Annotated in this window: 56 protein-coding genes, 3 pseudogenes and 1 other annotated feature (1 of these 60 running past the window's edge); of the genes and pseudogenes, 55 read left to right on the top strand and 4 right to left on the bottom strand. The window is 36.3% G+C overall.

The annotated features are described in order from the left end of the window. Window positions 1–47: 47 nt before the first annotated feature. From NKG37_RS24400 to NKG37_RS24345, 12 genes and pseudogenes are all read left to right on the top strand, one after another. Window positions 48–527 (top strand): annotated as a pseudogene (locus NKG37_RS24400) (ATP-binding protein); the annotation flags it as partial. Window positions 528–727: 200 nt separating this feature from the next. Continuing rightward, window positions 728–1099 (top strand): GntR family transcriptional regulator, encoded by a 372-nt coding sequence (locus NKG37_RS24395; protein ID WP_047940229.1) that lies wholly within the window; start codon window positions 728–730, stop codon window positions 1097–1099. A 5-nt stretch (window positions 1100–1104) separates the two neighbouring features. Next, the gene (locus NKG37_RS24390; RefSeq protein ID WP_047940230.1) at window positions 1105–1971 is read left to right on the top strand and encodes an ABC transporter ATP-binding protein; all 867 of its coding nucleotides are present in this window, start codon (window positions 1105–1107) and stop codon (window positions 1969–1971) included. Then, a complete protein-coding gene (locus NKG37_RS24385) occupies window positions 1964–2569 on the top strand; it encodes an ABC-2 transporter permease (RefSeq protein ID WP_025908694.1) in 606 nt (201 codons plus the stop codon). Before NKG37_RS24390 ends, NKG37_RS24385 begins: the two co-directional genes overlap by 8 nt. A 409-nt stretch (window positions 2570–2978) precedes the next feature. Beyond that, entirely contained in the window at window positions 2979–4733 is a 1755-nt protein-coding gene (locus tag NKG37_RS24380; RefSeq protein ID WP_169188917.1) for a sigma-54-dependent Fis family transcriptional regulator, read from the top strand. A gap of 348 nt (window positions 4734–5081) precedes the next feature. Beyond that, on the top strand, window positions 5082–6053 hold the full coding sequence (locus NKG37_RS24375) for a thiamine pyrophosphate-dependent dehydrogenase E1 component subunit alpha (RefSeq protein WP_254415475.1): 972 nt from the start codon (window positions 5082–5084) through the stop codon (window positions 6051–6053). Between the two features lie 23 nt (window positions 6054–6076). Further along, complete coding sequence (locus tag NKG37_RS24370; RefSeq protein ID WP_025908697.1) at window positions 6077–7108, top strand: alpha-ketoacid dehydrogenase subunit beta; 1032 nt, start codon at window positions 6077–6079, stop codon at window positions 7106–7108. Window positions 7109–7122: 14 nt separating this feature from the next. Then, window positions 7123–8373, top strand: coding sequence for a dihydrolipoamide acetyltransferase family protein (locus NKG37_RS24365; RefSeq protein ID WP_254415474.1), 1251 nt, complete (start codon window positions 7123–7125; stop codon window positions 8371–8373). Between the two features lie 254 nt (window positions 8374–8627). Next, window positions 8628–10028 (top strand): dihydrolipoyl dehydrogenase, encoded by a 1401-nt coding sequence (gene lpdA / locus NKG37_RS24360; RefSeq protein WP_224427544.1) that lies wholly within the window; start codon window positions 8628–8630, stop codon window positions 10026–10028. A gap of 276 nt (window positions 10029–10304) precedes the next feature. Further along, window positions 10305–10622, top strand: a complete 318-nt coding sequence (locus NKG37_RS24355) for an iron-sulfur cluster biosynthesis family protein (protein WP_224427543.1) — start codon at window positions 10305–10307, stop codon at window positions 10620–10622. A 122-nt stretch (window positions 10623–10744) separates the two neighbouring features. Then, entirely contained in the window at window positions 10745–11179 is a 435-nt protein-coding gene (locus NKG37_RS24350) for a hypothetical protein (RefSeq protein ID WP_186440731.1), read from the top strand. A 249-nt stretch (window positions 11180–11428) separates the two neighbouring features. Continuing rightward, window positions 11429–11818 (top strand): VOC family protein, encoded by a 390-nt coding sequence (locus tag NKG37_RS24345; RefSeq protein WP_254415473.1) that lies wholly within the window; start codon window positions 11429–11431, stop codon window positions 11816–11818. A gap of 782 nt (window positions 11819–12600) precedes the next feature. On the opposite strand, the gene NKG37_RS24340 is transcribed toward NKG37_RS24345, so the two are convergent. Then, window positions 12601–13944: an IS1380 family transposase gene (locus NKG37_RS24340; RefSeq protein WP_118977697.1), complete on the bottom strand. Its 1344-nt coding sequence runs from the start codon at window positions 13942–13944 to the stop codon at window positions 12601–12603. Between the two features lie 302 nt (window positions 13945–14246). Here NKG37_RS24340 and NKG37_RS24335 point away from each other — a divergent pair, with 302 nt between their 5' ends. After that, the gene (locus NKG37_RS24335) at window positions 14247–14843 is read left to right on the top strand and encodes a class I SAM-dependent methyltransferase (RefSeq protein ID WP_224428514.1); all 597 of its coding nucleotides are present in this window, start codon (window positions 14247–14249) and stop codon (window positions 14841–14843) included. 24 nt (window positions 14844–14867) lie between these two features. Here NKG37_RS24335 and NKG37_RS24330 read toward each other — a convergent pair whose 3' ends face one another. After that, window positions 14868–15053 carry a hypothetical protein gene (locus tag NKG37_RS24330; protein WP_095321409.1) on the bottom strand — a complete coding sequence of 62 codons (186 nt, stop codon included), beginning with the start codon at window positions 15051–15053 and terminating at the stop codon, window positions 14868–14870. A 582-nt stretch (window positions 15054–15635) separates the two neighbouring features. Between NKG37_RS24330 and NKG37_RS24325 the strand changes: the two genes are divergently transcribed. From NKG37_RS24325 to NKG37_RS24290, 8 genes and pseudogenes are all read left to right on the top strand, one after another. Then, window positions 15636–17156 carry an NADH dehydrogenase subunit 5 gene (locus tag NKG37_RS24325; RefSeq protein ID WP_047940241.1) on the top strand — a complete coding sequence of 507 codons (1521 nt, stop codon included), beginning with the start codon at window positions 15636–15638 and terminating at the stop codon, window positions 17154–17156. A 15-nt stretch (window positions 17157–17171) separates the two neighbouring features. Next, window positions 17172–19796 carry a DUF2309 domain-containing protein gene (locus NKG37_RS24320; RefSeq protein WP_254415472.1) on the top strand — a complete coding sequence of 875 codons (2625 nt, stop codon included), beginning with the start codon at window positions 17172–17174 and terminating at the stop codon, window positions 19794–19796. Window positions 19797–19828: 32 nt separating this feature from the next. Continuing rightward, on the top strand, window positions 19829–20206 hold the full coding sequence (locus NKG37_RS24315) for a carbonic anhydrase (protein ID WP_224428517.1): 378 nt from the start codon (window positions 19829–19831) through the stop codon (window positions 20204–20206). Window positions 20207–20362: 156 nt separating this feature from the next. Then, window positions 20363–21684: pseudogene (locus NKG37_RS24310) on the top strand (ISLre2 family transposase). A gap of 404 nt (window positions 21685–22088) precedes the next feature. Further along, complete coding sequence (locus NKG37_RS24305) at window positions 22089–22523, top strand: prepilin-type N-terminal cleavage/methylation domain-containing protein (RefSeq protein ID WP_169188907.1); 435 nt, start codon at window positions 22089–22091, stop codon at window positions 22521–22523. 3 nt (window positions 22524–22526) lie between these two features. Then, window positions 22527–23273, top strand: coding sequence for a prepilin peptidase (locus tag NKG37_RS24300; RefSeq protein ID WP_169188906.1), 747 nt, complete (start codon window positions 22527–22529; stop codon window positions 23271–23273). A 69-nt stretch (window positions 23274–23342) separates the two neighbouring features. Next, complete coding sequence (gene pilM / locus NKG37_RS24295; protein ID WP_169188905.1) at window positions 23343–23714, top strand: type IV pilus biogenesis protein PilM; 372 nt, start codon at window positions 23343–23345, stop codon at window positions 23712–23714. 7 nt (window positions 23715–23721) lie between these two features. Beyond that, a complete protein-coding gene (locus NKG37_RS24290) occupies window positions 23722–23931 on the top strand; it encodes a type IV pilus biogenesis protein PilM (protein WP_169188904.1) in 210 nt (69 codons plus the stop codon). Between the two features lie 139 nt (window positions 23932–24070). On the opposite strand, the gene NKG37_RS24285 is transcribed toward NKG37_RS24290, so the two are convergent. Then, complete coding sequence (locus tag NKG37_RS24285; protein WP_254415471.1) at window positions 24071–25150, bottom strand: IS4 family transposase; 1080 nt, start codon at window positions 25148–25150, stop codon at window positions 24071–24073. A 109-nt stretch (window positions 25151–25259) separates the two neighbouring features. On the opposite strand from NKG37_RS24285, the gene NKG37_RS24280 reads away from it, so the two are divergent. From NKG37_RS24280 to pheA, 23 genes are all read left to right on the top strand, one after another. Next, window positions 25260–25706 carry a type IV pilus biogenesis protein PilM gene (locus NKG37_RS24280; protein ID WP_205835634.1) on the top strand — a complete coding sequence of 149 codons (447 nt, stop codon included), beginning with the start codon at window positions 25260–25262 and terminating at the stop codon, window positions 25704–25706. A 2-nt stretch (window positions 25707–25708) separates the two neighbouring features. Then, complete coding sequence (locus tag NKG37_RS24275) at window positions 25709–26359, top strand: fimbrial assembly protein (protein ID WP_254415470.1); 651 nt, start codon at window positions 25709–25711, stop codon at window positions 26357–26359. Beyond that, window positions 26356–27117 (top strand): pilus assembly protein PilO, encoded by a 762-nt coding sequence (locus NKG37_RS24270; protein ID WP_254415469.1) that lies wholly within the window; start codon window positions 26356–26358, stop codon window positions 27115–27117. Before NKG37_RS24275 ends, NKG37_RS24270 begins: the two co-directional genes overlap by 4 nt. 30 nt (window positions 27118–27147) lie before the next feature. Next, complete coding sequence (locus tag NKG37_RS24265) at window positions 27148–27603, top strand: prepilin-type N-terminal cleavage/methylation domain-containing protein (protein WP_254415468.1); 456 nt, start codon at window positions 27148–27150, stop codon at window positions 27601–27603. 101 nt (window positions 27604–27704) lie between these two features. After that, a complete protein-coding gene (locus NKG37_RS24260) occupies window positions 27705–28805 on the top strand; it encodes an SPOR domain-containing protein (protein WP_254415467.1) in 1101 nt (366 codons plus the stop codon). Window positions 28806–29020: 215 nt separating this feature from the next. Continuing rightward, entirely contained in the window at window positions 29021–30337 is a 1317-nt protein-coding gene (locus tag NKG37_RS24255) for an IS1380 family transposase (RefSeq protein WP_254416399.1), read from the top strand. Window positions 30338–30672: 335 nt separating this feature from the next. Next, the gene (locus tag NKG37_RS24250) at window positions 30673–31251 is read left to right on the top strand and encodes a Maf family protein (RefSeq protein ID WP_254415466.1); all 579 of its coding nucleotides are present in this window, start codon (window positions 30673–30675) and stop codon (window positions 31249–31251) included. A gap of 61 nt (window positions 31252–31312) precedes the next feature. Further along, window positions 31313–31996: a RadC family protein gene (gene radC, locus NKG37_RS24245; protein ID WP_254415465.1), complete on the top strand. Its 684-nt coding sequence runs from the start codon at window positions 31313–31315 to the stop codon at window positions 31994–31996. Window positions 31997–32180: 184 nt separating this feature from the next. After that, on the top strand, window positions 32181–33203 hold the full coding sequence (locus NKG37_RS24240) for a rod shape-determining protein (protein ID WP_016201708.1): 1023 nt from the start codon (window positions 32181–32183) through the stop codon (window positions 33201–33203). A gap of 21 nt (window positions 33204–33224) precedes the next feature. After that, a complete protein-coding gene (mreC, locus tag NKG37_RS24235; RefSeq protein ID WP_101730738.1) occupies window positions 33225–34115 on the top strand; it encodes a rod shape-determining protein MreC in 891 nt (296 codons plus the stop codon). Then, window positions 34112–34627, top strand: coding sequence for a rod shape-determining protein MreD (gene mreD, locus NKG37_RS24230; protein WP_016201705.1), 516 nt, complete (start codon window positions 34112–34114; stop codon window positions 34625–34627). Before mreC ends, mreD begins: the two co-directional genes overlap by 4 nt. A gap of 608 nt (window positions 34628–35235) precedes the next feature. After that, window positions 35236–35913, top strand: a complete 678-nt coding sequence (gene minC, locus NKG37_RS24225) for a septum site-determining protein MinC (RefSeq protein WP_016201704.1) — start codon at window positions 35236–35238, stop codon at window positions 35911–35913. A 1-nt stretch (window position 35914) separates the two neighbouring features. Further along, window positions 35915–36718 (top strand): septum site-determining protein MinD, encoded by an 804-nt coding sequence (gene minD / locus NKG37_RS24220; RefSeq protein WP_016201703.1) that lies wholly within the window; start codon window positions 35915–35917, stop codon window positions 36716–36718. Window positions 36719–37060: 342 nt separating this feature from the next. Further along, window positions 37061–37831, top strand: coding sequence for a M23 family metallopeptidase (locus NKG37_RS24215; RefSeq protein WP_254415464.1), 771 nt, complete (start codon window positions 37061–37063; stop codon window positions 37829–37831). Next, window positions 37824–38690, top strand: coding sequence for a M50 family metallopeptidase (locus tag NKG37_RS24210; protein WP_169188895.1), 867 nt, complete (start codon window positions 37824–37826; stop codon window positions 38688–38690). Before NKG37_RS24215 ends, NKG37_RS24210 begins: the two co-directional genes overlap by 8 nt. Before the next feature lie 148 nt (window positions 38691–38838). Continuing rightward, window positions 38839–40272, top strand: a complete 1434-nt coding sequence (locus NKG37_RS24205) for an Rne/Rng family ribonuclease (protein ID WP_254415463.1) — start codon at window positions 38839–38841, stop codon at window positions 40270–40272. Between the two features lie 83 nt (window positions 40273–40355). Further along, window positions 40356–40437, top strand: a sequence feature (ribosomal protein L21 leader region). A 15-nt stretch (window positions 40438–40452) separates the two neighbouring features. After that, window positions 40453–40761 carry a 50S ribosomal protein L21 gene (rplU, locus tag NKG37_RS24200; protein WP_016201698.1) on the top strand — a complete coding sequence of 103 codons (309 nt, stop codon included), beginning with the start codon at window positions 40453–40455 and terminating at the stop codon, window positions 40759–40761. A 12-nt stretch (window positions 40762–40773) separates the two neighbouring features. Further along, on the top strand, window positions 40774–41106 hold the full coding sequence (locus NKG37_RS24195) for a ribosomal-processing cysteine protease Prp (RefSeq protein ID WP_016201697.1): 333 nt from the start codon (window positions 40774–40776) through the stop codon (window positions 41104–41106). A gap of 17 nt (window positions 41107–41123) precedes the next feature. After that, window positions 41124–41414, top strand: a complete 291-nt coding sequence (gene rpmA, locus NKG37_RS24190; RefSeq protein WP_016201696.1) for a 50S ribosomal protein L27 — start codon at window positions 41124–41126, stop codon at window positions 41412–41414. Between the two features lie 668 nt (window positions 41415–42082). Beyond that, the gene (locus NKG37_RS24185; RefSeq protein WP_016201695.1) at window positions 42083–42634 is read left to right on the top strand and encodes a Spo0B C-terminal domain-containing protein; all 552 of its coding nucleotides are present in this window, start codon (window positions 42083–42085) and stop codon (window positions 42632–42634) included. 254 nt (window positions 42635–42888) lie between these two features. Next, window positions 42889–44178, top strand: a complete 1290-nt coding sequence (gene obgE / locus NKG37_RS24180) for a GTPase ObgE (RefSeq protein ID WP_016201694.1) — start codon at window positions 42889–42891, stop codon at window positions 44176–44178. Window positions 44179–44447: 269 nt separating this feature from the next. Then, complete coding sequence (locus NKG37_RS24175; RefSeq protein ID WP_101730743.1) at window positions 44448–44903, top strand: ACT domain-containing protein; 456 nt, start codon at window positions 44448–44450, stop codon at window positions 44901–44903. 193 nt (window positions 44904–45096) lie between these two features. Beyond that, the gene (gene pheA, locus NKG37_RS24170) at window positions 45097–45951 is read left to right on the top strand and encodes a prephenate dehydratase (RefSeq protein ID WP_169188893.1); all 855 of its coding nucleotides are present in this window, start codon (window positions 45097–45099) and stop codon (window positions 45949–45951) included. 281 nt (window positions 45952–46232) lie between these two features. Here pheA and NKG37_RS24165 read toward each other — a convergent pair whose 3' ends face one another. Continuing rightward, the gene (locus NKG37_RS24165) at window positions 46233–46775 is read right to left on the bottom strand and encodes a transcription repressor NadR (RefSeq protein WP_169188892.1); all 543 of its coding nucleotides are present in this window, start codon (window positions 46773–46775) and stop codon (window positions 46233–46235) included. Window positions 46776–47253: 478 nt separating this feature from the next. Here NKG37_RS24165 and safA point away from each other — a divergent pair. The 11 genes and pseudogenes from safA to yajC form a co-directional block, all read left to right on the top strand. Then, window positions 47254–47424: pseudogene (gene safA, locus NKG37_RS24160) on the top strand (SafA/ExsA family spore coat assembly protein); the annotation flags it as partial. A gap of 1546 nt (window positions 47425–48970) precedes the next feature. After that, window positions 48971–49951, top strand: coding sequence for a phosphotransferase (locus NKG37_RS24155; protein WP_254415462.1), 981 nt, complete (start codon window positions 48971–48973; stop codon window positions 49949–49951). A gap of 14 nt (window positions 49952–49965) precedes the next feature. Further along, window positions 49966–50739, top strand: a complete 774-nt coding sequence (locus NKG37_RS24150) for a YhcN/YlaJ family sporulation lipoprotein (protein WP_016201686.1) — start codon at window positions 49966–49968, stop codon at window positions 50737–50739. Window positions 50740–51016: 277 nt separating this feature from the next. Continuing rightward, window positions 51017–51940: an NAD-dependent epimerase/dehydratase family protein gene (locus NKG37_RS24145; protein WP_254415461.1), complete on the top strand. Its 924-nt coding sequence runs from the start codon at window positions 51017–51019 to the stop codon at window positions 51938–51940. 147 nt (window positions 51941–52087) lie between these two features. Then, complete coding sequence (locus tag NKG37_RS24140; RefSeq protein WP_254415460.1) at window positions 52088–52603, top strand: BofC C-terminal domain-containing protein; 516 nt, start codon at window positions 52088–52090, stop codon at window positions 52601–52603. 448 nt (window positions 52604–53051) lie between these two features. Continuing rightward, window positions 53052–53663 carry a Holliday junction branch migration protein RuvA gene (ruvA, locus tag NKG37_RS24135; protein WP_016201683.1) on the top strand — a complete coding sequence of 204 codons (612 nt, stop codon included), beginning with the start codon at window positions 53052–53054 and terminating at the stop codon, window positions 53661–53663. A gap of 63 nt (window positions 53664–53726) precedes the next feature. After that, complete coding sequence (gene ruvB / locus NKG37_RS24130; RefSeq protein ID WP_254415459.1) at window positions 53727–54722, top strand: Holliday junction branch migration DNA helicase RuvB; 996 nt, start codon at window positions 53727–53729, stop codon at window positions 54720–54722. A 52-nt stretch (window positions 54723–54774) separates the two neighbouring features. Then, window positions 54775–54981: a DUF2905 domain-containing protein gene (locus NKG37_RS24125; protein WP_016201681.1), complete on the top strand. Its 207-nt coding sequence runs from the start codon at window positions 54775–54777 to the stop codon at window positions 54979–54981. A 36-nt stretch (window positions 54982–55017) separates the two neighbouring features. Next, window positions 55018–56046, top strand: a complete 1029-nt coding sequence (gene queA / locus NKG37_RS24120; RefSeq protein WP_016201680.1) for a tRNA preQ1(34) S-adenosylmethionine ribosyltransferase-isomerase QueA — start codon at window positions 55018–55020, stop codon at window positions 56044–56046. A gap of 163 nt (window positions 56047–56209) precedes the next feature. Then, window positions 56210–57349 (top strand): tRNA guanosine(34) transglycosylase Tgt, encoded by a 1140-nt coding sequence (tgt, locus tag NKG37_RS24115; RefSeq protein WP_254415458.1) that lies wholly within the window; start codon window positions 56210–56212, stop codon window positions 57347–57349. Between the two features lie 29 nt (window positions 57350–57378). Then, a protein-coding gene (gene yajC, locus NKG37_RS24110; protein ID WP_016201678.1) for a preprotein translocase subunit YajC crosses the window boundary here: on the top strand, window positions 57379–57671 show its 5' portion. The gene runs 7 nt beyond the window's last position; only the first 293 of its 300 coding nucleotides appear in the window; its start codon is at window positions 57379–57381; its stop codon lies off the right edge, out of view.

Raw genomic sequence — 57671 nt, 5'->3', positions numbered from 1 at the left:
AGATTTCTAGAAAGCGTTGAATTATTTTAATGCGACGCTAGTGAACTTGGATAGAACAGCTGTACAATTTAATTTTATTAGGGCCACCAGGTGTAGGTAAAACTCACCTGGCCGTAGGCCTAGGAATAGAGGCTATTAACCAAGGGTATAAAGCGATATTCACATCAATGGGAGATTTAATTCATAACCTGAAAACAGAAGAAATCACACGAAAGTCAAAGGCAAGAATGAAAAGAATTAGAGAGGCTGATTTAGTCATAATAGATGACTTAATGTTTATGGCAATGGATCAACAAGAAGCTAATATGTTCTTTCATTTAATTAATGACTTGTATAATCAGTCTTCCATTATCTTGACCTCTAATAAGGCACCAAAAGAATGGGGAGAATTATTGGGTGATCAAGCTATAACAACAGCAATTCTAGATAGAATTCTTCATCGAGTAGAAATCATTCATTTAAATGAAGATAGTTATCGTATGAAGCATCGTTCTACCATATTTGGGGAACAAAGTGTTTCAAAATAACGAGCAAAAATTGTTTCATTCTACTTGACGGTCACATTAGCCTAAATGTAGGTGTTTAAAAATTCGTTAATTCTTAGTAAGTGGCCATATAACATAAATAATCTAAATGGCGGTTGCACTATAAGGTGATTTTGTGTATAATGTATATATAGTATATATACATTATACTAAGTATGAAAGATAAAAAAAGAGGGATAAGCATGCAAATAATTATTTCGAACAGTTCAAAGGAGCCAATTTATGAACAAATTACCAATCAAATTAAATCGTCTATCTTAGCAGGGGAACTAAAGGAAGGAACAGCGCTGCCTTCCATACGCAACTTAGCTAAAGACTTGCAAATAAGTGTGATTACAACAAAACGAGCATATGAAGAATTAGAGAAAGCTGGTTTTATTTACTCGATTGTTGGTAAAGGATCGTTTGTAGCCGAGCAGAATTTAGATGTAATCAGAGAGAAGAAATTAAAGGTTATTGAAGAACAGCTAAGTGCTGTTATTGCCAATAGTAAAGAAATCGGCTTGCCATATGAGGATTTACTGCAGTTATTCAATATTTTGTATGAGGAGTGAGAAGGATGGAAAATGTGGTGGAGTTAAGGAATGCCACGAAGAAATTCAAGGGTTTTTCTGTTAATAATATAAATTTAGAAGTGAAAAAAGGCTTTATAACGGGTTTTATTGGCGAAAATGGAGCTGGGAAATCAACTACAATTAAGATGATGATGAATTTATTAAAACCAGATGCTGGCCAAGTGAAACTCTTTGGGTTGGATTATCAAACACATGAAAAGGCAATAAAGGAACGGATTGGCTTTGTATATGATGGTAATGTATTTTTTGAAGGGCTGAACTTAATCGATATAAAACGCATTGTGGGACCTGCATACAAACAATGGGATGATAAATTATTTTATCATTATGTAGAAAAATTTGAGTTACCACAAAAAAAGGCTATTAAGACTTTTTCAAAAGGAATGCAGATGAAAGCATCTTTAGCAATAGCTTTATCCCATCATGCCGAATTAATCATTATGGACGAACCTACAGCAGGCTTGGATCCTATCTTTAGGAGAGAACTGTTGAATCTGTTACAAGAGTTAATGGTCGATGGTAATCGAACTTTGTTTTTCTCCACTCATATTACAACTGATTTAGATCGTATTGCCGATTATATTGCCTTCATACAAAGAGGAGAATTGATTTTTAATCAATCAATACTAGATATCGCAGAGAACTATGCAGTTGTTAAGGGAGGACTAGATTTACTGGATAGAGACACAGAAAAAAGCTTTGTTCATCTAAATCGTGGTCCGACGGGGTTTGTGGCATTAACAGATAATCGAAAAGAAGTGGATCAGGTATTTGGTGATAGTGTTGTGATCGAACATGCGACATTAGAAGATATTATGTACTACACAAAAGGAGGAATGCAATATGTTTAATTTAATAAGACGTGATGCAATCCTTCAGAAAAGGCAACTCTTAGTATTTATCCCTTTTATCGTATTTTTTATTGTGATGAATATAGACTCTGTTTTCATTTTTCTCGTCGCTAGTATTTTTATCCCGTTTAATGCATATGCATATGATGAAAAAGCAGAGACAAATATATTATTAAATTCCTTACCTTATACACGAAAGGAAATCATTGCATCACGCTATATTGGAGCAGTTGTGTATATGTTAGCGTCTATTCTACTGACAAGTGCAGCCTTGTTTCTTTTTAATAAACCATTTACACTTACAGATATTGCCGTTGGGAGTGGTTTTTTCTTGCTGTTTGCTGCTTTCACCTTTCCATTGTTCTATATGCTTAAGCCTGGCTATATTACAACAGTTGTTATTATCAGTTTTCTTGTTTTATCAGCCATAGGGCCTAGAGTCGTTACCTTTCTAGCGGAACATTTAACCAGTATAACAGATTTTATTATCAATTTATCCCTTCCAACTTTATATACAGGAGCGACCATTTTTATTCTTGTTGTCTATTTAGCCTCATGGGGAGTTGCGACAGTGATTTACCAGCGAAAAGTGTTTTAATATAAAATTCTTCACTGCCAACAAAAGATGTAGGTACATCACTATAACAGACTGAAAAACTGGAGAAGCCACCAGTAAGTGAAAGAGAAGTTATCCATCAGTGGGGGAAACGAAAGTCTCCATTGATGGGAAATTTCTCTCTTTTTTTCAATATAGATTGCTCTATACATACATGCTGATGTTCTGCAAGGTTCCAAAACTTGTGGATTAGAAGCTTGAAAGGAAATTACGTTTTAATAACAATTGGCCCAAAGATCATTCTTAAAATAAGAATATTTTTTGGTAACAAATCCTTTTTTTAATGTAAATAAGTTACAAAGAGTAAGAACGGAAACCTTTTACTAAAAAAGTACTCCTGTTATAATACAAATAAAGATTCGATGTAATAACGAGAATAAGGGGGATACTAATGACTGGTAAAGTAGATACAAAGGAAGTGTGGACACGATTTATTCAAGAAGGATCTTTAGAACCAGCAAATTTAATTCCAGAGATTGAAGAATCTTGGCATCTTTGCCGGCAAAAAGGCTTAAACCCACATGATGGCATAACTGATTGTATCTTGACCCCAGAGGAATTCGAAGAAAGATTGGCAGAAAATGAATTATTAATTACTTTAGCTAAGCAAAATGTTAAGCGTTTACAAAAATTTTTACGAGGCTGGCGTTTTGTCATTATTTTAACAGATAAAGATGGGTACATATTATATAAAGAAGGGGAAAATTCTATTAGCATTGCAGCAGAAACGATCCGATTTAAAGAAGGAGCAAAATGGGGAGAAATAGAAGTGGGAACTAATGCAATTGGTCTCGCGGCAAGATATAAAAAACCCATGATGGTTAGAGGGTATGAACATTTTTCGAAAGCATCTCAACAATGGAATTGTTCTGCCGCGCCAATTTTTAACCAGCATAAAGAAATGATAGGAGTTTTGAATGTATCTAGTCTCTATCAATCTATTAACCAGCCATATGTGTTAGCATGTGTTAAGCTTATTGCTGATTCCATTTCACTAGATTGGAAAAAAAAGATGCACGAGGATATGGAGTTTTTGCTGCGAACAACTTTCCAAAGCAGTGGACAATACATTGTTTGTACCATTGATAAATACATTTGTGCCCTTCCAAAAAATCTTCAGCAAAAATATCAAAATTGGATTGGCAGTTCATTAAGTCGATTCGCGCAAGAGACTGGTGCAGTATCTGCCGTACATATTCCGATTATGCACCACCATCGACTCATTGGATATCGAATACCTCTCCGTGCGGAAACAGGCTTTGTTTGGAATGGAAGTAGAGGTTTAAGCAAAAGTTACAAACAAGTCCTGGAATCTATTAAAAATGTCGCACCCACGGATACTACGGTACATTTAGTAGGAGAAACTGGTGTTGGCAAAAAGTTTCTTGCTAGTTGTATTCATGAAAATAGCCCAATATCAACGGCCCCTTTTTATAAATTACACTGTTCGATGCTTACTAAGGATATTCTTCAAAGGTTTCTTTCTACAGATCTGCAGCGTTTGACTAAGAAAAGGCATCAAGTGGTCGAGGAAGCAACGATTTTTTTGGAAGAGATTGGAGAACTTTCGATTCCCTCCCAGCAAATGCTTTTAACCATCTTACAGGAAAAGGAAAGACAACATCACAAATCCTATCGTTTTATCACATCTTCCACGAAAGATATCCGTGATCTAGTGGAGCAAGGGATAATAGATCAAGATTTATTCTATTATATTTATGCCTATCCCATTTATCTTAGTCCTTTGCGTGAACGAAACGAAGATATAATTGCTCTGATTGATTACTATTGTGACAAGAACAATTGGCATCCAGAGTGGAGAATAAATTGGAAATTACTATTTTCAAAGGGACAATGGTATGGAAATGTGCGAGAATTATATAATACTCTAGATCGATGCAGAATTTTATATAAAGAGGATGCGCCAACTGAAGAACAGTTGTATGAGCAAGTAAGGATCGCAGAAAAACATATGCAAAAATCATACCATAGAAAGGATCCGAAGACTAAATTTGAAATTCAGGCAATTACAAACGCATTAAAAAAACACCATGGAAATGTGTCAGAAGCAACAAAAGAACTAAATATGTCTCGTGCGACTCTTTATAGAAAAATAAAAAAATATCAAATAAAAAATTTTTTATAAATGTTCACATTCTCAGTTTGGAAGATAGTGAGACAAAAATGAGACAAATTTATATGATTGGAGAATAAATAAGACAACCGAAATGGTGGTCTTGCACATTCTCCAATCTTTTTTTCGTTTAATAATAAATAGTTTTCTTCAAAGAAATTATTGCTTAAGAAAGTATGCGTATTTTTTAATAAAATGATGGTGAGAAAAGTGAGAAATAATGAGAAAATCTGTCTCGTTTCAATCGATAACAAAGGTTAGAAATGTTGATTTATCAGCGTTTTAAACGCTTTCGAAAATAGAAAATATGTTGTATCATCGAAGTGTGTTAATACTGGAATATAGAATGGAGGAAAGAAAATGAAGAAAGAAACTGCTTATTGGGCCTATACGAAAATGAATGAAATTAGGAAGTTTGAAGATCAAGTTCATAAGATCTTTTCAACTGGGGCAATCCCAGGTTTTGTTCACTTATATGCAGGAGAAGAAGCGATTGCTGTAGGTGTATGTGCACATTTAACGAATAAAGATTATATAACGAGTACACATAGAGGTCATGGTCATGGTCATTGTCTGGCTAAAGGCTGTGACTTAAATAGTATGATGGCAGAGATTTTTGGAAAAGAAACAGGGATATGCAAAGGCAAAGGAGGTTCTATGCATATTGCTGACCTTGACGTTGGCATGTTAGGGGCTAATGGCATTGTCGGTGGAGGATTTCCGCTTGCAGCTGGTGCGGCTTTAACAGCTTATGTAGAGGGAACAGACAACGTAACTGTCTGCTTTTCTGGAGATGGTTCCAATAATCATGGAACATTTCATGAAGCAATTAACATCGCTTCAATCTTAAAGCTGCCTGTTGTTTTTGTAGTAGAAAATAACGGTTTCGGGGAAGCCACTCCATATCATTATTCTACTTCCTGTAAACAAATTATTGATCGTGCACCAGGCTATAGTATTCCAGGAGTGAGAGTAGATGGAAAAGACTTAGTAGCTGTTTATAATGCTGCTAAAGATGCAGTGGAACGAGCCAGAAATGGAGAAGGTCCAACTCTTATTGAAGCGGTTACGTATCGAAATTATGGTCACTTTGAAGGAGATGCACAAAAATATAAATCAGAAACAGATCGTGAGAAGTGGCCAGTAGATGAAGATTGTATTGAAATCTTTAAAGCATATGCTTTTGCCAATGACTTGTTAACGGAAACAGAAGTGGAACAAATTGAGAACGAAGTGGAAAAGGCAGTGGACAATGCAGTAGAATTTGCAAAAAATAGTAAACAGCCTGACCCATCCATGTTACTAGATGATGTGTATGTCAACTACAAATAATAAAAGAATGAGGTGAAGGAAGAATGGGAAGAAAGATTACATTTTCACAAGCTATCAATGAAGCAATGGATATTGCCATGGAGAGAGATAATAAAGTTATCTTAATAGGAGAAGATGTTGCAGGTGGTGCAACCGTTGACCACTTACAAGACGAAGAAGCATGGGGCGGTGTTTTTGGTGTTACCAAGGGATTAGCAAATAAATATGGCCGTAAACGAGTTATCGATATGCCGATTGCAGAAGCGGGATATATGGGAGCAGCTGTAGCGGCAGCAGTTACTGGTTTACGTCCGATTTCAGAATTAATGTTTAACGACTTTATTGGAAGCTGTTTAGATGAAGTGCTTAATCAGGGAGCGAAAATGCGTTATATGTTTGGTGGAAAAGCAAGAGTGCCTTTAACTATTCGTACAAACCATGGCGCCGGTGCAAGTGCGGCCGCACAGCATTCCCAGACTTTATATGGTATGTTTACCGCTATTCCAGGTTTGAAGGTAGTTGTGCCATCTAATCCATATGATGCAAAAGGTTTATTACTTTCAGCAATTGAAGACGATGATTTAGTTGTATTCTTTGAAGATAAAACCCTGTATAGCATGAAAGGGGAAGTGCCGGAGGGATACTATACCATTCCGCTTGGAAAAGCAGAAGTGAAGAGAGCAGGTAGTGATCTTACCATTGTGGCAATTGGAAAAATGGTCCATGTTGCGATGGAAGCAGCAGATATTTTAGCAAGTAAAGGAGTGGAAGTGGAAGTAATCGATCCTCGTTCATTATCTCCACTTGAAGAAGAACCAATTTTGGAGTCTGTCGAAAAAACAGGAAGGCTAATTATTGTAGATGAAGCAAATCCACGCTGTAGTGTAGCAGCCGATATCGCAGCACTTGTCGCTAATAAAGGGTTTGATTATTTAGATGCTCCAATTAAAACAATAACGGCCCCACATACTCCAGTTCCATTTGCAACTAATTTAGAGCAATTATATATACCAAACGCAGAAAAAGTTATCAATACGGCATACGAATTAATTAATGAATTAACTTTAGCTCGATAAGTGGAGGTGAAAATATGTCAACTGCTATTGTGATGCCGAAATTAGGAATGACCATGAAAGAAGGAACCATTGTGGAGTGGTTAAAACAGCCTGGAGAATCCGTCTCGGAAGGAGAAGGTGTGGCTGTTATTAGCACAGAAAAACTAACAAGTGAAGTAGAGGCGCCAACAGATGGAGTACTTCTTACAATCATTGAAGAAGTCGATAATGAAGTAGAAGTTGGAAAGCCAATTGGAATAATAGGTAATGAAAAGGAAGCGGAAAGTGAAAGTAGTCAAGATGTTAGGGAAGGAAAAGATGCAGCATTAGAGGAGAATGCGCCGGCGCGACAAGAGGCGGAAGTAAAAGGGAAAGATACAAATAAGCGAATTCGGATATCTCCTGCTGCAAGAAAACTTGCCCAACAACTGCGAGTGGATACACAAAATGTTAAAGGAACAGGACCAAATAATCGAATCACGCGAAGAGATATTCAAGCATTTGCTGACAAGCGTGGAGAAGAAAAAGTACCAACAAAACCAAAAGTGGAGCAAGAAACTAAAACTATTGTACAACCAGATGTACAAACAACAGGCGTAAAAAGCGAAAAGTTATCTGTTATGCGTCAAACAATTGCAAAACGAATGCAGCAAAGCTTGTCTACAACTGCTCAATTAACATTACATCGAAAAGCAGAAATTAATGCCCTGCTAGATTTTCAAAAGGATATTAAGAAACAAGTAACGGAAAGCGAACTAGATGTCCGATTAACTTTAACGGTGCTTATTGCCAGAGCTGTTACATTAAGCTTGCGTGATAAGTCATTTATGAATACTCATTTAATTGATGGTCAATTATATTTATTTGATGAGGTGCATTTAGGAATTGCAACATCTTTAGATGCCGGTTTAGTCGTTCCAGTAGTTAAAAATGCAGAGCGGCTTCCGCTTGGGGAATTAGCAAAAGCTATATCGTCTGTAACGGAAAAAGCAAGAAATGGACAATTACCAGGATATGAATTAACGGGATCAACTTTTACTATTTCTAATTTAGGCCAACAGGGAATTGAATATTTTACCCCAGTCCTAAATACCCCTGAAACAGGTATTCTTGGTGTAGGAACATTTATTGAGGAATTAACACTAGAAAATGAAACCGTAAAAACAGTGAAAAAATTGCCTTTAAGCTTAACCTTTGATCACCAAGTGCTTGATGGAGCACCAGCAGGAGATTTCTTGAATCGTGTTGTTTATTATCTAGAGCATCCATATTTACTAGTGTTATAGATAAAAAGAGTGTAAAAAGTAGATAGGCGTGCAAATGAAAAATGAATGCAGCTCTATTCCATGTTAGATAGCACCATTTATTGAATGTTTGAGAAATTTAAGAAGCGGGGCAGTACGACTTTTCTCTGTAATCGTGCTGCTATCTTAAAAGTCCAATTCAATATGGTAGCTTTAGGTACGAAACATGAATACTTATCGTTGGGATTAGCTCATCATTTTTCTGTGAGCTCTCCGTAGAAGGAAGGGAATCAAGAATGAAGAAATATGATGTCGTTATCCTAGGTGGGGGTACGGGAGGATATGTAGCAGCAATACGTGCCTCGCAAAAAGGAAAGACAGTTGCAGTAATAGAAAAGGATAAGCTTGGTGGAACTTGTCTTCACCGTGGATGTATTCCAAGTAAAGCATTATTGCGTACAGCAGAAGTATTTTCTACATTTAAAAATGCTGCAAGCTTCGGGGTAGACGTAAGTGGAAATATAGCGGTGAATTTTCCAAAAGCACAAAAAAGAAAAGAAATGATTGTGCGCCAATTAGAAGCTGGGATAAAAGGATTGATGCAAAAAGGAAAAATTGATGTCTATGAAGGGACCGGTTTTTTCCACTCTAATTCTATTTTGAAGATCACTGATCGAGCAGGAAAAGAAACAAGTATTGAAGCAAAAAATACTATTATCGCAACAGGTTCAAAGCCAAGATCCCTGCCAGGCTTACCCTTTGATGAGAAGCAAATTCTTTCATCAGACGGGGCGCTGTCACTAAAAGAATTACCGAAGAGTATCATCATCGTTGGTGGAGGGGTCATTGGCATGGAATGGGCCTCTTTACTAAATGATTTCGGTGTAAAAGTTACCGTTTTAGAATATAGCCCGCGAATTGTCCCGACAGAAGATGAGGACATTTCACAAGAATTACAAAAAATTTATACGAAGAAAAAAGTACAGATTGTAACCAATGCTTTAGTTGATGCAAAAAGCTGTCGATTAACAGAAAAAGGGGTGCAAATCAGTGCCGAAGTAAATGGAAAAACAGATATCTTTTCTGCAGAAAAACTGCTTGTCTCCGTTGGAAGAAGTCCTGTAGTGGAGGGAATTGGTTTAGAAAATACTGCAGTTAAACTGGAAAAAGGCGCAATCGTTGTAGATAAAAATTGTCGTACACATGATCATAAAATATTTGCGATTGGAGATTGTATCCCAACACTTCAATTAGCCCATGTTGCCATGCATGAGGGTATTCTTGCAGTAGATACAATTGTTGGGGAAGAAACATATTTGATTTCATATGAACAAATACCTCGATGTATTTATACCGCACCTGAAATTGCAAGTGTAGGGATATCCGAAGCAGCAGCTAAAGCAAGAGGATATGAAGTCAAAGTTGGATATTTTCCGTTCCAAGCAATTGGAAAAGCACTTGTTCATGGAGAAAAAGAAGGGTTCACAAAGATAATTGCCGATAAGAATACAGATGATATTCTTGGGATAACGATTATTGGTCCACATGCTACTGATTTAATTGGCGAGGCTGCATTAGGTCAAATGCTCGAAGCAACGCCTTGGGAAATTGCCCATACCGTTCATGCCCATCCAACTTTATCAGAAGTATTAGGAGAAGCTGCTTTGGCAGTAGATGGCCTATCTCTTCATATGTAATGACAATTGGCTGACCTGTACGATTGGTGTAGATAATGATAATTTGCAAGTATCTATTTAACCTGTGCAGAATAGTGTCTGCCCAGGTATCATTTACGGATTGTAAAAAGGATAAAGAAGTATTTTTAATACGATTGTTCTCCTTTCATTTCTAGCTGCGGAAAGCAGAATTTTTGCAAGAAACCTTGTCATCCGTTAAGCTGAAAGTAAGTTTATTTCCATTCTTATATAGGAATAGTATATATAGGAAAGTAACAAAAGGCAGGAGATGGCAAGATGAAGGTCACAATCACCGATGCAGCTGTTGAGAAATTCCGCAGCTATGAAGTTCCTGAGGGTGCAGTTTATCGATTAAGTACCATTTTTAGTGGCGGCTGCAGCTATGTTTATAATTTTGACTTAGCAGTTGATTTTCCACACGAAGAGGATAAGCCATTTGAGGATAATGGTTTAACGATTTATTTAGATTCATTAACGATTAAGCATATTAATGAAGACTTAAAGTTTGACTATGTACAGGGGAAAGGCTTTCGTTTAATTGGACCAAGTGAAATTTATTCTTTCCATTGGGAAGTAAAGCAAAAAGCGAAATAAGGCTGAACAAAAGTATCAGATACTCATAATGAGGTCTGATCTTTTTTGTTTAGTGGCAAAATAAATGGATGAAACTATACCTCTTTATTTTCGTATAAGGATATAAAGTGAGGGATTAGTGAATGTTTATGTATTTCTTGATGCTATCGTTAGGAATCATCTTTCTATTGATTTCAGTTATTTATATCGTACAAATGTACAAGGATAGAAATTATTCTTTAATAATAATGGGGAAGACGTTAGTGGTTTTATCAGTTAGTATCTTTCTTTTATTGATAACTTTTCCAAGTTTAAAATACATATTGTTAAAAGAATATGTTGAAGTAATTGGGGAATGTACTATTGAAATAGATGGCACACGCCGTTATGCCGAAGCTAGATTCGAAATGCAAGATACAGGCGAAGTGTATAGCTTTGACAATATTCCAGACCTTGATGCATATGGCAAGAATGTGCCGTATTACTGTACTTTGACTGTAACGAAAGACAAGAAGTGGGAGATTGGCTATAAAATATATAATGTGAATACAAAGAAGCTGATAATATCTGATGAATAACAACGTGATGTTTACAGTGGATTTTTAAAATGGGTTTAATGAATAGGAGCATAGAATTATGTAGTTAAATAATTTAGTAATTTCTATTCTAACTTTTATTCTTTCCGGTATATACTTATTTAGAGGAATCGTGTCGCAGTCCTTTTTTAGTTGATATATAATTATGAATGAAATCAATTATCGAACAAAGCATTTGATAAGAATGAACCATCATTTCGTTTTATAAATAACAAAAAGGAAGTGAACTGCTTGATTAAATACAAATCCCTTCATCATGTAAGTCTTACCGTAACCGATTTAGAAAAAGCCAAACATTTTTATGGGGAAATATTGTGTCTAGAAGAACTTCCCCGTCCAAATTTTGATTTTCCTGGTGCATGGTACAAAATACAGAATCAGCAACTTCATTTAATTGTTTATCCAACATCGCAGACGATTTGTAAAGATAAATCGCTAAACAGTCGGGAAGGGCATTTTGCTCTCCGAGTTGAAAATTATTATGATACCCGTAGTTGGTTAAAGAAACATAATGTGGAATTCTTAGAAAAACCTTATGGAATAAGCGGATTTGCCCAAATATTCTGTGCTGATCCAGATGGTAATTTAATTGAGCTGAATGTGGATCAGAAAGATTTATAAGACAAAAAGCTGCATTGAAAATAGAAAATGGGAAACATGTGGCTGGGACAAAACAAAATATATAATGAATAAAGACGAACAATCTCGAACTTATTTTCAACAATGCCTAATGAAATAACTGTGTCTAACTTTTAGGGATCACTGCAAAGCCTGTGGGGTCTCTGCTTCCTGCAGGAGTCGAGTGTCCCCCCCCCCCGTTCCATTTCACTCCGTTTTTAAAGATTATTTAGTTTTTTCATCAAACTAGAATTGCTAGGAAAAACTAGAGCAGACTGAATACACGTAGACTCCTATGGGAGCTGCGAGAAAGTCCAAGACCCCGCATGAACGTAGTGACGAGGAGGCTTGGCGCTCGCCCCATGGAAAGCGAAGTGTATTCAGGCTGCGGTGATTACCACAAACCTTCTTTCTTAAATTTAATTAACCCCCGAACAATTATATGAATATTTTTTGTTTGTACGTATAATTGTTCGGGGGTATCTTTGATTGAAATACTTATGTCCCACTCTTTATTAGTAAGCAATCATCATTATAATAGATGTTAAAACAAATAAACATGTTAAACCAACAAATAAATAAGTTACTACACTTACAAATTTTGGGAAATTCTCAATATCCTGAATCCGTGATAAAAAATAATTCTTCCGATAATTTTAGGAATTCCTTATTTTCTTGCCATTCGTACTAATTTAAGTTGGATTGATTGTTTTTTGTGTACACTAAATAAAACCTGCTTACCTATAATTTTTTTCAGGTCTTATTACCTATTCAGTTTCCTAGGCTTATGTTGTAAATGAAAGATACAGTCGTTTAAAAGTAGGAAACCAAGGACTATGATTTCCAAACTTTAAGTAAATTCTTCGGGAATGCTTTACCAATTTTGCAGCTAATGTAATCAAATTCTGGATAACCGTTTTTACTCGGCGACGGAAGACCTTTCTTTTAAGCGGCGCATCCCCTGATTTCAGGCTTTCTTGGCCAATAATCCGAAGGAGATTGTAGGTTAAACATCCAAGATGTAAGATTAATTCATTGGTGGCAAATTTCCCAGAAGGGAAACGTTCTAGGTCTAAATCCGTTTTTAATTCACTGTGGAATTGTTCACAAGTGGCATGTTCGTGATAAAGGCTAATTATTTCCTCTGTTTCATTAGGTAGGGTAGTCCAATAGCTCTCAAACTCAACATCTGGGATTAAGAGGATTTGGCCGTTTTTATCAATCGTTCTTTCTGTTACTTTATAGACTTGGCGAATGGCTTTTTTCATTCCCTTTGGAGTTGTTTCTAAAGCACCATAGAATACACGTTTTCCTTCTCGCTCCTGAACGCATTTACCGAATTGTTCAGCTACCATGAGCCAGTTTTCAGGCTTTTCACGGCGAGGATTTCGTTTAATTATGAAATCGGCCTTTTCATTCACACAAACTTTTAGGTTTTCGACACTATCGTTTCCTGCATCCATACGGACCAATAACGATAGATCAGTAATCATCCGAGAATATATAATACTTTTCTCGAGAAATTTCTCAGTATCCTTTTGAACGTGTGTGCTTCCCTCCCGAAGTTCCACATTTACAACGTAGCCTTCTTGACCCAAATAGGAGAAGTTAGGGGAATACCCGTCACATCCTTTGTATGTGCGACTAACCCCTTCTTTCTTAGTATTTGAGTTATCAAATGGCGATACATCAATATCCAGAGGTACGTATGATTTTTTGTCACTAGTAATTGTTGGAGTGACAGGAGAATCAAATTGCCGTATTAGTTTAGCCGATTCTTCCAGAACAATGGATTTCCATCCAGTCACCTTGGCAATTTGATCGAGTCGTTGCCGTAGTGTGGGACTTGATGGAACCACTTGAATATCCAATGCACGATAAAAGAAGGGATCATCTCGAAATTCTTCGATATGGTCGAAATCATTCTTACCTTGGCACAATAGACCCACATAAGAAGTGGTAACATCCCCATTAAGAATGGCCGGAGACGACTTGATTTCTGGGACCTTTAAGGATGAAAAACGTTTGTAAAATTTTGTTTTTGATAAAAGCAAACCTATTAAACCTAGACCCGAATGGGTCGTTAATGTATCATCGGAATCTTCTAAAATAAACTTAACCAATTTCAACACCTGCCTGGTGAAATAAAATTATCAACATAAATCAGCTGATAACATTATTATATCAGGCTTTGTGGGCACATTTATTATTAATTACGTCACGGACTCAGGAATATTATTAGATTGTAATTCCTCAATATTCGCCTGCTGCTTATGGTAAATGTGCCAATTTTTAAGGATAAAATTTCATCGTCAATCTCTTTAACGAGTAGAAGTAAAGAAGATTGAGCATTCTTATCGTACAAGTTAAATTAAATAATAGACATTAGATAGTTGATATAATAGCTAATCTCAAATTAGGAGAGTGGAAAATGGAAGCGAATGTTTTTGAACAGCTGGCCAAAAGATATGATACAGAAGATCGAAGAAACCTAGCTAATGTGATTGTGAAGGAAGTAAGAAGAGAATTAGCAAACAGTACACCTCAATCTTTAATGGACTATGGGAGCGGCACTGGTCTCGTTAGTCTAGAGTTAACGGATTTGGTAGCTTCGATTTTGTTAGTGGATTCATCCGAACAGATGCTGGAGGCTGCCCAAGCAAAAATAGCTAATAGAGGAATTACGAATGCAGATATACTATATTCTGATTTTACGCAAGACACCCCGAATTTAAAGGCAGATGTTATTTTAATGTCTTTAGTTCTTCTTCATATCCCAAATACAAAGAAGATATTACAAGCGTTATTCCAAATATTAAATCAGGATGGCAAATTAATTATCATCGACTTTGATAAAAATGATAAAATAAACCATCCTAAAGTACATAACGGTTTTACAGAAGAAGAATTAAATGAAATATTGTCGGAAGTTGGTTTTCATTCAATGAAAAGGAAAACATTTTATCAAGGTAATCATATTTTTATGAATCAAGATGCTTCTTTGTTTATTTCCAGCAGTATAAAGTGAATTTCAAAATAATGTAGGCATAGGCTAAATGGTTTCTCTCTTTTCCTGCACTGCTTCATGATATTCATCAGGCAGGTCGCTAAGATAGAGAACGTTGCTTAAAAGTTTAATATCACTATGTATTTGCTTTTTAAGTTGGGCATTTTCACATTTATAATAATCATCCATTAAACGTTTGATTTCGTGACAAATAAGTTCGATTCGGAGCATGATACCGATCCTTTCGGGAAATTATAGACTATACTAATTATGTATCAAATTACTAATGAATGAAAGTGTTAAGTATTATTTAGCTGGTAGAAGATAATAAATGGCCATTTGAATGAGAATTCTTTTTTAACATGATTGGAAAAATTTTTTCCCATCTGCTATAAACTAATTTGATTTTTCTTTGGAGATTAGGCTTTCTTATTGACAAATATAAAAATTTAGCATATCTTATAGTTAGTTTGATACTTAGTTATAAGTTAATTTTCGCTTAAAAATTAAGACTTTAGCATTCTTTTAATAATGATATTGACTGAATGAAAAAGTAACTTAATAAAATAAGCAAAAGTGATTTGATAAATAAGTAACCTAAATTATTGTACGAGTGTCTTTTATAAATTAAATGAAAATATAAAACCATATAGAGGTAGCTCTTCAAACAATTCGATGTAATTAGTTGAAGGGAAGCCGACAATTTTTTACTTTCTCATGATTGCAGATCATGGTGAATTTAAAAGATTGTCGGCTTTTTTATTGGCAAAATTAAAGGTTTTTTGAAGTAAGTTAGTTAAAGGAGTTTTTAAAATGTTTCTTTTGCACAGTATGCCATCATTACTGTTAGTGTTTTTTATGATGATTATTGTTTCGATGCTGAGTGGACTATTATTTTTGCATCCAAAAGTGCCATTAAGCTATGTAAGGGTTCATATCTGGATAGTGTCTTTTCCGCCTTTGATCGCATTAATCGCACTTATGAATCCGAATGGAATAGAAAATGCAGGTCCTTTTCATATGGATTCCTTGGCTTGGCTGATGACTTTTTTTGTCCTTGCCATCGGTTTAATTGTTCAACGTTTTTCAATCCGCTATTTAATGGGAGATCGATCTTATCGCAAATATTTTACCCTTTTCACTTTTACCACAACTGCCGCTTCCATTGCTTGGCTAAGTGGAGATCTTCGACTGCTGGTTCTATTCTGGGGAGCAACGCTTGCAGGATTAACCTTGCTTATAAGATTAAATAATGGCTGGAAAGTGGCTGCTGAGGCTTCTAAAGTATCTGGTTATCATTTTTTAATCGGTTGGGTGTCCTTGTTATTGGCAGCAATCTGGCTGTCTCACAGTACTGGTTCTTGGCAATTATCAACCGCTCTATCGATTGAAAATTCAGTTGGAATTTCAGCATGGGAAAGAACTGGAATTAATTTATTGATTGTCCTAGCGGTTATCATTCCAGCAGCTCAATGGCCATTCCAAAGATGGTTAGTAGAGTCTGTTGTGGCACCAACACCTGTTTCAGCGATAATGCATGCAGGAATTGTCAATGCAGGCGGAATCATGCTTACTCGTTTTTCCCCATTATTTAATGGTGATTTAGCTCCAACTCTTCTATTACTTTTATTTGCCGGGATATCTGTCTTGGTTGGTACTGGAATTAGTTTAGTACAAGTTGACTATAAACGTCAGTTAGTTGGTTCGACGATTGGGCAAATGGGCTTCATGCTCATTCAGTGTGCCTTAGGCGCATATGTTGCTGCCATTATCCATCTTATTTTACATGGTTTATTCAAAGCGACACTATTTTTACAGTCGGGTTCAGCAGTGCGACGTAAGGAAGAGTCTAATTACAGAAAAAAACAGCCTGCTTTTTTATGGACGATAGCAGGGTGGATTTTAAGCATTACTGTGGGGCTAGTTTTTTGGCTCCAAGCACCAAGAGAAGGCTATCAAATAATTAGTTCGTTAATTTTAGTTTGGTCTGTTTCTATTTCTTGGCGTCAGCTTGTTGCTTTTGGAGAAGGGAGCATCGGCCGGATTGTTGGTTTAATTTTTGTAGGGGGAACCGCTGCTATTTATTCTTTTATCCATCATTTTTTCTATGACATATTACAGACTGCTGTTTTCAAAGGTTCTCAGCCGCCATTAGCTGTTGTCATTATCGTTGGTTGTCTTTTATTAGTTGGCACTGCGATAGGGGCGATTGCTTCTAGAAATCGTTCGTCCATCTTTTTTACTGTCCTATATCTTTGGTTAGTGAGATTAGGAGAAGCAAAGCCAAAAGCAGTAGAAAGTCATCCGAGCTATCTAAAACAACAATTACCATAAAGGAGGTAATGAGCGATGAGTATTCCATCTGTATTAACAAAAGCTAGTTCAAGCAAAAAAAATATGCCAGATGATTTTGTAGAAGGTGATATTAAGAGTTATGTTGAAGCTGCCAGCAAAGTAATTGCACCGCTGTGGCCAATTTCTACGTTTGCAGCCTGTCATCCGTGGATGGGTCTTGAAAAACAAACTTTTGATCAAGTGGCAGATTGGTTAAAACAGACTCGTGATGTTGATATTTATCCTAGTGCCTCTATGATCCTTTCAGCGAAAAAAAAGGGAGAAATTAAGGAAGCATTTGTTAAGCAGAAGCTAAAGCAATGGCTTGCATCCAATTCCTTTAATATCCCACAAGATGTGGCAGAGCGTTTTTGCCATGCGGCATTAAATTTGGAACCCATTCCATCCAGCCTGCTCTCATCTCATGAATTAAAGAAAAAAGCAGAAGAATATAGGGAGCAACATTCAGATTCATTCCATTATTCTTCTGTGCAGCCAATCAGTTCTCATCTAGAAAGTAAAGATAAGGAAAGTTTAATCAATATACTCGATTACCATGTTATTAAGTGGTGTAAATTATATCTTGATGAGTCGCAGGCTGCCTGGACAATGCCACATCGAGAGGAAGGTTTTTATCGTTCTTGGCGCCGGCTGATTAGTTATGATCCTGCCCTTACAAAAAAACAACGTGAAAGTTTAAAAAAGTGGCCAAAAGAGGCAGAAATAGCCTTGAATAAAGGATTAAATGCTCTTTCTATTCCTGAACTAGAAAAACAGAAGTATCTTGAAGCACATTTACTATCTTTGCCTGGATGGGCAGGAATGATGCTCTGGCGTTCTAAACAATCGAGTGAGGAAAATAGCCTGCTAACCGAATATTTAGCAGTAAGAATTTCCTTAGAATGGGTGCTTATCAATCCACAGCTTCCTTTTATTCCGAAAAGCTACGAAAATAATCAGTCCATAGATGGTCTTTTAGCAGCGTTGATTCATTGGGGCAGTCTTTCATTAGAGGAATGGTCTCAGTTGTCTAGTGCACAACAACAAGAATACTTGTTATTTGCAGCAAAATTTGATGAGAAGCTTTGCAGAAAACTCTGGCTGGAAGCTTGGGAGCAAACACATGCTGAACAATTAAGTCAAAAAATTAGTGCGAAACAATGTAGTACAAACGATAAGGCAACAACATTAGCACAATTTGTATTCTGTATAGATGTTCGCTCCGAGCCATTTCGTCGTCAGCTTGAAAAAGAGGGACCATTTGAAACAATAGGAATGGCTGGTTTCTTTGGAGTACCGATAGCCACGAATAAATTAGGAAGCGAACACAGTCACTCATCCTTGCCAATTATGCAAAAGCCATTGCATAAAATCATGGAGAGTACAGATGAGAATGAACTTAAAGCCTTTCAACACCGTCAGCAGACCGTTCATTCCTTTAGCGATACTTTCAAATCGATGAAACAGAATTTACTTGCAAACTTACTATTACCAGAATTAAGTGGTCCTTGGCTAAGTCTCCAAATGGCCGCACGCAGTTTTGTCCCAAAAAGTGCCGATCGCTTCATTCATAATCTACGCAAAAATTGGGTACGTAAACCAAATACAAAACTGGTTCTTAATCATGTTCATCAAACAGAGAACGGGATTCCAATTGGGTTTACCGAGGAAGAGAAAGTTAATTATGCCCGACAAGCATTAAAAATGATGGGGATAACAGAGAATTTCAGCCCATTAGTTGTTATATGTGGACATGGAAGCCATAGTACAAATAACCCTTATGCATCTTCTCTTGATTGTGGTGCCTGTGGCGGGGCTTCAGGTGGATTCAACGCGAGAGTCTTAGCAACTTTGTGTAACCTGCCTGAAGTAAGAAAAGCATTGTCCTTAGAAGGAATAGACATTCCTAAAGAAACGGTTTTCGCAGCTGCTGAGCATAATACAACCGTTAATGAATTAGACTGGATTTACATTCCAGAACTTTCTAAATCAGCACAAGAAGCTTTTCATCGGATTAAAGCCATTTTGCCAAGAGTAAGCAAACAGGCAAATACAGAGCGTTTAGCTAAAATACCGCATTTCTCATCCCAACGCAAAAATCCTCAGTCTGAGGCCCATCAACTAGCAGAGGATTGGAGTGTGATTCGTCCTGAATGGGGCTTAGCTGGTAATGCAGCTTTTATAATTGGTCAACGTGATTTAACAAATGGCTGTGACTTGGAAGGCAGAGTCTTTCTTCATAATTATAAATGGCAGAAGGATGAAAGCGGAGAAATCTTAGATAATATTATTTCAGGCCCAGGAACGGTCACACAATGGATAAATCTAGAATATTACGCATCAACGGTAGCTCCATATTATTATGGAAGTGGCAATAAGGCAACACAAACCGTAACAGCAGGTCTTGGTGTTATGCAGGGGAATGCGAGTGACTTGTTAACGGGCTTACCGTGGCAGTCTGTTATGCAATCAGATCAAGCTGCATATCATTCACCGCTTCGCTTACTGATTATAATTCAGGCACCCAAAAATTATGTTGAGCGATTATTGCAAAATAATGCTGCATTTCAAGAAAAAGTTCAAAATGGCTGGGTCCGTTTAGCAAGTATTAGCCCAGAAGGCCATTGGGAGAATTGGTAGAGAACGGTTTCCATAACAAAGGAGGGTACGAGATGATTTTAGATAAAACAAAAAAAGTGTTATTTTTGATGGATGTTGGAGATGGATTGGAATCTATTATAAAAGAGGAAACCAATATACAGCCAGAAAACATGCTGACTATAAAATGTTTTGGTCCTGTTATCTCTAATCCTTTTGGAGATATAATGAGGTCAATTATTATTGCTGTCTTTCAGGAAAATGTAGAAGAAATTTTTGTTGTCGGAACAAGCAATGAGGTCAATCGTTTTATTTCTCTAGAAGGACAATTTAAGTCAAGAATCCAGACATTGGATTATCTTCTTCAAAATAGCATGCCTGAATTTACTGGTGAAACGATTAATGAATGGCTAAATGGAAAACGTATGAGTAAAATGTTTGTGGGAGAATAAATATCCTTTTTGTCTAGTTGGGGGACTCGTCCCCCAACTAGACAAAAAGGCCACCAAGCGAAAGCGCGGTAGCTGGAAAAAATTAAGTATTAAAAAAGAGAGCTTCCTTTTGTAAAGTAGAGTTTGACTAGAAAACTACGAAAAGGAGAGGCTCTCATGAATCAATGTAACATAAAAATGCCATCATTAAAAGAATTGGAAAAAACTTTATTTCGAACACTACAAATGACGTTTCAAGAAATCCTTATTCAAACGTTAGAAAATTGGGATCAAGAGATTGCCAAGCAACGAGACAAAAGAAGATTTGCTTTACGTGATAAACGAGAAATACGAGTAGATACAGCGTTTGGAGCTGTGGAGCTGAAGCGTAATTATTATTTTGATCGTGTGACTAAAAAATATATTTGTCTATTAGATCACTATTTACAGTTTCAGGGGAATAAGGGATTTAGTCCGCTACTAGAAGAATGGGGGTTAGAACTAGCGACGAATGGCTCCTCCTATCGAAAGGCGGTGGAAACGTTCGAACAATTTTTAGGCTATTCGGCGATGAGCCACGAAGCATTACGGCAACATCTTCTTCAAACAAGCGTACTTCCCGCTAAGGAAAAACGTCCTTTTCAAAAGGTATTGTTTGTAGAAGTAGATGGATTATATGTGAAGAGTCAAGAAAAGAAAAAGCGTGGATGGGAGTTGAAATTCGCCGCTGGACACGAGGGATGGAAAGAAAACGGAAAGCGAATCAGGCTCCGAAATAAAAGGCATTTTCTTTATGAAGGAAAAGAACCCTTTTGGGAAGCCTTTGAAACGTTCTTACAGAATCATTATGCGTATGATCCTACCCAAACCTTGCTTATTATTAATGGTGATGGAGCAGGCTGGATAACGGCATGTCGGGAGTATTTTCGGGAACGCGCCGTTTTCATGTCGCTCGTTCGATGAAGCAACTAATGAAGAGCCATCCTCGATACCGCTACATGAAAAGAGCGTTAAGAAACTACCAGGTAGAAACATTACTTCTAGAGTTGAATAGCGCAGTAGGAACAATGGATACACCAGAAAAAGAAGAAAAACTAGAGCATTTCCTTGCCTTTTTAACGCATCATCAGGAAACCATAAAAGATTACCGTAGTTGGTTACAGGAAAAAGGAGTGGACACGACAGCGTATCGTCCAATGGGAAGTGCAGAGGCGATGATGAATCAATTAGCCAAACGATTAAAGAATGGAAGAGCATGGAGCAAAAAAGGGGTCATGAGCATGGCGCGCTTGTGGATTGGATTGAAGGATGACCTATCCATCCAAACGATATATGGGAAATGGGAAAAAGCCACGGAAAAATCAGAGAAAGAGCATCGAGCGAAAAGAAAAATACCCACAAAATTAGTAACAGAAACCGTGCGTCAGAACATGCCATACTTAAATCAAGCGATTGGAAAACCCGTTCACTTTGCCTTACAGGGATTAAAAGGTTTTTAAAAAAGAAAAAAACGAAATTTTGATGAAAGAAAACATTTAGAAAACGGATACAAAATTAGAAGTATTACTTTATAAAAGGGGAGCTATAAAACACTCCCACAAAAACTTGACTCAATCTTATAGGTGAAAACCATTGTCCAAATGAAGTTTTTCGTGTAATCTTGTCCATGTGATGGTCCTTTTTTAGTGGATTTGGACGGGTTACCACCTGACTAATCCATTATAAAGGACTTTTTCTTTGCATAAAATGATAAAATTGAACATTTAGAGTATTCCTAATAGTGAAATTAAATTAATGCAACACTAGTGGGATTTATTGAAAAAAAGATATAATTAGAACGATCTATCTAGTATAATAGTAATAGATTTAAAACAAAAAATGACAATTAAAAGGAGATAAATACATGCGTCAATTAATTAAACAACGTATAAAAAATGAAAAAGGTTTAACACTTATCGAGTTACTAGCAGTTATTGTAATTTTGGGAATTATTGCAGCGATTGCGATTCCTAGTATTTCAGGGATAATTCAAAATTCAAAAGAAGATGCTGTTAGAGCTGATGCCATAACAATTTTAAACGCAGCTAAAAACTATGCTGCTGCGAATGATGTTTCTAATATTGAGGGTGGTAAAATTACTCAAGCTCAAATTGATAATTCTTATGTAAATAATTTATCCATTAAGAACTTCAGTGTCGATGTTTCTGATAATGAATTTAAATTAACTACTGATCCTGTTGAGGCAGGGAAAAAAACTATTGAATTTAAAGGGGCTACCATAAAAAATATTAATGCCCAAGGATACTTCTACAGTTGTAGTAAAGTAGGTTATATTTAACATATGATCTACCTACTAATCTTCCTATACGGCATAACCCTTGGTTCGTTTTACAACGTAGTTGGCTTAAGGGTTCCTATAAATGAATCGATTGTTAGGCCAAGATCTCATTGTTCAAGCTGTGGACGAACGTTATCGGCGATGGAGCTTGTACCAGTTTTAAGTTATGTATTATTAAGGGGGAAATCAAAATGCTGTAAAGCATCGATTTCCCCCTTCTATCCTATATTTGAGCTTTTAACGGGTGTTCTCTTTGTCATAAGTCCATTACTGCTTGGCTGGAGTTCCGAGCTGTTTGTATCATGGACACTGATTTCCTTGTTTATCATTATTACGGTAGCTGATTTAAAATATATGATTATCCCTGATAAAGTATTGCTGGTTTTTTCGGTTATTTTTATAATCGAACGATTTTTCATCCCGTTGCATCCTTGGTGGAATTCTTTACTTGGTGCAGTGGTTGGATTTACGCTTCTCCTCATTATTGCCATCGTTTCAAAAGGGGGAATGGGCGGAGGAGACATCAAGCTTTTTGCGGTAATTGGCTTTGTTTTAGGAATTAAGTTACTTTTTGTTGCCTTTTTTCTTTCTACTTTCTTAGGAACAATCGGAGGTCTTATCGGAATGGCTCTTGGTAAATCGAACAAGAAACAACCTATTCCCTTTGGTCCTTATATTTCTCTAGGAACACTCATCGCTTACTATTTTGGTAATTCAATTATCCAATGGTACTTAAACATTGTCCTTTAAAACAGCTAAAAGGTCTTTTGGAAGGGGATTTTATCTTCCTCCATCTAGTAACAATAAGGAGTTTTCAATATGGCACTAAATTTTAATTTTGGCAAAAAGAGAGTGGTTAACTTAACGATAAAGGATCATGTTATTCGATATGTGGAAATGAAGAATTCCCAAGATGCTTCTGTGCAAAGTTTTGGAGAGCGTTTTTTGCCGCCTGGATTGATTCAAGATGGAACTATTCAGGATGTCGAAAATTTTCTGTGGATTCTAGAAGAATGTATGGATGAATGGAAACTATCGAAGAAACAAGTTCGCTTCTTAGTTCCAGATTCTTCGATTGTCATTCGAAAGCTTCCTATTCCAGAAGATGTGAGTGAAGATGAAATTAAAGGTTATTTGTATATGGAACTTGGAACATCGATCCATTTGCCATTCGAGGATACCTGTTTTTGATTATTACTTGTTGAAAGAAAAAGAAAAAAATAAACAGCAAATTATTTTATTTGCTGCACCTGAAGAAAGTGTTGCACAATATGCAGATCTATTAGAAGAGGCAAAATTATCTCCGCAATCTGCCGATATTTCCGCTTTAGCACTCTATCGTTACTTCTTTCATTCTAATAAAGTGGAAGCTGATGAAAATATCATGTTAGTTGAAATCGATCACTAGTGTTGCATAAATTTTGACTGAATTTTCTGCTTTCTTGTTTTTACTCATGAGAAGAAAAACAAAGACATTTGAATAGAGGTAGTTAACATCCATTTTTTTACTATAACCTTTGACGAGTGCAACAGACCTGTGAAATTCTTTAGGGCACGGTTTTCCCTACGATTTTTCGTAGCCATAAATGAGCGGATTTCCATGGTGCCGCTTTGAGTAAGCGACTAATTTGTAAGTACGTCCTTGAACTGTTCGTGTTCAGCTGTGCCAGTACGCCTTGTTCGCTCTGCGCGTAGAACTTTTTGATGTTCAGGTGCTGCTTCAACCATTTGAAAAATAACTCGATTGCCCAGCGCGATTTGTACAATTCAGCGATATCATCGGCGCTTAAATCAAATCGATTCGTAATTAGATGCAGTTCGTTACCTTTTGAATCGAGCACTTTGATGAGGCGAAAGATATTTTCTGCACGATTTTGTGTGGTGCCGATCAGAATCATTTCATCCGACAATACAGTTGAATCGATTGGCAGTTTAAATGGCTCTACGACACGAATGACCGCATTTTTTCGCAAGCGTGAGACGAAGAAATAGCCATCATCGGTCATGCGGTCAAATCGCTCATAATCTAAGTAACCACGATCAAAAACGTACATGCATTCTTTGTCGTCAACGAGTACCTCTAGCTGGCCACGATCGTGTTCTTTCGCATTTGTCAGCACCGCATTATCAGGATAGGAACAGCCTTTTTCTGCGTAAACAAGGCGCAAATGAAGCTTGATACCTGATTTTGTTTTGCGAAACTCCGCCCATTTGTGATTATTCAAATTGAGTGGCAACGTACTCGAATCAATGATTTTCAGCGGTGTTGTCGTTTTCCGGCGCTGCTCATATTGAGATTTCGCATGAATCTGAGCGACTAAATCCAGAAAAACGTGCTGGAACACGTCTGTTGGAATTTGATTTAATCGGCGGCCTAATTGCGAAAAGCTAATCGATTCTAAATCCGTTGCTTTTTGAAGGTCGTCTGAAAACAATGTCTCACTGACAGCACGTAAACTTTCGATTTCGTTGAGTTGTGCAAATACGAGTAATTTCAAGAATGAAGTGATGTGTAGCTTCTTTGTATAGTAATTTAAATGATGGGTTTCCACTAATTCTTCTAATTTCGTTGAAGAAATCGGTGTAAACCATTGTTCAAATGATGTTTTTCGTGTAAACTTATCCATGCTTATGGTCCTTTGTATTGGATTTGGATGGTTTACTACCGCTCAACCAGTATAAAGGATTTTTTTATGCTTGGGTTATATTACAGAAAATTCAGATTTTTAGAAGGCGTTGAATTATTTTAATGCGACGCTAGTGGAAATCGATATTAAAACAGTAAATGCCAGCATTTTTGAAGAACATTATCCTTTATTGATGAGACATTTATTACTAGAAATCGATGAACAACAGTGGACCATTACGACAGATGAGCTTTTGCAAGAAGAAAAGCTGACATTTACAGGTGATAAGGCTGAGATGTGGATTGGTCTTGAGGATGTTTATAAAGAATTGGAAAAAGTGATGAGCTTTTATCGCTATACTTTAAATAAAGGCGACAAACAAGTGACAAAATTAGTAATAGCAGGAGACCATCCATGGCTTTCTACGATTGTAGAAAGTATAGAGAACCGTTTTGATATTCCTGTTCTTGCATTAAAAGTGAACCAAACAGTTTCTAACAAGCCTATACCATCAAGTTTTCTTTTAAACATTGGTTTAGGATTAAAAGAGGTGTAAAAATGTTAGTAGAAATAAACCTCCTTCCTAAAAAAGAACCAAAGAGAAAGTCACAATTACTTTGGGTTATCCTAGCTTTATTGATTACTTTATTATTAATAGGCTTATTTATCTGGCAGTCTACGACCAAAAAGGCTGAATTAGAGGCAACAGAAAACTCGTTAGAGATGACGACAAATCTTGTTAATACGTACAATCAGAAGTTAGATAACTACAAAAATTCAGAGTCTGTCCAAAGCCTTGAGTCAGCCATAAATTGGGCGAATAATCAATCAGTGGATTATGTTCTCTTCTTGCAAGAATTAACAAAAAACTTGCCCGAAAGAGGCTTTATTCAAGAATTAAAGGTATCGGATGATCTTACAACAAGTATGATTATACAGTTCGATACAAAAAGTGATGCAGCTTATTATTTAAATTCCTTACTAGATATTAGCTGGGTAGATGAGGCTCTTTTAACGGAAGCGAAATCAACAAACACACTTGAAAATAAAATTAGCGATCAAGTGGATCAAGCGATTGATATTTTGAAACAAGCTGAAGTGGAACCACGCTATTTTGCTAGTTATGAATTTGTACTAAATAAAGCAAAGCTGCGAGACGAAATGGAAAAGAAAAAAGAAGATAATGAAAAAGGGGAGGATTCCCCATGAGATTAAGTGATCATAAGCCACTCGTATTCTTTTCTCTCAGTATGATTCTCTTAGTATTAGCAGCTTTATATAGTTATTATTTCTATTTAATGCCTTTATACAATGACGTAAATATGAAAAAAACAGAGTTGCAAATGGCAGAGCAACAAGCGAATATTTTGGAATCTAAACTAAAGACGACTGGTTCAGAAGCAAATACAAACACTATCGAGTTGCAGAAAAAGGTACCTGTGAAACGTTTGTTAGAACAGGCACTCCTTGAAATAGAAAAAGCAGAGATTATTTCTGATACGAATATTATCGAAATGAGTATAAATGGAACCGACACAGAAGAAGTGACAAATGGAGAGCTTACTACAGCCGATCAAGCAATCAGTGATGCAAATAAGCAAGAAAATGAGGACGCGGATGAAAAAACAAATACGGAAGAGATTGTTCTTCCAAGTGGTATTCATCAAACTTCAATCAACATTATTGGTGAAGCATCTACTTATTTCGAACTAGAGCGATTTATCGAAAAAATTGAAGCTTCCAACCGTATTATGACTATTGATTCGTTAAGCATTACAGGGCCAAAAGAGATTACATCAGTTGAAGAAAGTGATCAAGTGATAGACTTCGAACTAACAGTGTCTATTTATTACTATCCAGCATTAAATGATTTAATAGAGGATCTTCCTCGATTAGATACTCCTAAAGTATCTGAACGAAAGAATCCTTTTGATACCGGAACATTAGAAAATAGTAAAGATGAATAGTGGAACCGTAAAAAGAAGGTGGGTCTAGCAATGCTAAAAACTAGACTAAATGATAAGGGACTAACCCTAAAGGAGTTGCTTGCTGTTATTGTCATTCTTGGCATAATAGCTGCGATAGCGATTCCTTCTGTTCTGAAAGTAATAGGAGATATGCGTGATCGAGCTTTTATCGCAAACGCATGGAATATGAAAGAAGCTACTGATTTTTATATTAAAGAAGCAACAACTAGTGGAACGGGTGCAAAAGAGAGAATTACTTATCATGAACTTGTCGAAAGTGGTTATATGGGAACATTTAATGATCCGGATACAGACCGCGAACTAGTTCCTTCTGCTAAAAGTTATGTAACCATTCAAAATAACATAGCTATTGCAGTTTGTTTAAAAGGGGAAAATCGAAAGCTTTGTACAGAGGAAGATGGAGTAGAGCAAGCAATTCAATATAAGGACCTTTCCCCAAGTCAGATCGTGTCTAACAACAACTGAATTTGACGAAATCATTCTATAACAAGACGACAAAAGTCTTGTTATTTTTTTTTATTTGTATGATAGGATAAACGAAATAAATGAAAATGGGGGTAGGACGAGTGAGTGAAAAACCGGAGAATCGAAAAACAATAACGATTAAAATCAACGGGAAAGACCGTCCATTCCAAAATAAGGATACAGATGAAGCGGTGGAGCGGAAGCAGCCTTCTGTTTTTCATAAGGATCAAAATAACGAGAACAAAGAAAAAGATTATTTTAGGGAAGAGTCAGCGGCCGGTCAAGAAACAGAGGTAGAAGAAAGTTTTGATTGGATTCTTCCGGAACCAGAGGAAGCACCAGCAAAAAATAAAGAAAAAAGTTTATTTGCCTTTCAATCTCCTCTTACTAAAAAGGACAAGCCAGCATTATTAAAGAACAGTAAAGCAAAAGAAGGTAAGAAAAAAAGCTTACCGAAAGGAATCGTTGCGTCTATTTTCTTTGCCGTTTTTTTTGCGGTTATTTTGGGAACGAGCTTTGGATTTATTTTATTAAATATGGTGAGTAGTGATCAGAGCGCTGCAACAAATGGAAATATAACGGCTTCAGCCAATAATTCTTCCGATACTTCCAAAGTTGGACAAGCTACTGCTGCAACGGAAATCGCCACGAAAGCAGATATCACTACTTATGTCCTTCAAAAAGGCGTCTTCTCTAATGAAGAGCGAGCAAAAATCGAACAAAAAAAATTAACCGATGCAGGAAAAACGAGTCAAATTATCTCGATAGATGAAAAGCAGTTCCTTTTAATAGGGGTTGTCAGTAATTTGGAGAATGCAAAAGCTTGGCAAAAGCAAGTAAAAGATACTTATGCAAAAGAGATGGTCTTTAATGGTAATGAGATAGAGAATGTGTCTAAGGAAGAAAAGGGGGTAATAGAAGCTTCTTCAGCCATTTATTATTCTATTCTTCAAATTGTCACAAGTGTTCAGTTTGATAAATCCATTTCTACGGAAGAGAAAAGTAAGTTAGAGAAAGCACTCGCTATCGTGGAGGAGAAAAAAATCTCTAATTTTTCGAATGAAAAGGTTCAAAAAATGGCGACCCATCTTGCCATGGGAGGGGAGCTTACGATGAAACTAACGAAAAATAGTAGTGAGAAAGAGATAGAGGCAATTCAACAGCAATTGTTAAACTATTTAGCCGCTTATGTAGCGCTGTAAAATTTAAGAGGGAGCGTAAAGTTTAAAAAACTAACGCTCCTTTATATTATTTTAGGATAAAACCTAGATTATTCACCAACCAACACGAAATCCCACTGAAAAGCTGACTTATCGGCTTTTCAATGGGATTCTCTTTTTCACTTAAAAGATGAAAAAAGAATCCTTTTCTGTTAAGGTTATTGCGACTTACAAATACCAAAGAAAGGATTCTTATGATGACAACTTTAACGCAAAAACCTTTACATTTCAATCGTTCTATTAAATTATCCAATGATGGAGGTGCACTTTCTTCTGACACAGGTGAATTGATCTTCCGTGAGTTTGATGAAAAAATCGGCTTTTCTCAAACTATTGCCAAGCATCTTTGTTTGAAGGATACACGCACGTATTGTATTCATGAAAACGAACAACTTCTTCGTCAAAAAATCTATCAGCTCATCGCCGGCTATCACGAGGACGATGCAGCGGACCGTTTGACACATGATCCGGTTTTTACACAAATTCTTGGTACCCCTGCACTCGCTTCTCAACCGTCGTTATCTCGATTTTTTAAGCGCTTTGACACGCAAGCACTGGACCAACTTCAAGAGGCAAATCAGAAGTTACTTGATCGGGTTCATCATGCCCGACAATCCAAGACACTGATTTTTGATTTAGATTCAACACATGCCGATACATACGGAAATCAAGAAAATTCGTCCTACAACGCGCATTATCGCACAATGGGCTTCCATCCACTTGTCGCATTTGATGGGCTAACCGGCGATTTCTTGAAAGCTCAATTGCGCCCGGGGAGCGTTTATACTTCCAATGGTGTAGTGGATTTTATGCGCCCACTCATCGAACACTATAACGAAGTTTTTCCTGAAAAGTCTTATCTTGTCCGTGGGGACAGTGGCTTTGCGGTGCCTGAGCTATATGAATTGTGCGAAAAGGAATCGGTATACTATATCATTCGTTTAAAAGCGAACGCCAAGTTAAAAGCACTTGCGGAAGAACTGCATCCAATACATGAAATTCGTGATGTGTCCGTGACAGAAAGCTATGTGGAAGAATCTATTTATCAAGCATCGTCTTGGTCAAAGCCTCGTCGTATTGTTATTCAATCGACCCGCCCAGCAGGTGAACTATTCTTTTTACATGCTTTTTTTGTGACGAGTCTCGGTGAAAGCTTTTCGCCTCAAGCGATTGTCACGTCCTATCAACAGCGAGGCACAATGGAAAATTTCATCAAAGAAGCAAAAGATGGCTTTGGCTTGGATCAGATGAAAAGCCATCATTTCCTCGTCAATGAAGCTCGGATGATGTTAAGTCTGCTTGCCTATAACTTCACAAACTGGCTACGTACACTAAGTTTTCCAGCTGCCTATAAAAGCATTCAAATTCAGACGATTCGCACACGTTTGATTAAAGTAGCGAGTAAATTGGTGAGATCCGGACGCTCACTGTATTTCAAAATGTCCTCGAGCTTTGTTTATGAACGCTTCTTTTGGGACGTACTGACTCGGGTGCAGCAGCTAAAATTCAACTAAATAGCCTTTTTAAAAAATCGAACCCGTACCAAGGGAGGAGTCTGTCTAAAAATCAGTTTTCTCCTAAGACTCGTTTCAAACCTTCTCTAACTAGGCTATTTTCTTGGTACAAATTTACCTTAGCATTACTAATCTAATGAAATCCTTAAAAATTTTAGATTGCGGTGAATAATTCAGGTAAAAAAATAATTTTATAAATATTTCTACAAATTTCGTCATATTACATTTTATTTACTATTCGATAAAAAATTCAGTTTCAAAATTGTGTATCCTGCGATTCTTTGATAGGATTAGTGTGTATCTCTCAATTTGAAAATAAGTAGGTAGGTGTAATCATGTTAAAGCAAACCCTCATATTGGCCTCTTCTTCTCCTCGACGAAAAGAGCTCCTTGAAGAACTCCAAATACCATTTGTTATATCTAGTAGTAATGTAGATGAAAGCTTTGACCCTTCTCTTTCACCAGAAGAAATTGTAATTGATTTAGCGGAAAGAAAAGTGGAAGCCATTTATTTGAATAACCAACACTCATTTATTCTAGGTGCCGATACGGTAGTATGTCTAGATGGTGTTATATTAGGAAAGCCTACTTCGAGAGAGGATGCGTCTCGCATGCTAAGTGAGCTTTCAGGCAAAACGCATTCTGTATATACTGGTGTCGCCATCATGGCAAATGGAATATGTTCCACATTTTATGAAAAAACTGACGTGTTATTTTGGGAATTAACAGATGAAGAAATACACGATTATCTAGACACCGGGGAACCATTTGATAAAGCAGGTGCGTATGGAATTCAAGGAGTAGGCAGAACGCTTGTGAAAGAAATTAAAGGAGATTATTTCACCGTAGTTGGTCTTCCAATTTCTCGAACGGTACGCGAATTGAAAGCGCATGGCTTCCATCTGCCTAAGTAAATCAAAGGGTCCCTAATTCTCTTCTTCCCAAAATCAAAGATAAGGGAGGAACGAATAAAGAATGGATTCGTTGTTAATAAAAGATTTTCCAAATGATGAACGACCAAGAGAACGTTTTATTAAACAGGGGCCAGAAAGCTTAGCAAATCATGAATTAATCGCTATATTGATTCAAACAGGATCCAAAAATGAATCCGTATTAACGTTAGCGAATAAGCTTTTAATACATTTTGACGGACTCCGATTATTAAAGGATGCGAGCCTTGATGAGTTAAAAGCAATAAAAGGGATTGGAACAGCAAAAGCTATACAGTTGATGGCAGCAATTGAGCTGGGTAGACGTGTTTCTAATTTAGAATTCACTGATAGATATTGTATTCGATCACCAGAAGATGCTGCGAAGTACATGATGAATGAAATGAGATTTCTATCACAAGAGCATTTCGTTTGTTTGTATTTAAATACGAAAAATCAAGTGATGCATAAGCAAGTAGTTTTTATTGGTAGTTTAAATGCAAGTATTGTCCATCCCCGGGAAGTATATAAAGAAGCATTTAGAAGATCTGCCGCTTCCATAATTTGTCTTCATAATCATCCATCTGGTGATCCTTCTCCAAGTAGAGAAGATATTGAAGTAACAAAAAGATTAGTGGAATGTGGAAAAATAATAGGGATTGATTTGCTAGATCATATCATAATTGGGGAAAATAAATTTATCAGCTTAAAAGAAAAAGGCTATGTTTGATGCTGTTCTTTTTTTGTGATATAAGCTATAATATTATTTATGATTTTTTGGCTAATTATGTCTAATCATGACAAAATAAAGATAAGCAACATTTAGAAGATAATTACAAAGAGGATAATTACAAAGAGGAGAATATCTACCTACTTTATAATATTGCATTAGTTTCAGAAAGGGAGATACATTTATGTTAGGTTTTGGAACAAGAGATCTTGGAATTGATTTAGGAACAGCGAATACGCTAGTTTATGTAAAGGGTAAAGGAATTGTACTAAGAGAACCTTCTGTTGTTGCACTGCAAACAGATACAAAGAGCATTGTAGCTGTAGGAAACGATGCGAAGAATATGATTGGTAGAACACCAGGGAATGTTGTAGCATTACGTCCAATGAAGGATGGGGTTATTGCTGATTATGAAACAACAGCAACGATGATGAAATACTATATTAAGCAAGCAACAAAGAATAAAGGTTATTTTTCTGGTAAGCCATATGTTATGGTTTGTGTACCATCAGGGATTACAGCAGTAGAAGAAAGAGCGGTAATCGATGCAACACGCCAAGCTGGTGCAAGAGATGCTTACACGATTGAAGAGCCTTTTGCTGCTGCAATTGGAGCAAATCTTCCAGTATGGGAGCCAACTGGTAGTATGGTAGTTGATATCGGTGGGGGTACAACAGAAGTAGCAATTATCTCTCTTGGTGGTATTGTAACTAGTCAATCGATTCGAATTGCTGGTGATGAAATGGATGACGCAATCGTTAACTATATTCGCAAAACATATAATTTAATGATTGGGGAAAGAACTTCTGAAAGTATTAAAGTGGAAATTGGAAGTGCTGGAAATCCAGATCAAATTGAAAATATGGATATTCGCGGGAGAGACTTATTAACAGGTCTGCCGAAAACCATCAAAATTACTGCAGATGAAATTGCTAAAGCATTAAAAGATACAGTAGCAGCAATAGTTGATGCAGTTAAAGTTACATTAGAAAAGACACCTCCAGAACTTGCAGCAGATATTATGGATCGTGGAATTGTTCTAACAGGTGGTGGAGCATTGCTTCGAAATCTTGACAAAATTATTAGTGAAGAAACAAAAATGCCTGTTGTTATAGCAGAAGATCCATTGGATTGTGTGGCTATTGGAACTGGTAAAGCTTTAGATCATATTCATTTATTCAAAAATAAAGCAAAAGATTCACGATAATTTTATTAGAGGTGTATAAGCATGCCACAGTTTTTTATGAATAAACGCCTGATTATTTTGCTTGTTAGCATCATTATTCTCGTGGCATTAATAGGGTTTTCATTGAGTGATCGAAATAAATTAACCTGGCCGGAGCAGTTCGTAAAAGATACAACCGGCTGGGTTCAAACCCTTGTATCTAGACCTGCCCATTTTGTGGTGGGTTTTGTTGATAATGTCAAGTCATTACAAGATACATATAAAGAGAATAAAGAATTGAAGGCAAAGCTAGAGGAAAATGCTCAGCTTAAATACCAGGTTCAAGGTCTCAAAAAAGATGTACAAGCACTACAGGACACATTGGAAGAAAAAGAATCTTTAAGTGATTATACGCTCATGAAAGCAACGGTAATTCGTAGAAATCCTTCCCAATGGACAGAGTTAGTTACCATCAATAGAGGAGATAACGATGGTGTCGAGAAAAATATGGCTGTTATTACTTCTGCTGGATTAATTGGGAAAATAAAATCAGTGGCTCCTAATACGGCAACTGTACAGCTACTTAGTTCTGAAGATCCTGCTAATCGTATTTCTGCTTTTATTCAGCCTAAAGAAGACGAAAAAAAGAATAAAAGTAAAACAGAAGTGTTTGGTATTATTGCTGATTATGATAAAGAAACAAAGCAATTAATTATGACTTGGGAAGAAGTTCCAAATGGTCTGAAAGTGGAAAAAGGACAGCTTGTTACGACTTCAGGAATGGGTGGAGTCTTTCCGAAAGGGTTAGCTATTGGAACAGTAGAAAAAGTAGAGCCAGATGAAAATGGACTTCAGAAAAAAGTGTTTATCAAGCCAGCAGCAGATTTTTATGATATTGAACATGTAATGGTAGTAGACAGGGCAGCGTTATCTCCTGAAGAGGAAGAACAATGAGGAAAGTTTTAATTGGCTGTTTAATTTCATTCATGTTTATTTTAGAAAGTGTTTTTCTCGAATTGCTACCAACAGACCCATTCGGAAAAAATTGGATTTTCGTACCGTATTTTTTGCTGATTACCATACTTTTCTTTTCCGTTTATGGAAATAGAAACGTCGGCGTTCTCTATGGCTTTGTTTTTGGACTGCTTTTTGATATTGTTTATACAGAAATTTTAGGTATCTATTTTTTTGCATTCCCTTTTATCATTTATATTTTCAATAAATTAATGAAAATTTTCCATAGTAATATTGTCGTTGTTTCCGTCATGAGCTTACTTGCTGTTTCTGCTTTAGAAATGATTGTTTATCAAGTGATAAAAGTGATAAATCTGACAACCATTGATTTTGCGAGTTTCTTGCATTTAAGACTTTTGCCATCTTTAGGGTTGAATTTAGTATTTATCGTGATTGTCGCATACCCTTATAAACGTTTATTTGAGAAGTATGCAGCAGAGTTAAAAGAATGATATAGTTAGAAAGAATGGAAAAATGGAAATAAATTTCAGGTTGGGCATGTAGGTTGTCTTCGATCTGAAATTTATTTGCCTTGTGACTGTTTGTCTTCAGTCTTTTTAAGAAATATATTTGGCTTGAAAAGGAATTTTAAAAGTGTTTGTCGAATGATATTAAAAAGGATAGAAATAGAGGTCTAAAGTCCTTCATCTTATATCAGAGTATTTATGGAAAGACTTGTTAATAAGTGAACGGAGACGTAAAAATTTATTTTTGCATGTACAAATGCATTTATGAAAAACAGTAAATGCTCTAGCAGAGGTGTCAACCATCTATCAAATGAACAGGTTGAATCGAATAGCGTAAGTATCGTTAATGATATTTGGTCTCGTTCGAATCATACTTTATTGTTTGATGAGGATGTTTGCGCTTTTTTATGCAAAGTAAGATTTATAAGTATAACGATATCCGAGCATTAGCGTCTATTGCCCTTCTACACTAGATAAATTTTGTTTGCAGTAAATAAATAATATGTTTGATAAAACAGGGTAGTATGTCTTTATGTCCCGTATGAGAGATGGGAAGACGCTTACGCTTTTCTTACAGAGGTGAACAACTTGAAATGAAAAAAAGGCAGCTAGTAACAATAAAAGGAACGAAGAATGGACTGGGCTTGCATTTGTATGATAATTGTTCTTATGAAGAATTATTAAGAGAACTTCAGTATAAATTAAACGAAAGCTCCAGCCTGCATAATGAAAACCGTGATATAAAAGTGACAGTAGAGCTTGGAAATAGATATGTAACAGATGAACAAAAGGAAGAGATTGTTCATTTAATTCAAGAAAAACAAAATTTAACTGTTCAATCCATTAATAGTAATTTAGTAACAAAGACAGAGGCGGAAAATTGGCTAAGACAAAATGAAGTAAAATCCATAACTAGTATTGTGCGATCAGGTCAAATATTAGAAGTGCCCGGTGATTTACTATTAATTGGCGATGTAAATCCAGGTGGCAAGGTTATAGCTGGAGGAAATATCTATATCATGGGACAGTTGAAAGGGATAGCTCATGCTGGATATAATGGTAAAGATGATGCGGTGATAGCTGCATCAATTATGAAACCGACCCAAATCCGGATTAGTCATTTTATTGAGAGGGAAATAGAGAATACGTCTTCTGAAAAAACAAGAGAAATGGAATGTGCATATGTGAATGACAGTGTCATTAAGATTGATAGATTACAAGTATTACCACATTTAAGACCTAATTTGCTGAAATTGGAAGGAGGATATTAAGATGGGAGAGGCAATTGTTATAACATCAGGTAAAGGTGGAGTTGGAAAGACGACCACTTCTGCAAACATTGGAACAGCGCTTGCGTTACAGGGAAAAAAAGTTTGTTTAATAGATACAGATATTGGCTTGCGAAATCTTGATGTCGTGATGGGATTAGAAAATCGCATTATTTATGATTTAGTGGATGTGGTCGAGGAAAGATGTAAAATTCATCAAGCGCTTGTTAAGGATAAACGATTTGATGATCTTTTATATTTGTTGCCAGCTGCACAAACGAGTGATAAAACAGCTGTAAGGCCAAATCAAATGAGGGAATTGGTTCTTCGTTTAAAACAGGATTATGATTATATTATAATAGATTGCCCTGCAGGAATAGAACAGGGGTACCAAAATGCTGTCGCTGGTGCAGACAAGGCCATTGTTGTTACTACTCCTGAAGTGTCTTCTGTTAGAGATGCAGATAGAGTAATTGGTTTACTAGAAAAAGAAGAGCAAATGGAACCACCAATGCTTGTTATCAATAGAATTAGAAATCATATGGTGAAAAATGGGGATATGTTAGATATTGATGAAGTAACTAGTCATCTTTCCATTGATTTATTAGGAATTGTTGCTGATGATGATGCGGTTATTAGAGCTTCTAATAACGGAGAACCAATCGCGTTAAATCCGAATAGCAAATCTGCGATTGCCTACCGTAATATCGCCAGAAGAATTTTAGGTGAAACCGTTCCTTTACAGCATTTAGAAGAGGAATCAAAAGGGGTTTTCGCTAAAATTAAGACATTCTTTGGTGCAAGATAAGATAGTAAAATAATTGATTTTTTCTATACGTACATAAATATGCGTATGTGATAAAGTATAAAAGATAGGAGGGAAAAGCTCCTGCCTTTTATACTTGGATCATGTTAAATGTAACAATGAAATAAAAAAACTTCCATTAGTGGGGGTTATACTGCCCGTTAAGAGTGGGATAAATAATGCTGTTTACAAAACTTTGCAGGGCTTTTTATTTTTTCTGTTTTAATAGAAGTGATTACTGGAATTCTTTTCATTAAGGTTTCCTCCCTGATTAAAGGCATACTTTGTTCTTCCCTTACATAAATATAGGGTAAAGAGGACAAGTAGGTTAGGGGAGAGGAGTATATGGGGTCAAGAAATGATGATGTTAGAAAAAAAATCGAAAAAAGAAGAAAAGAACGGGCAAGAATAGAAAAAAATAATGATAACAGAGTGTTATGGTCTGATGAAGAGGCTGGCTATGACTATAATTTTGCTGATAAAGAGGAAAATTACCCAACAAAAATTCATCCTTTGTTTCGAAAAGATCTATTTATGTTGAAAATTTTAGGTGCGGCTATTCTTTTTCTAGCTGTCGCCATCATTGTAGATCATCCTTCTACAAAATTAGCAAAAGTCGAAAATAAGATTAAACAGGCAATGTCCAAAGAATTTAATTTTATGGTTGTTTCTAATTGGTATGAAGATCAATTTGGTAAACCACTAGACTTTTTGCCAGAAAAGAAAGGACAAGAACAAGATACGGAGCAATTACAGCAATATGCTTTATCTGCCTCAGGGAAAGTTTTAGAGGAATTTCAACAAAATGGGCAAAGAATCGCAATAGAAACTGGAACGGATACAACTGTACAATCCTTTAATGAGGGTCAAATAACTTTCATAGGCGAAAAAGAGGGCTTTGGTAAAACGGTCGTAATAAAGCATAGTGATCAAAGCGAATCTTGGTATGGCAACTTAGAAGAGGTGGATGTAAAGTTATATGAAAATATTAAAAAAGGTACAAAAGTAGGAAATGCTTCAAGGTATGAAGGAGATGAAGCACTAGGTTTATTCTTTTTTGCTATCAAGCAAAATGATGACTTTATTGATCCTTTACAGGTGATTGAAATTGAATAGGTTCGTAAGCGTCTTTAAGCACCTTCATATCCATCCACTATTATGGGTTGTCATTGCCATCGGGGTAATGACTGCCCATTTTTATGAACTATGTTTATTAATTCTGATTATTTTTGTTCATGAACTAGGTCATGCGTTTGCTGCTGCTTTTTTTTCATGGAGAATAAAGAAAATATCTTTATTACCTTTTGGTGGAGTGGCAGAGATGGATGAACATGGAAATAGACCTTTACGGGAGGAAGCAATCGTGATTCTTTCTGGTCCTTTGCAGCATATATGGCTTGTTGGGCTAGGCTTTCTTTTATGGCAAGGAGGCATTTTGACAGATTCCTTGTATCAGACCTTTATTCAATATAATATGATGATTTTTTTCTTTAATATACTGCCGATATGGCCGTTAGATGGTGGTAAACTGCTGTTTCTTTTATTTTCCCTAAAAAAGTCCTTTCCTAAGTCCCATAAATTAACACTTTATCTATCCATAATGGGTGTTTTTTTATTTCTTTTAATCGTTCTCTTTATAATGCCAGCGAATTTAAATGCATGGATTATTATTAGCTTCTTACTTTTCTCTATTTATTATGAATGGAAACAAAGAAGATTCTTATTCATGCGATTTTTGCTGGAACGATATTATGGAAAAACAAATGAATTGCGAAAATTACTGCCATTAGAAGTCCAAGAAGAGGACTATTTATTAGATGTATTAGAACGGTTTCATCGAGGATGTAAGCATCCAATAATCGTAAAAACAAAGGGCAAAGAAAATACAATTCTTGATGAAAATGAGCTATTACATGCCTATTTTAAAGAGAAGAACGTTACAGCGAAGATAAAGGATATATTATACGTATTATAGGACTATACATAGGGGGAAAATAAAGTGCTTTTAATTATCAGTTAAATAGTTACTTGAAATTTATTTCAAATCAATAGGTCCTTGAGTTTACTAAAACATTTCTTCTAAGCTAAAATAAGAAGATAACCATAAAAAAGGATGTATGATGTTGAATCAAGTAATCGTTAATCTGAAGACTAGAGAAAATAGATTTGTTTATCTAATAGATGGAAAAGTAGAAAAAATATATGTTCAGCAGCCTCAATTTAAAACGACTGTTGGAAATATTTATTTGGGACAAGTGACAAAAGTTGTTCCAGGAATGAATGCTGCCTTTGTTGAAATTGGGGCAGGGAAAGGAGCCTATTTGCCGAGAGAAAAAATGGCTTCCTTTGTCCGGAACGAAGGGACTTTAGAAGAGAAAAAGAAGAAAAGTGTCTCTAGCTATGTTAAACAAGGAGAACGGGTACTTGTTCAAGTAATGAAAGATGCAGCTGGACCAAAGGGCGCAAAAATAACGGGCATTATTGAGATGACTGGGGAACATATTGTGTATATGCCTTATGGCAGATACGTAGCAGTATCGAAAAAAATTAACTCTAGCACTTCACAAAAACACTTAAGAAGTTTTGGAATACGTATAAAATCAGAAGCGGAAGGCTTGATTTTTCGCACATCTGCAGCAAACTGTTCAGAAGAAGAATTAATAAAGGAACTGGAAGTATTACGTCAGGAATATAAGGATTTGGAACAAAGAGCTACACAAAAGAAAATAATGCTTTTACAAGAAAATAATGAATTTACGAAACAGCTATATTATCTTTTTCAGCAAATGAAAGAGGGAGAAGTCATTGTAGATAGAGTGGAAGAACGAAAGCAATGGCAAACGATGTTCCCGCATTTAACAGTTTCCTATCATCAAGGAAATGAAGAGATTTTCTCTCATTATCATGTAGACACGGAAATAGAGAAGGCGTTGAAAAGAATTGTGTGGCTAAGCAACGGCGCCTATATGATTATTGACCAGGCAGAAGCTGCAACCATTATAGACGTAAATACAGGCAAATATGAAGGGAAGCATCAATTAGAGCATACTGTGTTTCAGACCAATAGTCTTGCTGCGAAAGAAGTAGCAAGACAAATTAGATTAAGAGATCTATCCGGAATCATATTAATTGATTTTATTGATATGAAAGTAGAGGAAGAAAAGAAAGTTATTGCTATTATGGAGAAGGAACTAACGGCGGATAATAGACAATCGAAAGTAATTGGATTTACTTCACTAGGGATATTGCAAGTAACACGAAAGAAAACGATGAAGTCCTTATCTGAAACGATTCAAAGTAAGTGTACGGTTTGTGAAGGTACAGGACTCGTGAAGAGTGCAGAGAGTATGGCTTTTCAATTAGAAAGAGAGCTATGGGAATATCGGAATAGGGATATTGAGGTTGTGGAAATTAAAGCAGCGCAAGACGTCCATCATTTTTTTATCGGAGAAGGAAGTATTCATAAAAAACGGTTAGAGGAAGTATTAGGTTTTGCAATAAAAATCGAAGTAGCTGAATTTCCAAAACCAGATTATACAATTCGAATGGTTAAATGATTGTTGGTTCAAGTTTATTAATAGAGAATATCATTGACAGTACCCTTTAAACATGTTAGTATTTTAATGTTGTTTGTAGCACCCGTGCTCTACAACCGCGCATAGCAGGTAATTAAGCTTTTGCTTCTAGCAAAACGCCTGTCATTGGCGAGTCTTAGTCTATTAAGGAGGTGCAGTTTAATGTACGCAATTATTGAAACAGGCGGAAAACAAATCAAAGTTGAAGAGGGTCAAGCTATCTACATCGAGAAATTAAACGGTGAAGCTGGTGACACTGTTACTTTTGATAAAGTTCTTTTCGTTGGCGGAGAAAATGTAAAAGTAGGAAGCCCAGTTGTTGAAGGAGCTACTGTTACAGCTAAAGTTGAAAAACAAGGCCGTCAAAAGAAAATCATCGTTTTCAAATACAAAGCGAAGAAAAATTATCATAAAAAGCAAGGTCATCGTCAACCTTACACTAAAGTTGTTATCGAAAAGATCAACGCTTAAGGTTGAAGTTGTATGATCGAAATTACGATTGACAAATCGAACGATGGGCTCATTCATGCGTTTACGATAAGCGGTCATGCTCTTTTTGCAAATAGTGGGAATGATATCGTGTGTGCTGGAGTATCAGCTGTTTCTTTTGGGAGCATCAATGCGGTTATTTCACTTACTGGTATAACTCCTATTATAAAGCAAGGGAAAGATGGAGGTTTTATTTCTTGTGCGATTCCTGAAAATATTTCGGAAGAAACAAGAGCTAAAATTCAACTTCTTTTAGAAGGAATGATTGTATCTTTAGAAACAATTGAAAGAGACTATGGTAAATACGTAACTATCACTTATAATTAAATAGGAGGTGGAACGAAATGTTAAGATTAGATCTTCAGTTTTTTGCATCTAAAAAAGGGGTAGGTTCTACTAAAAACGGACGTGACTCCATTTCTAAACGTTTAGGAGCTAAACGCGCAGATGGTCAATTAGTAACTGGTGGAAGCATTCTTTACCGTCAACGCGGTACAAAAATCTATCCAGGAGTAAACGTTGGTCGTGGTGGCGATGATACACTATTCGCAAAAGTTGACGGAATCGTTAAATTTGAGCGTCTTGGTCGTGATCGCAAACAAGTTAGCGTATACCCAGTAGCACAAGAAGCATAAGATAATGATTAGATAGGCTGGCTCGATTAGGGTCAGTCTATCTGTTTGTTAAGGGATAGATTTTATGATGAATTAGTTGATGCCGAGATATGTTGTGGATGATGATTTCAACACTTAGACAAATAAGCAAGAGGGTTTTTGATCGCTTAGAAACTACCTTGTCTAATATATACATATCACTATGTTATTGCCTTTTCCTGCTTTTGGTCTAAGTGTTGAAAAATAGTGTAATCAATTGCTTTTTCGTATGCTATCAAAGGATAAAGTTTGGCTCTTTATGTATAGTTTGTTGTTCCCGCAGCCTTCATACACTTCGATTTTGACCTTTCTTTATAAAATTAATCCCAAACAAGTTAGCGATTAATACGTGATTAGAGATTTTAGTCCATCTAAGAGGGCTTGGCGGCTCTCCCCATGGAAAGTGAGCAGACGCCGCGGAAAACAAAAACGTGGCTAGGATCAATTATCAATAGCTAGTAGTTTTCAGTGACTTCAAAGCGAAGTGTATTCAGGTTCATACTTATAGCAAGAAACTTTACGAAAACAGTCTTTTAATTCAATCAGTTGAAGTTATGGTATTATCGTTTTTGTTCATAGATGGTTCATTTTTTGTTATACTTACTTAAAGCAGTCTTCTAAGACTTAATAACCTTGGTAGGAGTACAAGAATGAATAAAGACTGGAATACGATAGAGTTTTTAAGACATGTTCGTCATGATTGGCTAAATAAAATCCAATTGATTAAAGGGAATTTGGACTTAAATAAACCGGATCGAGTAAAAGAAATTATTAATGAGATTATTACAGAGACAAAACAAGAAGCAAAATTATCTAATTTAGATATTCCGCAATTTGCAACAAAATTATTAATTGCAAATTGGGAAAATTATTATTTTCGGTTAGAATATGAAGTGTTGGCAGAAGAAAAATGTCAAGTTACAGAAGATGAAGTGCTTACCGAATGGACAACATTGTTTTTTCAAATGTTAAATCAATATATTAAACCTTTCGCGGACAATCACTTATTCATTTCCATTCATTCAATGGTAGAGGGAATACGATTGTATATTGATTTTAACGGTATACTATTAGATAGAGAAACGATGTCTCAATTTCTCCAGCAACAGTTTTCCAAGCAATTGACTTTGAAAAATATAGAGATTAGTGAGGAAGAACTGGTTTTTGAAGTCTGGATGAATAGAGAGCAAACAGGTAAATAATAAGAATTGTTGGTTAATTATCTATCCCCTTCTTAACGGACAGTAAGACTCTGTTCTCAAGCTTATGAGATCGAGGAAGATAGATGGGAAATCAACTGTCCGTAAACGTCTGAATGGTTCAATTAACCATCAGTGGGGGAGGAAGGAAAAGCCCCATTGATGGAAGTTTCCCTTTATTTAAAAGGGAGGCTCTTTTGTTCAACAATAGACAACTATGCTGCTTAAGGTTTTCTTAAATAGGAGGAAATGAATTTATGTTTGTGGATCAGGTAAAGATTTATGTGAAGGGCGGAGATGGCGGAAACGGTATGGTAGCCTTTCGCCGAGAAAAATTTGTCCCTAAGGGTGGTCCTGCTGGTGGAGATGGCGGGAAAGGAGCAGACGTAATATTCCAAGTCGAAGAAGGTCTGCGCACGTTGATGGATTTTCGTTATCAACGTCATTTTAAGGCTCCGCGTGGAGAACATGGAATGTCTAAGAATCAGCATGGTCGTAATGCGAAAGAGATGATTGTCAAAGTTCCGCCTGGTACGATTGTATCTGATGCGAATACGAAAGAAGTAATTGCTGATTTAACAGAACATGGCCAGCAAGCGGTCATCGCCCGTGGTGGTCGTGGGGGAAGAGGAAACTCTCGCTTTGCAAGCCCATCAAACCCGGCACCTGAATTATCAGAAAATGGGGAACCAGGGCAAGAAAGAGATGTTACACTAGAGTTAAAGGTACTGGCAGATGTTGGGTTGGTCGGTTTTCCTAGTGTCGGTAAATCTACATTGCTTTCTGTTGTATCGGCAGCAAAACCAAAAATTGCAGATTATCATTTTACGACAATCGCGCCTAATTTAGGAATGGTGGAGACAGAAGATAATAGAAGTTTTGTAATGGCAGATTTGCCTGGATTAATTGAAGGAGCACATTCTGGTGTTGGATTAGGGCATCAGTTCCTCCGTCATATAGAACGTACAAGAGTTATTGTCCATGTCATTGATATGGCTGCTATTGAAGGCAGAGATCCATATGAAGACTATGTGACGATTAACAACGAGTTGCAAGAATACAATCTTCGCTTATTGGAAAGACCGCAAATCATTGTGGCTAATAAAATGGACATGCCAGATGCTGAGGAAAATTTAAAAGTATTTAAAGAAAAATTGGAAGAAGACTATCCAATTTTCCCTGTGTCTGCTTTAACAAGATCTGGTTTACGCGAACTTCTTTTCTCTATTGCGGATAAATTAGAGGATACTCCTGAGTTCCCATTAGAGGAAGTAGAAGAAGAAGCAGGAATTCACCGCGTTGTCTATAAGCATGAAGTAGACGAGCGTCAATTCTATATTACAAGAGATCCAGATGGAAGCTTTGTTCTTTCTGGAGAAGGCATTGAAAAGCTATTTAAGATGACAGATTTCTCTCGTGATGAGTCAGTTCGCAGATTCTCTCGTCAAATGCGCGGAATGGGTATTGATGAAGCACTGCGCCAACGCGGAGCAAAAGATGGAGATATAGTAAAATTAATGGAATATGAATTCGAATTTATTGATTAAGAAAGCTTGGATTAATGCTGTTTTCTTCATTAGAAAAAGAATTAATGGTGAATATGGAGAAGCCGGAATACACGTAGACGTCACGGGGATTAGCGAAACAGATGAACCCCTTGGAAAGTGAAGTGTATTCTGGCTGTGGGGAATTGCCACAAACTTTACGAAACAGTTAATCTATAAAAGAAAATTCCCTCTCGTCAAAAAAGACGGGAGGGGAATTTTTCATAAACATACATAATGAATTTTCCGTTATGCCTTACAGGGGTGAGCAGATGAAAGAAAGTAAACTGGATCATAAATTTTTTTTAGTAAGAGAAGATGTGCTTTCAGAAGCTATGCGCAAAACATTGGATGCGAAAGAACTATTGGAAAGAGGAAAAGCAGAATCGGTGCATGAGGCAGTCAAAAAAGTAGATTTAAGTCGCAGTGCATTTTATAAATATCGCGATACAATCTTTCCTTTCCACACAATAGTAAAAGAAAAATTGATTACATTATTCTTTTATATCGAAGATCGATCGGGTACCTTATCCAAACTACTAAGTGTTGTTGCATCAGCTGGGTGCAATGTACTGACTATTCATCAAACCATTCCGCTACAAGGAAGAGCGAATGTTACCCTTTCACTAAATACAGCAGAGATGCAGATATCCATTGATATGCTGCTTGAGCGTTTGCGTATGCTTGAATTTGTAGAGAAAGTCGATGTTTTAAGCTCAGGGGGATAAAGTGTTTCAATTTACGCTCATAAAGGTCCGATAAGTGCAACTAACCCTCAGCGAAGGATGAGGAGAGGGTCCCGCTGAGGGAAGTCTTCTTTATTAGGTGACGTCATCGTTCTTTAGAAGAGAACTTTTGTAGTCGTTCTTCTTCTATAGGTTTTAAATTCAGAATAAATAATTTTTTCAGGGGGAGAAATAGGTGAAAGTAGGCTACTTAGGTCCAAAAGCAACGTTTACAAATATGGCGGTAAATCAACAATTCCCTGGGGTGGAATCCATTCCCTTTTTAACCATTCCGAATTGCCTTGATGCTGTAATGGAAGATAAAGTAGATGTAGCTTTAGTACCGGTTGAGAATACATTAGAGGGCTCTGTCAATATCACCCTAGATTACTTAATTCATGAAGTATCTTTACCGATTCATGGGGAAGTGACGGTTCCCATTAAACAACATTTAATGGTCCATCCGCATCGCAAAGAGAAATGGAGAGATATCGATGTAATGTATAGTCATTCACATGCAATCGCTCAATGTCATAAATTTATACATACACAATTTAACGGAATTACTTGTGAATATACGACTTCCACAGCAGCTGCTGCACAGTTTATTAAGGAAAATCCAAATATAAATGGTGCTGCGATTGGGAATTTGTTGACTGCGGAAGAATATGGGCTTGAAATAGTGAAACATCATATCCATGATTCAAATAATAACCATACTAGATTTCTCATTTTATCAAAAAATCCTGTTCATTATCCAGAAACGACAAGTACTTTTTCAGGTTATAAAACAAGTCTAATGGTCACTCTTCCTTCTGATCGCTCTGGTGCGCTACATCAAGTGCTTTCTGCTTTTGCTTGGAGAAAATTAAACTTGGTGAAAATTGAATCAAGACCAACAAAGACTGGATTAGGAAATTATTTCTTTTTAATTGATTTAGATAGAAAAATGGATGACGTGTTAATACCAGGTGCTATTGCTGAACTTGAAGCAATTGGATGTGAAGTAAAGACACTTGGGAGTTACCCTTTTTATATGATAGAAAAGTAAGGACTTTAGAAAAAAAGCTAGCTGAAAAAGGCTGGGACAAAACAAAATATATAATAGATAAAGACGAATAATCTCTCATTTAGTAGCAAAATCAACTTGCCCCATGGAAAGCGAAGTGTATTCAGGCTGCGGGTGATCCCCACAAACCTTCTTTCATAAAATGAATAAAACCCCAAACAATTATACGGACTTTTCTTAGTATGTACGTATAATCGTTCGGGGTTATTTGGTTGAAAATACTTATGTCCCAGCTTCTTTTTTGTTTTTATCCTTTTTGGTTGTTACGCTTCTTCTTCGATTAAAAAATGGGCCTTTCGTAAAGCATCTTCTGCTTCTGTTAATGTCTCGATAGAATGGGCTGTAATGGTATGTAAATGGATACCAGAAGTTAATTCTGATAAATAAGCTGCGTTTGTATGCTTAATTTTCTTCATAAACTGTTTAACTTCTTTTCGATTAGAAACGAGAATAGAAGCTGTTAGATCTCCATAGACTGGATGTTCAATTTTAACATCTTTGACAGTTACCCCATTATCAACAAGAATATTTAATTCTTCTTCTGTTTTTTCGGGTGGATGATTACAGGCGATAATTCTTTCATAAAGCATTGGTTTTGATTCCTGTAGGTATAAGTAGCCTTGACTAGTCGCTAATATCGGTTCGTTTTTTGCTTTTAGAAGTGTAATGTCACCCACAATTATTTGTCTGCTTACATTTGTCAATTTAGAAAGCTCACTTCCAGTATAAGGGCGATTATTTTCTTTTAGTAATGAAAGAATATATGCCCTTCTTTCTTCACCTAGCATTTTTTTTGATTCGGTCATCTAATCTCTCCTTTTGTAACTATTTTATCGAGCAGGAAGTTAATTTACTCTATTTGCTTATTCGGTAATGCTCTTAATAGCTAAGGCACTTTTTTAGAAAATAGTGAATAGGAGAATCCTAATTCACTCAGAAGGCAGAACTTATTATTTATTCCATACTTAATGGCCGTAAAGGTCCTAATGGTTCAACTAACCATCAGTGGGGGATGAAGGAAAACCCCACTGATGGAAGTTTCACTTTATCTTTTATCTTCTTTCTATTTTACCAAAAGAATGTATAAAAGAATAAACCAATTTGTTTATGTAAGGGGAAAATGAATAAATAAAATTAGGAAAAGAAGGACAAAGGTATGGGCAATCTTTGTGTAGCCAGAACACATAATTTTGAAAAAAATCGCATAGATTTTTGAATAGATTGATAACCATTTTGCATTGTGAACATAGACTATATGGACATATGCATAGGAGGGAATCTATAGTGAAGATCCATATTGTTCAGAAGGGGGATACTCTTTGGAAAATTGCCAAAAAATATGGGGTGAATTTCGAAGAGTTAAAATCGTTAAATTCCCAATTGAGTAATACAGATATGATTATGCCCGGCATGAAAATTAAAGTCCCTACTTCAGGAGGAAGTATAAAGAAAGAAGCTCCTATTATGGGAACGAAAAAAGAAATGCCGATAGCGATGAAGCCAATTGTGAAGGAAGCGCCTAAAAAGGAAATGCCTGTTAAAGAAATGCCTGTTAAAGAAATGCCTGTTAAAGAAATGCCCAAAAAAGAAATACCGAAAAAAGAAGCTCCAAAGGAAAAACCATACACGCCAAAAATGCCTACTCCAATCATACCAGAAATAGATGTTACTAATTATTATTCCATGAATATGACAAATATTGATGTGGATGTTGATGTGGAATTGGAAGAAAAAAAAGTTCAACCACCACCAATACCTGCACCAGTTTTGCCAAAACAGGAACCAATTCAACAAGAAGTATGTCCGCCAATTGTTCCTTATCAACCGTATTGTTATGAAGTGTCTCCAATGATGCCAGGAAGCGGTTTTCCTCCGGGAGTGTGCCCTCCAGTAGGAGTACCGGTTGAACAAGTAGCGCCTCAAGCCTATCCAACACTTCCTGGGGTAGAATATACAGAAAAACACAAATGGGAAGAGTCCTCCTCTTCTTACTCTCCGTATACAAATGGAGGATTTCAGGCACCTGCCCATGGTAATCATGTGCCACAAGAGTATTATCAACAACCATTAGTTCAGTATGGACAGATGCCTGTTGAACATCACCACCATAAAGGAGAAGAATCATCTTATGTAGCCGGTACAGCATATCAACCATATGCTCCTACTCACACAGAGCCAGTTCAACCTTCCTATAATCTTCCTTATAAAGAGGATTGTGGATGTGGTGCTCCATCATTTCCACAAGCAGCTTATCCAAGCGATTTAGCCCAAGGTTATGGAGCAGCACCACAAGGATTCGGTCCAGAAATAGGAGGATATCCACCAGCAGGAGGGTTTAATCCAGGAATAGGAATGGGAGCAATGCCACCACAAGGATTCGGTCCAGAAATGGGAGGATACCCACCAGCAGGAGGGTTTAATCCAGGTATGGGAATGGGAGCAATGCCACCACAAGGATTCGGTCCAGAAATGGGAGGATACCCACCAGCAGGAGGGTTTAATCCAGGAATAGGAATGGGAGCAATGCCACCACAAGGATTCGGTCCAGAAATGGGAGGATATCCACCGGCAGGAGGGTTTAATCCAGGTATGGGAATGGGAGCAATGCCACAAGGATTCGGTCCAGAAATGGGAGGATATCCACCGGCAGGAGGGTTTAATCCAGGTATGGGAATGGGAGCAATGCCACAAGGATTCGTTCCAGAAATGGGAGGATATCCAATGTCCCCAACTCCTTACCCTCAAGGAGTTAGTGGAAATACGCCAATGCCTTATCCAGTAGAAAACACTGGGCTAGTTCAAGATGCACCATCTTATGAAGGAAGTATTGCACAGCCGGTATCTCCAGAACTGACACCACCTGTATACGGACCTGGAGGAAATGCTCCAGTGTTTACGCCTGCTTATAATCAAAATATGGGCCAGCCACCATTTATGAATCCGTATGGCGTTAATCAAGGCACACCATTTGGAATGCCAAGATACCAAGAGGACGAAAGCAGTGATCTATGATTTTTATCACAGAGGGGACGATACTTTTTATTATCGTCTCCTTTCTTTATTAGAAAAAAAAATACCTGCGCAAATTTTAGAAATAAACAGAATCAGAAATGACGTTTATTTAGTAAAAACGAAGCAATTTTGGATTATTTTAAAAGGGTATAATAATTATCAGAAACTAAAAATCCAAGAGACTTTTACAAGGGCAATAAAGCTAGAAGGCTTTAAACAGACGTATCAATTTTATGTATTCGATGAGGAACCACTCATCATCGATAAGAAAGTGTATGGAATGATTGAATACATTTCTCCACATAAAGATTCCTTTACATATAATAGTAAATGGAATAGAAGGGAAGCACTCCAATTATTAGAGCAATATTATTCAGTAACAGAACGACTTGTTGAAATATATAAGTATATTTTACCTGCGTTCGATTTAATGAAAAAATTGGAACAAAGATTAGAAGAATTTCGAATGAATAGACCAATAATTGAGCGTTTTTTAAAAAAAGAAACCGTAGAGGAAATTATCGAATGGGCTGATACATCTTTTCATTATGTGAAAAAAAATCAAGATTATCTAAACACACAATCAAACGTTATATTACATGGGGATGTTGCCCATCATAATTTCATGCGAGATGTAAAAAATCAATTATATTTAATTGATTTTGATTTAATTAGTATTGGTCCAAGAGTAGGAGATTATTTGCAGTTTGCAAATCGGATTATGCCTAGTATAGGCTGGTCCATGCAGCAACTACAAAAAATGCAAGGATATGCTCATTACTTCAAGGATGATTGGTTTTTAATGGCTTTAATGTATCCAACAGACATCCTAAGGGAATGGAATAGATTAATCAGAAATAAAAATGATAAAAATGCTGTTTTATTGGAACAAGTATATTTTTTAACAACTGACCAGTATCAAAAAAGGAAAAAGTTTTACGATAAACTTCGCCAAATCGTAGGGATTTAAGCCGATTAAAGAGGATGGCTAGACTTTACAGTTATGATTCTCCCCTAACAGTAGAAGATAAAAGAGAGCAAAGTTTTGCTCTAGATTTAAATAAAGGGGAGAATACTGTGCGTAAAAATAAATTAGTCGCTCCAGTTCTTTTGACGTTAACTTTTGGATTAACAGGCTGTGGTGTAAACGAGGATCAAACTGCAGATCAAAATCGTGTGAATAATGCTAGACCGATTGGATATTACTCAAATGAACAACATGAAGTAAATAATGGTAATAGATATACAACAGATAACGATGGTCCTATTACCGAAATAATGGACCATACCTATGGGGATGAAGGATATCGAAATGATGTAAATGTTCGTAACGTTAACAACAGAAACAACGTAAACGTTCGAAATGTAAACGATAGAAATGTTAATCGTGATAATATCAATAGAAATGATCGAGATGAACGCGTTTCTTATGATACGAAACTAGCTCAAAAAGTATCTAATACGGTTGCTAAAATAGATAATGTTAAAAATGCACGTTCAATCGTTTATGGAGACAATGTATTAGTTGCACTTGAAGTAGAAAATACAAAGAATGTAGATAAAACAAAAGCGAATGTAAAAGATAAACTAAATGATTCTCTAAATGGAAGAGATATTTCAGTTGTAACAGATAGAGGAATTTTCACAAGTATTGAGGATATCAATCGTTCGATTCGAAATGGTCAGCCACAGCAAACGATTACCAACAATATTGAAAATATTTTCCGTGATTTGAACCCAACAAGAGATAATAGATAATTACCAAAAACTAACTTCGGGTGAAACCAATGTCTCGCTCGAAGTTAGTTTTTTGTTCTGTTTGTTCTTTATAAAAAACATATAAAAATGGATAACTCCCCATATATAACGTATAAATAATTTATTAAAGGAAGCGAATTAGCAATTATTAGAAAAACGTTCTATATAATGAATTTTTTCGTTGAATTTACTGTTAAAAAGAGTTATGCTTTATAATGAAATATTTATTCGTTAAAAAGAACTGTTTACGAAAAGCTAAATAGTGGAGGGATTTATAGTGAGAGTGTTAATCACAGGTGGACAAGAGAATGAAATGAAATATGCTCTAATGGAGGAACTTAAAAATAAAAAGATTCATTATATAACTGCTGAACACCAGAGGGAAAATAGCGTATGTTCATCTCTTGGAAATAGTGATGTCTCCACTTTCTCCAACTCTAGGGAATTAGTGGAATTGTTGATGATGCAGCAAATTAATTGTGTGATTCATCTATCCAATAAAACAATTACTTCAAACAGTATGAAAGATTCTTTTGATCAATCCGAAGAAAATATAGCTTGTACGGTTGAAGTGCTTGAAGCATGTGTGCAAGCAAAGGTAAATAAAATCATTTTTCCATCCAGCATTGCCGTTTATGGAGATATAACAGGAAAAATAACAGAAGAGATGACGTTACAACCGGTTCTTTTTGAAGGGCTTTCGAAGAAGATTGAGGAGAAATATATTCAAACATACCATACACTTTATAATCTTTCTTACACAATTTTAAGATTTCCCATTGTTTATGGACAGCCTTCTATACATAATCAGAACGAAGGGATGATGGAAGCAACGATTAAAAAGGTTTTAGAAAATCGTCCCCCTATTATATTTGATGACGATGGGCAGAAAAAACATTTGCTGTACATTAGTGATGCAATCGAAGCGATTATTTCCAGTATATATAAGGGGGAAAATGAAATATTTAATATTTGTCCTGAAGAAAAGTTTTCTATGAAGGAAGTTGTTGCAATCATTCAATCTGCCATAAAAGATGATACCTTTTATGCCATGGAAAAAGGAGAGAAAAACAGAATTTCAGCAAGAAAGGCACAATTGCAATTGGGATGGCATTGTAAAGTTTCCGTTGCACAAGGAATTCGTTTCGTTATAGAAGATATTAAACATAATGAGGGACAGACGAATCAAACATTAAAATAAGATTGCTATAAATTAGGAATGAAATAATTATTTATGGTGAGAATAATAGAGAGTAAGGTTGTTTTAAAACCAGACTTTAGATTGACAGTAACCTATTTCCTTGGAAATAACGTTTGCTGTTGTGAGTAATGTAAAGAGGTGGTTATAATGAAAACCAGATTCCTTTTATTTTCAACTGTTCTTCTTGTTAGTATACTTGTTGTCTTTTTATCCAACGGGCAAGTTTATGGAAAGAGTGGAAGCGACGTCTCTCAAAATGAAAATCCTAAAAAATTGGAAGTGGTATTGAAAAGGATTTATTTAGATGGAGAAGTGAGTGAAGAAACAGTGGAAGAAACAGTGTGGTCGATGGAAGATTTCTGGTCAAAGTATGATAAATGGCAACTAGTAGATATGGGGAGTAAGGAACTTGTTTTTAAACAAGAGGTTGATGACATATCTCCGTTGTTAAAAGCAAATGGTTATTTTGGAATTAATGAAGAGGGGATCTTAACCATTTATAATGGAAAACCAGCTAAGGAGAATATTATTCAGTCGTTTTTCCAAATTGATCTGAAAAAACTGGAATCGAAACAGCAGGAAGATTTACAAAAGGGGATTCCAATTAAATCAAGAGATCGTTATGTAAAGGTACTTGAAACCTTTAAACTTAACAACAATTGAAACTTCTAATTAAGAAATTACACCAGTGAACAGAAGAAGCACAGAAAAAGTGTCGATTCTGGTCACTGTTTTTTTATTTTTTGATAGAATATTATGAAAATCATCTATAATAGCAGTTCTGTAAAATAGTATGATAAAATAAGTTTTAGGATTTATTTCACACTTAACGGGCAGTAAGATCACTGTTTTTTGCAAAATAAAAATACACAATGTTGCAGAGAATTTGGCGTAGCCCAACTTTACATGGAGAGGCGGGTATGATAGCCTTGTTTGGCTAAGCCAGCCCTTGATACAGCTGGCTTCTTGGCTTAGCAGTCATGCCCGCAGAGGCTCCATGTCAAGTTGCAATTCTCTGCATTCCCCGCTGCACAACTATGTATTTTTCAATTGCACAAAACAGTAAGATCACCGCTGATGGAAGTTGTCTTTATAAGGGAGAGAAAGTATTTTGTACGAATATATAAAAGGAAATATAGAGTTTGTTGGCCCAGAATACATCGTGGTCGAAAATAATGAAATTGGTTATCAGATTAAAACTCCTAATCCATTTTCATTTTCTCCGTTTTCAGGAAGTAAGATTACTGTTTACACATATCATTATGTGAGAGAAGATAATATTAGCTTATATGGTTTTCGTTCTCCAGATGAAAAAGCATTATTTACAAAACTTCTAAATGTTTCTGGAATTGGTCCAAAGGGAGCGTTGGCTATTCTCGCATCTGGAGAACCTAGTCAAGTTATATCTGCAATAGAAGCAGAGGATGAAGCATTTCTAGTGAAGTTTCCAGGAGTTGGGAAGAAAACAGCAAGACAAATGATTTTGGATTTAAAAGGCAAGTTGGCAGATTTTATGCCAGATTTCTCTCCAGATTTATTTACAGTAGAGAAGCATGTGGCTAAAGCAGAAAGTGATTCAGCGATGGATGAGGCGATTCTTGCTTTAACTGCACTTGGATATTCAGAAAAAGAGGTTAAGAAAATTATTCCGCATTTGAAAAAGGAACAATTGACAACAGATGGTTATATTAAGCTGGCATTAAAGCTTCTTTTAAAAAGGTAAGTTAGTTTAAACTTAATAGATTGTTGAAAATCGATGACTATCTTTAGGAAAGGAGTGAATGCTATGGATGATCGAATTATTTCAGGTGAAGCAGATACTCAAGACTTATCATTTGAAAAAAGTCTACGGCCAATTCAATTACAAGAGTATATTGGTCAAGACAAAGTAAAAGAAAATTTAAAAGTATTTATTGAAGCGGCTAAATATAGAGAAGAAGCCCTTGATCATGTATTATTATATGGCCCGCCTGGTTTGGGTAAAACAACACTTGCAACAATTATTGCCAATGAAATGGGAGTTAACATTCGAACAACTGCCGGACCAGCAATCGAAAGGCCAGGCGATTTAGTTGCAATTCTAACTGCTTTAGAGCCAGGAGATGTGTTGTTTATTGATGAAATTCATCGATTGCCACGAGCAATAGAAGAGGTTTTATATCCAGCAATGGAAGATTATTGCTTAGATATTGTAATTGGTAAAGGGCCAAGTGCTCGTTCGGTTCGGCTAGATTTGCCTCCATTCACTCTTGTTGGAGCAACAACTAGGGCCGGCTCAGTTTCTGCACCACTAAGAGATCGGTTTGGCGTTTTATCAAGATTAGAATATTATGAGATAGAACAATTAAAGGACATTGTTTCACGAACAGCAGAAGTTCTTCAAATTGGGATAGAGGATCTTGCTGCATGGGAAATTGCTAGAAGATCAAGGGGGACACCTCGAATTGCTAATCGTCTTTTACGAAGAGTGCGAGATTTTGCACAAGTAAAGGGGGATGGAGTGATTACCAAAGTGTTGGCGGATGATTCCCTAGAACTTCTGCAAGTAGACCGTTTAGGGTTGGATCATATTGACCATAAATTATTACTAGGGATGATTCATAAATTTAAAGGTGGTCCAGTCGGACTAGAAACAATTGCTGCAACAATTGGAGAAGAATCACATACGATTGAAGATGTGTATGAACCATATTTGCTTCAGATTGGTTTCTTGCAACGAACTCCTAGAGGGAGAATTGTTACCCACCTTGTTTATGAGCATTTACATATAAAGCCTGATTAATTTAATAAAATATGAAGAAATAAAAGAATAAATAAAATAAAGGACGAGAAGGATGAATGAAATTTCTAAATATATCATGATCATCGGAGGAATTGTATTTTTAATCGGACTAATCATGCAATTTGTTCCAATTGGCAAACTTCCAGGTGACATTATGATAAAAAAAGAACATTCGACTTTTTATTTTCCTATTACAACTTGTATTGTAATTAGTATCGTTTTATCGTTGGTATTTTATTTAATAGGGAAATTTCGCTAACATTATGATTGCATGAAAGAGAATAGGTGGACAGACATGAAAGTAGATTTATTTGATTTTCATTTACCAGAAGAATTAATTGCACAGACTCCTTTAGAGGATCGCACAAGTAGTCGATTAATGATAGTAAATAAAGTGACTGGTGAATTACAGCATCGCAAATTTAAAGATATATATGAGTATATTAATCCTGGTGATTGTCTAGTACTGAATGATACTAGGGTATTGCCAGCAAGATTGCATGGAGAAAAAGAGGATACAGGAGCACATATTGAGGTTCTTTTGCTGAAACAGCAAGAGAATGATAAATGGGAAACGCTTGTCAAGCCTGCGAAAAGAGTCAAAGAAGGAACCATTATTACCTTTGGAGAAGGAAAGTTAAAAGCAGTTTGTGTGAAAGAATTAGAGCACGGTGGTCGTATTCTTGATTTTCAGTACGAAGGCATTTTTTATGAAATCTTGGATCAACTTGGCGAGATGCCATTGCCACCTTATATTAAGGAAAAGCTTGATGATCAAGATCGTTATCAAACTGTTTATGCAAAAGAACGAGGTTCTGCAGCAGCACCAACAGCTGGTCTACATTTTACTACTGAATTGTTAGATGCCCTGAAAGAAAAAGGAGTGCATATTTTATTTATTACTTTGCATGTTGGTCTGGGCACCTTCCGACCAGTTAATGTCGAGGACGTAGATAAGCATGAAATGCATGCTGAGTTTTATCAGCTAAATCAAGAAACGGCTGCGTTATTAAATAAAGTGAGAGCACAAGGCGGTCGAATTCTTTCTGTAGGCACAACTTCTACGAGAACACTTGAAACAATTGCAACAGCAAATAATGGAGAATTTGTAGAAAGCAGCGGATGGACGAGTATTTTTATTTATCCTGGCTATGAATTTAAAGGGATTGATGGGATGATTACGAATTTCCATTTACCGAAATCAACATTAATTATGTTAGTAAGTGCCCTAGCGGGAAGAGAAAATGTTCTTCATGCTTACGAAACAGCAGTGAAAGAAAGATATCGCTTCTTTAGCTTTGGAGATGCGATGTTTATCCAATAAGTAAAAAATGATAAGGTTCATGAATTGCTTGAGTTTCGTGGTGATATTCATTAGAATATATAGTTGATTCTAATGCTTTTGGTTAAATGGTTTTATCTTGATCAAAACAGTAAGCAAATTATGAATCTATAGAAGTTTTACTTTATATGAAGGAGAAAATACTTTGACAGCAATACGTTATGAATTAATAAAAACTTGTAAGCAAACAGGCGCTAGGTTGGGCATTGTACATACACCGCATGGATCTTTTGAGACTCCAGCTTTTATGCCAGTGGGAACGTTAGCAACTGTAAAAACAATGGCTCCAGAAGATTTAAAATCTATGGGAGCAAACATCATTTTAAGTAATACTTATCATTTATGGTTAAGACCAGGTCATGAAATTGTAAAGGAAGCTGGCGGGCTTCATAAATTCATGAATTGGGATAAGGCGATACTCACGGATTCTGGTGGGTTTCAAGTCTTTAGTTTAAGTGACTTTCGAAAAATAGAAGAAGAAGGAGTACATTTTCGCAACCATTTAAATGGCGATAAATTATTCCTTTCTCCTGAAAAAGCAATGGAAATACAAAATGCTCTAGGCTCAGATATTATGATGGCGTTTGATGAGTGTCCTCCTTACCCAGCAGAATACGATTATATGAAGAGATCAGTGGAACGGACTTCTCGCTGGGCTGAACGTTGTCTAAAGGCGCATAATCGTCCTGCGGATCAAGGCTTATTCGGTATAATTCAAGGTGGAGAATATGAGGAACTTCGCAAACAAAGTGCAAGAGACTTAGTATCATTAGATTTTCCTGGATATGCAGTGGGGGGATTATCGGTTGGAGAACCGAAGGATGTGATGAATCGTGTCCTTGAATTTACAACGCCATTAATGCCGGATAATAAGCCGCGTTATTTAATGGGTGTAGGGTCACCGGATTCATTAATTGATGGTGCTATTCGTGGTATTGATATGTTTGACTGTGTATTGCCAACCAGAATAGCAAGAAACGGAACGGTAATGACAAGTGAAGGTCGACTTGTTGTGAAAAACGCCAAATATGCCAGAGATTTTGGACCTTTAGATCCAGAATGTGACTGCTATACTTGTAAAAATTATAGCCGTGCTTATATTCGTCACCTTATTCGATGTGACGAAACATTCGGAATAAGGCTTACATCTTACCATAATCTATATTTTCTGTTAAACTTAATGGAGAATGTCCGAGACGCAATCAAAAACGACCGTTTAGGAGATTTCAAAGAAGAGTTTTTCGAACGTTATGGATTTAATAAACCGAACGCTAAAAACTTTTAATAGAGAATTTGAAAGGAGGGGAAATATAGATGGGACAACTTGCAAGTTTACTACCGTTTATTTTAATGTTTGTATTATTCTATTTCTTGCTAATCCGTCCACAGCAAAAACGTCAAAGAGCTGTGCGTGATATGCAGAGTAGTCTGAAAAAAGGGGACAAGATTGTCACGATTGGCGGTATGCATGCCACAATCGATGCAATTGACGAAGGAACGATTGTATTAAAATCAAAAGACGGCTCACGTCTAACATTTGATCGTAATGCAATTCGTGAAGTAGTAGAGTCTTCTGCTCCAGTAGCTAGTACAACATTAGAAAAAAC

Source organism: Niallia sp. RD1 (assembly GCF_024219955.1).
Taxonomy (GTDB): domain Bacteria; phylum Bacillota; class Bacilli; order Bacillales; family Cytobacillaceae; genus Niallia; species Niallia alba.
Note: the sequence above shows the minus strand (reverse complement) of the source record. Positions and strands in the feature narration are given on the sequence as shown.

Excerpts from the sequence above, each read along its gene's own strand:
- NKG37_RS24395 (WP_047940229.1), top strand. The coding sequence starts at position 728 with ATGCAAATAATTATTTCGAACAGTTCAAAGGAGCCAATTTATGAACAA.
- NKG37_RS24390 (WP_047940230.1), top strand. The coding sequence starts at position 1,105 with ATGGAAAATGTGGTGGAGTTAAGGAATGCCACGAAGAAATTCAAGGGT.
- NKG37_RS24385 (WP_025908694.1), top strand. The coding sequence starts at position 1,964 with ATGTTTAATTTAATAAGACGTGATGCAATCCTTCAGAAAAGGCAACTC.
- NKG37_RS24380 (WP_169188917.1), top strand. The coding sequence starts at position 2,979 with ATGACTGGTAAAGTAGATACAAAGGAAGTGTGGACACGATTTATTCAA.
- NKG37_RS24375 (WP_254415475.1), top strand. The coding sequence starts at position 5,082 with ATGAAGAAAGAAACTGCTTATTGGGCCTATACGAAAATGAATGAAATT.
- NKG37_RS24370 (WP_025908697.1), top strand. The coding sequence starts at position 6,077 with ATGGGAAGAAAGATTACATTTTCACAAGCTATCAATGAAGCAATGGAT.
- NKG37_RS24365 (WP_254415474.1), top strand. The coding sequence starts at position 7,123 with ATGTCAACTGCTATTGTGATGCCGAAATTAGGAATGACCATGAAAGAA.
- lpdA (WP_224427544.1), top strand. The coding sequence starts at position 8,628 with ATGAAGAAATATGATGTCGTTATCCTAGGTGGGGGTACGGGAGGATAT.
- NKG37_RS24355 (WP_224427543.1), top strand. The coding sequence starts at position 10,305 with ATGAAGGTCACAATCACCGATGCAGCTGTTGAGAAATTCCGCAGCTAT.
- NKG37_RS24350 (WP_186440731.1), top strand. The coding sequence starts at position 10,745 with ATGTTTATGTATTTCTTGATGCTATCGTTAGGAATCATCTTTCTATTG.
- NKG37_RS24335 (WP_224428514.1), top strand. The coding sequence starts at position 14,247 with ATGGAAGCGAATGTTTTTGAACAGCTGGCCAAAAGATATGATACAGAA.
- NKG37_RS24330 (WP_095321409.1), bottom strand. The coding sequence starts at position 15,053 with ATGCTCCGAATCGAACTTATTTGTCACGAAATCAAACGTTTAATGGAT.
- NKG37_RS24325 (WP_047940241.1), top strand. The coding sequence starts at position 15,636 with ATGTTTCTTTTGCACAGTATGCCATCATTACTGTTAGTGTTTTTTATG.
- NKG37_RS24320 (WP_254415472.1), top strand. The coding sequence starts at position 17,172 with ATGAGTATTCCATCTGTATTAACAAAAGCTAGTTCAAGCAAAAAAAAT.
- NKG37_RS24315 (WP_224428517.1), top strand. The coding sequence starts at position 19,829 with ATGATTTTAGATAAAACAAAAAAAGTGTTATTTTTGATGGATGTTGGA.
- NKG37_RS24305 (WP_169188907.1), top strand. The coding sequence starts at position 22,089 with ATGCGTCAATTAATTAAACAACGTATAAAAAATGAAAAAGGTTTAACA.
- NKG37_RS24300 (WP_169188906.1), top strand. The coding sequence starts at position 22,527 with ATGATCTACCTACTAATCTTCCTATACGGCATAACCCTTGGTTCGTTT.
- pilM (WP_169188905.1), top strand. The coding sequence starts at position 23,343 with ATGGCACTAAATTTTAATTTTGGCAAAAAGAGAGTGGTTAACTTAACG.
- NKG37_RS24285 (WP_254415471.1), bottom strand. The coding sequence starts at position 25,150 with ATGGATAAGTTTACACGAAAAACATCATTTGAACAATGGTTTACACCG.
- NKG37_RS24275 (WP_254415470.1), top strand. The coding sequence starts at position 25,709 with ATGTTAGTAGAAATAAACCTCCTTCCTAAAAAAGAACCAAAGAGAAAG.
- NKG37_RS24270 (WP_254415469.1), top strand. The coding sequence starts at position 26,356 with ATGAGATTAAGTGATCATAAGCCACTCGTATTCTTTTCTCTCAGTATG.
- NKG37_RS24265 (WP_254415468.1), top strand. The coding sequence starts at position 27,148 with ATGCTAAAAACTAGACTAAATGATAAGGGACTAACCCTAAAGGAGTTG.
- NKG37_RS24255 (WP_254416399.1), top strand. The coding sequence starts at position 29,021 with ATGACAACTTTAACGCAAAAACCTTTACATTTCAATCGTTCTATTAAA.
- NKG37_RS24250 (WP_254415466.1), top strand. The coding sequence starts at position 30,673 with ATGTTAAAGCAAACCCTCATATTGGCCTCTTCTTCTCCTCGACGAAAA.
- radC (WP_254415465.1), top strand. The coding sequence starts at position 31,313 with ATGGATTCGTTGTTAATAAAAGATTTTCCAAATGATGAACGACCAAGA.
- NKG37_RS24240 (WP_016201708.1), top strand. The coding sequence starts at position 32,181 with ATGTTAGGTTTTGGAACAAGAGATCTTGGAATTGATTTAGGAACAGCG.
- mreC (WP_101730738.1), top strand. The coding sequence starts at position 33,225 with ATGCCACAGTTTTTTATGAATAAACGCCTGATTATTTTGCTTGTTAGC.
- mreD (WP_016201705.1), top strand. The coding sequence starts at position 34,112 with ATGAGGAAAGTTTTAATTGGCTGTTTAATTTCATTCATGTTTATTTTA.
- minC (WP_016201704.1), top strand. The coding sequence starts at position 35,236 with ATGAAAAAAAGGCAGCTAGTAACAATAAAAGGAACGAAGAATGGACTG.
- minD (WP_016201703.1), top strand. The coding sequence starts at position 35,915 with ATGGGAGAGGCAATTGTTATAACATCAGGTAAAGGTGGAGTTGGAAAG.
- NKG37_RS24215 (WP_254415464.1), top strand. The coding sequence starts at position 37,061 with ATGGGGTCAAGAAATGATGATGTTAGAAAAAAAATCGAAAAAAGAAGA.
- rplU (WP_016201698.1), top strand. The coding sequence starts at position 40,453 with ATGTACGCAATTATTGAAACAGGCGGAAAACAAATCAAAGTTGAAGAG.
- NKG37_RS24195 (WP_016201697.1), top strand. The coding sequence starts at position 40,774 with ATGATCGAAATTACGATTGACAAATCGAACGATGGGCTCATTCATGCG.
- rpmA (WP_016201696.1), top strand. The coding sequence starts at position 41,124 with ATGTTAAGATTAGATCTTCAGTTTTTTGCATCTAAAAAAGGGGTAGGT.
- NKG37_RS24185 (WP_016201695.1), top strand. The coding sequence starts at position 42,083 with ATGAATAAAGACTGGAATACGATAGAGTTTTTAAGACATGTTCGTCAT.
- obgE (WP_016201694.1), top strand. The coding sequence starts at position 42,889 with ATGTTTGTGGATCAGGTAAAGATTTATGTGAAGGGCGGAGATGGCGGA.
- NKG37_RS24175 (WP_101730743.1), top strand. The coding sequence starts at position 44,448 with ATGAAAGAAAGTAAACTGGATCATAAATTTTTTTTAGTAAGAGAAGAT.
- NKG37_RS24165 (WP_169188892.1), bottom strand. The coding sequence starts at position 46,775 with ATGACCGAATCAAAAAAAATGCTAGGTGAAGAAAGAAGGGCATATATT.
- NKG37_RS24150 (WP_016201686.1), top strand. The coding sequence starts at position 49,966 with ATGGCTAGACTTTACAGTTATGATTCTCCCCTAACAGTAGAAGATAAA.
- NKG37_RS24140 (WP_254415460.1), top strand. The coding sequence starts at position 52,088 with ATGAAAACCAGATTCCTTTTATTTTCAACTGTTCTTCTTGTTAGTATA.
- ruvB (WP_254415459.1), top strand. The coding sequence starts at position 53,727 with ATGGATGATCGAATTATTTCAGGTGAAGCAGATACTCAAGACTTATCA.
- NKG37_RS24125 (WP_016201681.1), top strand. The coding sequence starts at position 54,775 with ATGAATGAAATTTCTAAATATATCATGATCATCGGAGGAATTGTATTT.
- queA (WP_016201680.1), top strand. The coding sequence starts at position 55,018 with ATGAAAGTAGATTTATTTGATTTTCATTTACCAGAAGAATTAATTGCA.